We start from the raw sequence: 57,671 nt of genomic DNA, 5'->3' as shown, positions 1-57,671 counted from the left end.
CGAACGACACCGAGTACGCCAAGCAGTGGGACCTGTTCGAGACCACCGCGGGAATGAACGTGCCCGGCGCCTGGGCCACGTCCACCGGTACCGGGGTCACCGTCGCCGTCATCGACACCGGCTACGTCACCCACAGCGACCTCGCCGCGAACATCGTCGGCGGCTACGACTTCATCTCCGACACCGCGGTCTCCGTCGACGGCAACGGCCGCGACAGCAACCCGGCCGACCCGGGCGACTACTACGCGGCCAACGAGTGCGGCGCGGGCATCCCGGCCTCCAGCTCCTCCTGGCACGGCACGCACGTCGCCGGCACCATCGCCGCCGTCACGAACAACAGCAAGGGTGTCGCGGGCATCGCGTACGGTGCGAAGATCTCCCCGGTGCGCGTCCTCGGCAAGTGCGGCGGCTACGACTCCGACATCATCGACGCCATCACCTGGGCGTCCGGCGGCACCGTCTCCGGCGTGCCCGCCAACACCAACGTCGCCAAGGTCATCAACATGAGCCTCGGCGGCGACGGCGCCTGCACCTCGGCGACCCAGACCGCCATCAACAACGCCGTCGGCCGCGGTACGACCGTCGTCGTGGCCGCCGGCAACGACAACGAGAACGTCTCCGGCCACTCCCCGGGCAACTGCAACAACATCATCTCGGTCGCCGCGACCAACCGCACCGGCGCCAAGGCCTCCTACTCCAACTACGGCTCCCTGGTGGACATCTCGGCCCCCGGCGGCCAGACCAGCACCGGCACCGCCAACGGCATCCTCTCGACGCTCAACTCCGGTGCGTCGACGCCCTCTTCGGAGTCGTACGCCTACTACCAGGGCACCAGCATGGCCACCCCGCACATCGCGGGCCTGGTCGCGCTGGTGAAGTCGGCGAACTCCTCGCTGACCCCGGCGCAGATCGAGACCGCCATCAAGAACAACGCCCGCCCGCTGCCGGGTGCCTGCTCCGGCGGTTGCGGCGCGGGTCTCGCGGACGCGGCGAAGACGGTCGCGGCCGTGAGCGGCGGTACGACGACGGGGACCACCTTCTCCAGCACCACCGCCGTCTCCATCCCGGACAACTCCTCCGCGATCGAGTCCTCCATCGCCGTCAGCGGCCGTACCGGCAACGCCCCCTCGGCCCTCCAGGTCGGCGTCGACATCACCCACACCTACCGCGGCGACCTGGCGATCAGCCTCGTCGCCCCGGACGGCACCGTGTACAGCCTGAAGGCGGCGAGCTCCTCGGACTCCGCGGACAACGTGAACACCACCTACACGGTGGACGCCTCCTCCGAGACGGCCAACGGCACCTGGAAGCTCCGCGTCCAGGACACGGCCGCGCAGGACACGGGCACGCTCAACAGCTGGAAGCTGACCTTCTGAGCGAACTCTGCCGAACAGGTGGGCCGGCCGGTGCGATTGGGGCACCGGCCGGCCCACCTCTGTGCGTCCTACGAACGGATCACGCCTCCGCGCCCACCAGTTCACCGCTCTCCACGGACGCCAGCACCCGTGCCCCGCGGTCGGGACGGCTGTCGAGGCCGATCAGCAGCCCCGGCAGCGCGATGCTCGGCAGCATATGGGCCCACATGACGGAGATCCGGTGGCCCAGATCCTCCCGCCCGTTGAGCGCCCGTGACATCAACTGGAGCCCGGCGAAGGCCCCGACCAGCAGATCCGCGGTGTCCCGCGGCTCCACCGTCGGCAGCAACTCGCCCTGCTCACGGGCCACTTGAAGCATCGCCCCCAGATGCTCGCTCCACTGCCGGAACGGCCCCGTGTGATCGACACCGGGCGACGCGCACTGGTCCACCGTCAGCCGCACGCTGCCCTTCAGAAGGGGGTTGCTCCGCAGTCGCTGCCCGAAGACGAACGTGATGTCGACGATCTCCTGCAACTTGCACGGATGCGACGGCACGGCCCCCAGCGACAACTGCTCGTCGAGCACCGCCTGGGCGAGGGACTCCTTGGAGGGAAAGTGGAAATACAGGGCGCCTTTCGTGACGTCGGCCCGCTCCAGCACCATCGCGATGGTGCTCGCCGCGTACCCGTGCTCGTCGAAGACGGCGCCCGCGGCCTCCACGATCGTCCTGCGTGTCCTGATGGCGCGCTCCTGTCTCGCCACAAGAACCCCTCCCATGAGCCGAGTCGGATCTCGTCCGGTCTCGATCAGGTCACATTGAAAACAGACCGGAATCCCTCGTACTCTATCGCTCACCGGCACGGGCACCTCGCCGTCCGTATTCGTTTCGGAGCAACGAGGGGGAAACATGCCAGAGTTGGGGCAGTCCACGAAGTCCCCGGCCGGACCCGCATCGCTGACGGCGACCGTACCCCGTGAGTTCGTGCACCGGGTGGCCGTCGCGGAGATCCTCCTCACCGGCTGGACCCGGACGGGGACCGACCGGTTCACCATCACCGCCCAGTGGCCGCGCGCCCATCAGTTACACGTGTCTCCGGATCGCTCCGCGTACGAGCCGCTGCTGGTTGCAGAAACGGTCCGTCAGTGCGGAGCGCTCCTCGCCCACGCCGCCTACGAGGTCCCCCTCGGTCATCAGTTCGTCCTCCAGGAGCTGCGTGTCGACACCCATCCCGAGCACCTCGCCGTCGGCGCCGCCCCCGCCGAACCCGTCGTCGACATCACCGTCGGCGAGGTCCGCCGCAGGGCCGGCCGCCCGGTGGGGCTCCGCTACGACGCCGTCGTGCGCCTGGGCGGCGAACGTGTGGCGACCGGCGGCATCGCCGTGAGCTGGACGAACGAGTCCGTCTACCGCCGGCTGCGAGGGGGCCGTACCGCCGACGTCGGTGCCCTGCGGCTGCCCCGGCCGCTGCCACCGCCGTTACCCGCCGACACGGTGGGACGGTCCGTGGACGCCGACGTTCTCCTGGTGTCCGACGGCCACCCCGGCCGGTGGCGGCTGCGCGTCGATACCGCACATCCTGTTTTCTTCGATCATCCGCTGGACCACATCCCCGGCATGCTCCTCCTGGAGGCCGCGGGGCAGGCCGTACGTGCGCGGGGAGGGGGCGAGCGCCGGGTGCCGGTCTCCTTCCACGCAGCGTTTCACCAGTACGCGGAGCTCGACCGACCGGTCCTCGTGGAGGTGAGCGGTGAGGGCGACTCCGACGTACAAGTGATCGCGCTGCAAGGGGAATCGGTGGTCTTCGAGTGCCGGGTGGGTGCGGTCGCAGGGTGAGATATCGTGTACAGGGAGTTAGAAACAAACGGCATGACCCGTTCTTTTCCGTACCAGGAGTGTGCAGTCGATGCCGAGGCAGTTACGCGCTGAACAGACCCGAGCGACGATCATCTCCGCCGCCGCCGATCTGTTCGACCGCCGTGGCTATGAATCGACCAGTCTCAGCGACATCGTCGAGCATGCCCAGGTCACCAAAGGAGCGCTGTACTTCCACTTCGCGGCGAAGAACGATCTCGCCCACGCGATCATGGAGATCCAGTCGCGGGCGTCGCGACAGGTGACAGGGGACGTGGACTCCCGCGGGTACACCTCGCTGGAGGCACTGGTCCGGATCACCTTCGGGATAGCGCGACTGTCGGTCGAGGGGCCCGTACTCCGTGCCGGACTCCGGCTCGCCACAGGAGGAGTCGAAGTGCGGCCGCCGCTGCGGCATCCGTTCACGGAGTGGCTGGACCTTGCCACGGGGAAGCTGGCGGGGGCGGTCAAGGAGGCCGACCTCCATTCGGAGACCGATGTGGACGCCGTCGCTCACTCACTGGTGTGCTTCTTCGTGGGGACGCGGGTGGTGGGGCCGCATCTGGAGCCGGTGGGGCGGCAGCCGCGGCGGCTCGCGGAGATGTGGCACGTGATGATTCGGGGGTTGGTGCCGGTGCCGCGGCGTGCGCGGTATCTGGCGCTGGTGAGTCAGTTGGAGCAGGAGTCTCGGGGTGGGGGGTGAGCGCCGTCCTGGCTTGGGTGGGTGGGCGGCCTCAGGTCGTTTGTGGCTGGTCGCGCAGTTCCCCGCGCCCCTAGGTGGCTACAGTCACCGGCATGTCTCCATCAGCGTCCGTCATCCTCAGTAACGAACCCGGGTCATTTCCTTACAGCGTGCTTGCCGAGCGGCATCCCGCGATTGTCCGGCAGGTTCGGGAGAGCTTTCCGTACGGGCCTGAGCAGCACCGTGCGCTCGACGCACTGCTCGACAGCTGTACGAAGGGTGTGATCGAGCCGCTTCCCGGCGGGGCGTGGGACGAGTGGGGGATCGGCGACCACGTCGGGCGGTCCTGGTTCGATGTGCCCTGGCTGTGGTCCGAGAGCTACTTCTATCGGCGGCTTCTTGATGCTGTCGGGTACTTCGGGCCTGGTCCATGGCAAGGCATCGACCCCTTCCGGCCCTCCAAGCTCGCCGAGCTCGAATCCCAGGAGACCGACGAGGAGTTGGAGGCGCTGGACGCGCTTGCCTCGCGGTCGGCCGAGGAGCGAGGGGCCGCGCTGTTGCACGGGTCGTTGTGGGGGAACCGGGCCGATCTCGGGTTCCGGCTGTCGGACGGGGAGGCCGAGGGGCGGGACGCCGTATCCGATCTGGTCGCCGACGACAGTGAGCGGCTCTGGTCGCTGCTCGACGGGGCCGGCACCCTCTGTCTCATCGCCGACAACGCCGGGCGGGAGCTGATTCCTGATCTGCTGCTCATCTCCCACCTGCTCGAACAAGGCCGCATCGAGCGGGCCGTGTTGCAGGTGAAGCCCTACCCCTATTACGTCTCCGACGCGACCACCGCCGACGTCGTCGACGCGTTGCGGCGGCTCGTGCGGGCGCCGGGGGAGGCCGCGGGCTACGGGCGTCGGCTGTGGGAGGCGATGTCCGACGGGCGGCTCGACGTGCGTGCGCACGAGTTCTCCTGCGCTCCGCTGCCCTACGCGGAGATGCCCGGTGACCTTCGTGCGGAGATCGGCGGGGCCGCCCTGACCGTGTTGAAGGGGGACCTCAACTACCGGCGTCTGGTGGGGGACCGGTGGTGGGCGCCGACCACGTCCTTCGCCGAGGTGACCGCGTACTTCCCGGGCCCGGTGGCCGCGCTGCGCACCCTGAAGTCGGATGTGATCACCGGACTCGACGACCGTACGGAGGCCGCGTTGGTCGCCGCGGAGGGGCAGCGCTGGCGGACCGGCGGGACCCGTGCGCTCATCCAGGTCCGGCCCTGAGGAGCGTTATGCTGCCGACTTGTACCGGTGGGCTGCCATACGTCCCGCCGACGGGCAGCGAAAGAGGACGTCATTGACCCCGCGGTACCTGAGCAATCCTGGGGAGCCCGTCTACGACGTGGACGCACGGCGTTATGTCGACGTCACGGACCCCCGTGACGAAGCCGACCTGCACGACGTGTTCACGGACATCTACCGCACCAACCGCTGGGGTTCCGACGAGACCCGCTCGGGACCGGGCTCCGAGCTGCAGCGCATGAAGCGGGTGATCGCCCAACTCGGCGGGCTCATCAAGGACTTGGGTGTCCGCTCGGTGCTGGACGCGCCGTGCGGCGACTTCAACTGGATGCGGTACGTCGAACTGGACGGCGCCTCCTACCTCGGTGGTGACGTCGTGACGGAGCTCGTCGAGGCCAACCGGGCCAACTACCCGGGGTCCGGGCGGGAGTTCCAGCTGCTCGACTTCACCGCGCAACCCGTGCCGTGCGTCGACCTCATCGTGTGCCGGGACGCCCTCGTGCACTTCTCCTACCAGCATGTGGTGGAGGCGCTGACCCGCTTCCGGGAGAGCGGCTCGCGCTATCTGCTCACCACGACCTTCTCCCGGACGTCGGCCAACACGGACATCGTCACCGGCTGGTGGCGGCCCATCAACCTCCGGCTCGCCCCCTTCGGGCTGCCCGAACCCCTGAAGATCATCGGCGACGACGAGTCCGACGACTTCTACGACGACAAGGCGCTCGCGCTGTGGGACCTCGGGCAGATCCCGGCCCGCTTCCCCGGCTACGAACCGGCGGCGGCCGAGTCGGGATCGCTGGGCGCCTGACCTTGCGAACGAAGACGGGCGAGGGCGTCCTGGGCGGCCAGCGTCCGCGGATGCCGTAGCCCCAGCACCTCCTCGCAGGCCTCCCGCACTTCGGTGAACTCCGCTTCGGCGGACGCGAGTTCGCCCTTCAGACACAGCAGGTCGGCCAGGTTGTGCCGTACCGCCAGGGTTCCCGGATGCCGTGGGCCCAGGGTGTCCACGCAGTCCGCGAGCACCGTGCGGTACTCCGCCTCCGCCTGTTCGACGTGCCCGCGCAGATGCAGGACGTGGGCTGCGCCGTGGCGTACGGAGAGGGTGAGCAGGTGCTGTTCGCCGAGGACGGTCCGGCGGGCTTCGTAGACCTCTCTGAACTCCTGTTCCGCGGCCGCGAACCGGCCCTGGTCCTTGAGCAGGTCGGCCAGGTTGTGGCGGACCGCGAGGGTGCCCGGGTGGTGTGGGCCGAGGTTGTCGACGCAGTCCGCGAGCACCGTGCGGTACTCGGTCTCGGCGCGGTCGGTGCGGCCCCGCAGGTGCAGGACGTGGGCTGCGCCGTGGCGTACGGAGAGGGTGAGCAGGTGCTGTTCGCCGAGCACGGTCCGCCGGGCCTCGTAGACGGCCCTGAACTCCTGCTCGGCGGCGGCCAGTTGGCCACGCTCCATCAGCAGGTCGGCCAGGTTGTGGCGGACCACCAGGGTGTGCGGGTGCATGTCGCCGAGCAGTCTGCGGCGGACCTCGAAGACCTCCCGGAACTCGGTCTCCGCGTCACCGGGCCACCCGCGGTCGCGCAGCACGGTGGCCAGGCCGTGCCGGGCGGCCACGGTCTCCGGGTGGTCCTCGCCGTAGGTGTCGGCGCGCAGCCCGAGCACCGTACGGAACTCGTGCTCGGCCTCGGCGAGGAGTCCGCGGTCGCGCAGGACGTCCGCGAGGTCGTGGCGTACGGCGAGGGTGCCCGGGTGGCGCTCGCCCAGCATGTCCGCGCACACCTGGAGCGTCTCCCGCAGTTCCTGCTCGGCCTGGCGGAACATGCCCAGTTCGTGCAGCACCTGGGCCTCGTCGTGACGGGCGGCCAGGGTGTCGGGGTGGCGGTCGCCGAGGGCCTCGCGGTAGGCGTCGAGCAGCCGCCGGTGCTCCTCCTCGGCCTCGGCGAGCAGGCCCCGCTGCCGGGACATGCGGGCGACCCCCTTGCGAGCGGCGAGCGTCTGCGGGTCGCCCTCGCCGAGCAGGGCGCGGCGCGTCGCGTACACCGAGCGGTACTCCGCCTCCGCCTCGGCCGGCCGGCCCCGGTCGCACAGCAGTTCCGCGAGCGCGTACCGGGCGTCGGCGCTCTCGCCCGCCGCGTCACCGAACAGCGCCCGGGTGTCCTCCAGGACCGAGCGGCACAGGGTCTCGGCGGCGGCGAGCCGGCCGCGCAGCTGGAGCAGATGGGCGGCGGCGGACCGCACTTCGAGCGCGTCGGGATCGCGCGGGCCACAGGCGAGCACGACCGGCTCGCAGGCCTCCAGCACCTCCTCGGCCCGGTCCAGCCAGCCCCGCCGGATCAGGTGCCGGGCCCCGGCGGCCGCCGCCTTGAGTGCCTTGGAGACCAGGTCGTCGGAGGCCTGGTACGGGTCGCCGAGCAGGGCCAGCGGGGCGTCGCAGTGCGGCAGGAGCAGCCGCCAGCGCGGCCAGTCCCGCGGATCGTCCTCGCTCAGCTCGGCGGTGGCGGAGACGACCAGGTCGGAGACGACCGCTGCGTACTCCGCCATGTGCTCGGCGAGGTCCCGCTGCAGCCGGCCGGCGTCCCGGACGAGCGGGTGCATCAGCAGGGTGCGGGTGTGGTCGTCGCCGCCGCGCGGGGTGTGCAGTTCGATCAGCCCGAAGTCGGCGAGCGAGGTGAGCGCGGTGAACAGCTCCTGGGGTGTGACACCGGGCAGCAGGGAGGAGGCCGCGAGCCGGTCGGGACGTAACAGGCCGACCAGCGGCACGGGAGCCTCGCCCAGGCAGCACAGCAGCCGCATCAGAGGCCGGGCCTGACCGATGCCGCGGCGCTCCAGGAGGTCCAGGGACAGCTCCCACGTGCCGGTCACCGGGACGGAGTAGTCGCTGCCCGGCCGCCCGGGCGGGTTCGCGTCGAGGAGCTCGGTGAAGCGCTCGTCGAGGGCCGCGCGATAGTCGGCGTACGTCCGCACGGTCGTCGTACCCGGCCAGGCGGGGAACGCCGATGCCGCCGCGAGATGCGAGCCCGCGATGCGCAGCGCCAGCGGCAGCCCGCCGAGCCGCCGGGCCAGCAGCCGGGCGTCCTCACGGGACCCGGCCCGCTCCCCGGCGAGGTCCCACAGCACCTCGGCGGCGTCCCGCTCCTCCAGCGCGTCGACCGCGTGCAGGGTCGCCCACGGTCCCCAGGTCGCTGGGCTGCTGTCCCGGCTGGTGATGAGCACCAGCCCCGGCAGCTCCGCGGCGGGGCGGATCCAGCCGGTGCCCTCCGCCAACCGGCCGTGCGGGGCGAGGTGTTCGGGCTCGTCGGCGTTGTCCACGACCAGCAGCCACGGGCTCGCGGTGTCGCACAGCCGCCGCCACAGCAGGTCGGTCGCGCTCGAACGCCCCGACCAGGCACGGTCGATGAGATCCGCGGGGGTGCCGAGCGCGGCCACCACCTCGCGCATCCCGGCGCTCAGCGTGGCCGGGTTCTTCGCGGTCACCCACCACACGTCGACGTTCAGCGCGGCGGCGTACGCGGCGATCTCCAGCGCGACGGTCGTCTTGCCGCCCCCGCCCATGCCGTGCAGCACCCGCACGCCCGAAGTCGGCTTGCCCACCAGCTGCTTGAGTGTGTCGAGGAGCGGCTCACGGCCGCGCACCCGGCGGTCGAGCCGGCCCAGCGGCGGGGCCACGGTGAGCGCGCCCGGGGTGCGAGGGGGCTCAATCGGCACCGGGGGCTGCTGGATCTGGATGAGGATCGGCCGTGCGAGGCCGGAGAACTCCTGCACGAACTCGGTCAGCAGACCGGACAGCGCCGGGTCCTGGGCGAGCAGACCGCGCAGGGTGGTGTCCCACTCCTCCCGCTGCTGCCGCAGGATGATCTCCTGCCGGGCGGGCGGCGCGGCGTCCAGCGCCGCCCGCGCGCGGTCCAGCCGCTCCACGTCCTCCCGCCGCAGGATCCGCGCGATCCGATGCCGGGCGGCATGCCAGGCATCCGTGGTCATCAGCCCGACCATCGTGCCCGCGGCGGCGGCAGCGGTCTGGGTGAACAACTCTGCCCCGAACAACGAGGACCCCCTGTCGGCACACACCTCGACGGCTACGTCCGAACCCCTCTCCCGTCTTCAGGTTCTCATGTCGGAGGGACAGGAAGGGACTTGATCCCGCTGATGAAGTTCGACACGGCCGCCGGAGTCACCCCAGTCATGAGGCCTCGTTCACGGCCGTACGCGTTTGCGGTCCTTGCCCACCGGGACGAGGTCGGACCAGAACAGGACCCGGTGCAGATCCCAACTGCCCTCCGGCGCCACGGAGAACTCGACGGGCTGGTTCTCATGGGATCCGAAAGCCCCGAGAGGCACTCCGGTGCGCAGCCCGGGAGCCCCGCCGGTGCGGTGGTCGTCGGAGAAGTCCTGGACGAACCGACTGAGTTGCCCGAATCATGACAGACCTCCATTGTGCCGCGATGCCCCGGTCGACCCGGATGGAATGGGTAGATCGTGAGTTCGTTGCGCGCGTCCGTCAGCCGTGCTTGGCTCGCCCGATGAACCTTCTGTTGACGGCGAGTGGCCTGCGCAACGAGACACTGCGGGATGCGCTGCGGGACATGGTGGGAAAGCCGTTCGGATCGGCAAACGTCGTGTACGTTCCCACGGCATCAGTCGCCGAGCCCGGAGACCACGGGTGGTTCGTCGAGGACCTGAACCGGCTGCACGGCCTCGGCTGGCGGGAGTTCGACGTCCTGGAGCTGAACGGCCTGCCCCGGCGGATGGTGCTCGACCGGCTGCTCCACGCCGACGTCATCCATGTCGAGGGCGGTAACCAATACCACCTCGCGCGCAGCATCACCGGCAACGACTTGGCCGACGGCTTCCTGGAGGCGCTGGAGAACCGGGTCTATGTGGGGGTCAGCGCCGGATCGATGATCTTCAGCCGCCATCTCACCGGACATTCCGCCGACGTCATCGGGGACACCGCGGACCTCCACGTGCTCGGTGCGACGACGGTGGAGCCGCCGTTCGGCCTCTTCGACTGGTATCTCAAGCCCCACCTTTACTCGCCGCATTTCCCCGAGCGGGACGACGCCTGGGCTGACCGCATCGCGGCGCGGGCGGACTTCCCGATCTACTTCCTCGACGACGAAACGGCCGTACGCGTCAGGGAAGGCGAGGTGGATGTCATTTCTGAAGGCCGGTGGCGGTTCCATCCGTGACTCAACGTGTGGTGGAGAGCCTCGCGGGACATGTGGCCCATCGTGGCGGTGGGCATGACTTCAAGGGAGTCGCACCGTATGCGTCTGGGAGCAGCACCGCACCGTCTGTGGCCGGCTCACGAGGACGAACTCGACGGCGTCCTCGAAACGGCCCGTACCGTCGAGGAGTTGGGCTTCGACCACCTCATCGCGAGCAGCCATCTGCTGGCGGGAGCGACGGGCGTGACCCCGGATCCGGTGGTCCTGCTGTCCGCCATGGCCGGGGCGACCACCCGGATCGGGCTGGTGGCCAGTGTGCTGATCCTGCCGCTGTACAACCCGGTCGTCGTGGCCCACCAGGGTGCCACGCTGGACCGTCTGTCCGGCGGCCGGTTCACGCTCGGCGTCGGGACCGGCTGGGACACCGCGGAGTTCGCCGCCGCCGGGGTGCCGTTCGCCGGACGGGGCCGCCGAGCCGACGAACAGCTTGACGTCGTACGGAAGTTGTGGCGGGATGAGGCCGAGGTACGGCTCGGGGTGCGGCCGCGTACCCCTGGGGGACCGCCGGTGTGGGTCGGTGGCCACAGCGACGCGGCCCTGCGCCGGACGCTGCGGTACGGCGACGCATGGCACGGCTCCGGTCTCGACGCGCCCGGACTCGCCGAGGTGCGGGGCCGGTTGGCGGAGCTCGGTGAGGAGGCGGGGCGGGATCCGGCCACTCTGCCGGCGCTGACGGTGGGCCTGATGCTCGTACCGCCGGGCTTCGAGGCCGCCGTACAGCCGCCTGGGCGGCGGCCGTTGGGCGGGGGCGACCCGACGGCGGAGCGGGTGCGTGAGGAGCTGCGGCAGCTGGCCGACGCCGGGCTCACCTCCTGCTCGCTGTGGCTGCCGGTCGCCACCGGGGCGCTGGCCGACGCGCTCGGCTGGGTGGCGGAGGAGGTCCTTCCGTATTTCTCCGAGGAGTGACGCTTTTCTGGCAAGGGGGGTGACGATTCGACTGACCGTGGTGTAGTGATCATGTCAATCGATGGGTCATCATGCCCGGATGGTGCTGGGACTGGCGTTACGACCTTGGCGTTCGGGAAGCGAAAAGGTGGCCGCCGCTGCCGTCCTTGTGCTGGTGCTCACGGCCTGCGGCGGTGACGGGGACTCCACGTCCTCGGACGGCGGGCGCACGACGGTCAGGGTGGCCGCGCTGCCCCTGAGTGACTGCGCCATGCTCTACATCGCCCAGAATCGCGGCCTGTTCGAGAAGGAGGGCCTCGACGTCCGCATCCAGCAGGTCCAACAGAGTCTCCAGGCCCTGCCCGCGCTGTCCAAGGGGCAGATCGACATGGTCGCGAGCGCGAACTACGTCACCTACTTCCAGGCCCAGGAGCAGGGCACCCTCGACATCCGTATCGTCGCCGAGGCGATCAGGGCCGCGCCGCGCATGATGGAGGTCCTGGTGCCGAAGGACTCGGACATCAAGACCCTCGGCGACCTGGCGGGCAAGAAGCTCGCCGTCAACGTTCTCAACAACGTGCAGTCGCTGACCTTCAACGAGATCCTGGCGAAACAGGGCGTCGGCCGACCCGTCTACCGGCAGATCCCCTTCCCGCAGTTGGGCGCCGCGCTGGACAAGGGCCAGGTCGACGCCGTGCACGCGGTCGAGCCCTACGACAGCTCCATCCAGGACGAGTTGGGGGCCCGGGTGCTGGTGGACGGGGCGTCCGCCCCGGTCGAGTCGATCCCGCTCAGCGGGTACATCACGACGTCGGCCTTCGCCGGGAAGAACGCCGACGCGCTCGCCCGCTTCCAACGGGCCATCAAGGCAGCCGTGAAGCTCGCCGACGCCGACCCCTCCCTGGTGCGGGACGTGCTGCCGACGTACACCAAGGTCAGCAAGGAGCAGGCGGCGAAGATCGACCTGCCGGTGTACCCGGCCACCATGGACGGCACGCAGATCGCCCGGCTCACCGCGCTCATGGAGAAGCAGAAGATGCTGAAGAAGCCGATCGATCCGACGACGTTGCTGGTGAAGTGAGAAGGCCTTCACCGTGAGGTGGTTGAGGGATCGTCAGGAACTCTGGCTCGGGCTCCTCGGGGTGCTGCTCGCCTTCGGGGTGTGCGAGGCGGTGAGCCGGGCGGGCCTGGTCCGCCGCAGCTATCTCCCACCCGCCTCCGAAGTCCTCGCCCGCGCCGTCGAGTTGGCGGGCGACTCGGTCTTCCTCGACGGCATCGGAGTCACCCTCCGCGCCTGGGCCCTCGGACTCGCCCTCGCCTGCGCGATCGCCGTACCGCTCGGGCTGCTCCTCGGCAGTGTGCCGCTCGTCGACGCGGCGGTCAGGGCGATCGTGGAGTTCCTGCGGCCGCTGCCGTCCGTCGCCCTGATCCCCCTGGTCTCCCTGCTGCTCGGCTCCGGCACCGAGACCGAGGTCGCGCTGATCACGTACGCCTGTGTGTGGCCCATCATCTTCAACACCGTCTACGGCCTGGGCGAGACCGACCCCCTCGCCAAGGACACCCTGCGCGCCTTCGGCTTCGGCCGCCTCGCGGTCCTCCTGCGCGCCGAACTCCCCGCCACGGCGCCCTTCATCGCCGCGGGCATCCGCATCTCCGCCGCCGTCGCCCTCATCCTCGCCGTCGCCACGGAGATCCTCTCCGGCTTCGGCGAGGGCCTCGGCATCTTCATCGCCCAGGCGGGGCTGGCCACGGACGGCACGAGGGATGTCCTGGCCGGCGTGGTCTGGGCGGGGGCGCTGGGACTCGTCATCAACGCGCTGCTGGTGTGGGGGGAACGGAGACTGTTTCCGTGGACGCCGGAGCATCGGGGGGCCGTGGGGCAGGGGTCGGGGCGGTGAGCGGGGCAGCGGGGTCGACGCCTGGCGGGGGCGCGCGCCGGGGTGAGGCCGGCGGCCGGGAGCGGGGTTCGGGGGAACCGGCGGGTGGTGAGGTGTCGGCGGGGCATGAAGCTGAGGGGGAGCTGTCTGGGGCAGGGGCGCGTGGTGAGGCGTCGGGAGAGTGCGGGGCTGCGGGGGACGAGCTGTCCGAGGGCCGGCTGTCTGATTCTGCGGCGCGGGAGCCTTTGCGCGGTGGGCTGTCTGGCTCTGCGGCACCCGGCCCTTCCCCCGGTCTGCCCCCTGATTCTGCGGCACCTGGCCCTTTCTCCGGTGGGCTGTCTGATTCTGCGGGACCTGGTCCTTCCTCCGGTCTGCCCCCTGATTCTGCGGCACCTGGCCCTTTCTCCGGTGGGCTGTCTGGCTCTGCGGCGCGGGAGCCTTTGCGCGGTGGGCTGTCTGATTCTGCGGGACCTGGTCCTTCCTCCGGTCTGCCCCCTGATTCTGCGGCACCTGGACCTTTCTCCGGTGGGCTGTCTGGCTCTGCGGCGCGGGAGCCTTTGCGCGGTGGGCTGTCTGATTCTGCGGGACCTGGTCCTTCCTCCGGTCTGCCCCCTGATTCTGCGGCACCTGGACCTTTCTCCGGTGGGCTGTCTGGCTCTGCGGCGCGGGAGCCTTTGCGCGGTGGGCTGTCTGATTCTGCGGGACCTGGCCCTTCCCCCGGCCGGCCTCCTGACTCTGCGGCACCCGAGACTCCCCCCGGCCGGCCCCCTCACTCCGCGGCACCCGACCCTCTCCCGGCCCAACCCCCCAGCTCCACGGCACCCCCGCTCCGCTCCCGTCTCGCCGCCCACCCCGCCCTCCTGCGCTGGCTGGTCCTTGTGCTGGCCGTCGGGGGCTGGGAAGCGGTCGCCCGTGCCCACGGCAGTGTCTACTTCCCGCCTCCTGGCCGCGTCGCCCGCCATGTCCACGACCTGTGGTTCGACGGGCCCGCCCGGCATCTCTTCCTCAGCCCGGCCGCCGTGGACGACATCCTGCCCAGCCTCGCCAGGATGGCCGCCGGGCTCGCGCTCGCAGCCGTCGCCGGGATCGTGCTCGGCGTGGCGGTGGGCCGGTCGCGGTGGGTGTACGCGCTGGCCAACCCCGTCCTCCAGTTCGCCCGGGCCGTCCCACCCCCCGCCCTGGTCCCCGTCTTCGTCGTGGTCTTCGCCTTCGGTACGCCGATGCAGATCGCGTCGATCGCCTTCAGCGCCGTGTGGCCGGTACTGATCAACACCGCGGCCGGGGTCCGCAACACCGACCCCCTGCGCCTCGACGTCGCCGCGGTCCTGCGCCTGAACACCGCCGAACGCCTCTGGTTCCTCGTCCTGCCCTCCGCCCTGCCCCGGATCTTCGCCGGACTGCGCCTGAGTCTTTCGCTCTCTCTGATCCTCATGGTGTTCTCGGAACTGCTGCCGGGCACCGCGAACGGCATCGGCTTCACCCTCACCGAGGCCCAGACCCGCTCCGACCTGCTCACCGTATGGTCGGCGCTGGTCCTGCTCGGCACCCTCGGGTACCTGCTCAATACCGGCCTGCTGGCGGTCGAGAAACGGCTGCTCGGCAGGGGGAGGGCCACATGAACCACATGAGTCACGCGACCCGCGCCCAGGAACAGGGCACCGACCGCATGCTCCAGCTCTCCGCGGTCGGCCAGCGCTACGGCGACCACCAGGTCCTCCACGACATCACCCTCACCGTCCCCGCGGGCCAACTCCTGTGCGTCGTAGGCCCGTCCGGCTGCGGCAAGTCCACCCTGCTGCGCACCATCGCAGGCCTGCTCCCCGCCCGCGACGGCGAGATCATCATCGAGGGCGACCCGGTCACCGGCGTCCCCGACAGCCTGGCCGTCGTCTTCCAGGACTACGGCCGCTCCCTGTTCCCCTGGCTCACGGTCCGCGACAACGTCGCCCTGCCCCTGCGCCGCCGCGGCCTGGCCCGGACCGAACGCCGTGCCGAGGCCGACCGCATCCTCGACCGCGTCGGCCTGTCCGGCGCCGCCCGCCGCCACCCCTGGCAGCTCTCCGGCGGTATGCAGCAACGCGTCGCCATCGCTCGAGCCCTCGTCTGTCGCCCCACCCTCCTCCTCATGGACGAACCCTTCGGCTCCCTCGACGCCCAGACCCGCGAGGACCTGGAGGACCTGCTCCTGGAGGTCCACCGCACCGACGGCACGACCATCGTGTTCGTCACCCACGACATCGACGAGAGCGTCTACGTCGGCGACCGCGTCGTCGTCCTCTCCCCGGGCCCCGGTTCCAGGATCGTCCAGGACCTGCCGGTCCGGCTCCCCGGGCGGCGGGACCAGATCGCCACCCGGGGCCTGCCGGAGTTCGTCGCACTGCGCGCGGAGGTCGGACGGGCGGTGCGCGGCAAGGGAGTTCAGGAGAGCGGCGGTCCGGAGGCTCAGGAGACCTGAACGTCCTGCCACACCATCCGGTGGTCCGAGGTCGGCACCGTCGTGCCGTTGCCGACCAGCCGGTACAGCGGGTCGCCGGACGTCGGCCAGAACACGCCGTTGGCCCTCGGTATCAGCCCCCTGGACGGCAGCACATGGTCCACCCGCAGATTGCCGGGCGCCGTGTCGTTGAAGTCCGAGGTGTCGTACGCCGGATTCCCGACGTGCGAGGCGTTGGCACCGCCCTGCAGACGCGCCGCCTCCACTCCGCCCGCGCTCGACGGAGGCGTCTTCGGCAGCCGGATCGCCGGGTGGTCCAGCAACTGCCGTACGGCGTGGTCGTAGCTGTCACCGTCGTACGGATCGGCGTTGAGGTCACCCGCGATCACGAACCGCGCCCCGGGCTCCAGACCGCCCCGGCCGCCCTTGTCGTCGTACAGGTAGGCGCCGCGCCGCCGCCCGCCGATGTAGTCGGCCCACAGGCGGATCTCGTCGTGGTTGCGCCGGCCGTTGCGGTCCTCGGTGCCGTCGAAGGTGGGCGGGGTCGGATGCGAGACGAGGAAGTGGACCGTCTCGCGCCCGATGCGCAACGGCACGTCCCAGTGGCTCTTGGATGACAGCCGCAGGATCGCCCGGGCCTCGTCGCTGTAGTAGCCCTCGGGGATGACGTTGCCCGGCATGTCCTTCCACAGGAAGTGCTGGAAGGTGCGCACCGCGCGCCTGTCGATCGGGAACCTGGACAGCACGACCATGCCGTACTGCCCCGGGAACCAGCCGTAGCCGTAGGCGTCCTGGCCGTACGCGTCCGAACCCGGCGTCGTGACCGCGCCGTTCTTCCCGTCGAGGTCGACCCCGGAGGCCACTCCCGTGTTGACCGGGCCGGTGAAGTGGTACGGGAAGCGGATCGCCCGCGCGCCGCGCTGCCCGACGGCGAGGTAGTTGTCGAGGAACAGCCGGACGGCCCGGCCGCCCGCCACATAGTCGAACTCGTTGATCAGCAGCACGTCCGGAGCCACCCGCTGGATGGTCTCGGCGACATTGCGCGCCTGGGAGTTGTCCGGCGTGGACAGATCGGTGACCAGCGCGCCCTCGGTGCCGCGGTTCAGAGAGGCGTTGAACGTCGCGAAGCGCACGGTCCGGTGGCGGGAGGCGACCGCGGAGGCGGGTGCCGCGGTGGCACCGGCCAGCACGGCACCGGCGAGCGCGGTGAGCGCGGTTCGGCGGGAGAGGTCTGGCGAGCGGTGGTTCATCGGGACTCCGGTGAGGGACGGGACACGTGAACGGGTGAAGTCTGCGCGCGTAGAGATGAACGCCACAAGTCCCTCCGAGAACTCCCGAGTTCAGTCCGGATTCACGCGATGGTGTGATCATGTGTGCTGTGGCGGATGCCTCCGCAGCGCGCTGGGTAGGGCCCGGCTCATGACGCAGCAGCCCTTCGAACTCCCGCACTTCTACATGCCGTACCCCGCGCGGCTGAACCCGCATGTCGACGAGGCCCGCGCCCACTCGACCGTGTGGGCGCGCGAGATGGGCATGCTGGAGGGGTCCGGGATCTGGGAGCAGTCCGACCTCGACGCACACGACTACGGCCTGCTCTGCGCCTACACACACCCCGACTGCGACGGCCCGGCCCTCTCGCTGATCACCGACTGGTATGTGTGGGTGTTCTTCTTCGACGACCACTTCCTGGAGACCTTCAAGCGCACCCAGGACCGCGCCGGCGGCAAGGCCTACCTCGACCGGTTGCCCCTGTTCATGCCGATGGACCTGTCGACCCCGATGCCGGAGCCCGAGAACCCGGTCGAGGCGGGCCTGGCCGACCTGTGGAAGCGCACCGTGCCGTCGATGTCCGCCGACTGGCGCCGTCGTTTCGCCGTCGCCACCGAGCATCTGCTCAACGAGTCCCTGTGGGAGCTCTCGAACATCAACGAGGGGCGGATCGCCAACCCCGTCGAGTACATCGAGATGCGCCGCAAGGTCGGCGGTGCCCCCTGGTCGGCCGGTCTCGTGGAGTACGCGACGGCCGAGGTGCCGGCGTCCGTCGCCGGAACACGACCCCTGCGGGTGCTGATGGAGACCTTCTCCGACGGCGTCCACCTGCGCAACGACCTGTTCTCGTACCAGCGCGAGGTCGAGGACGAGGGCGAGCTCAGCAATGGCGTGCTCGTCCTGGAGACCTTCTTCGGCTGCACCACCCAGGAGGCCGCCGACACCGTCAACGACGTCCTCACCTCCCGTCTCCACCAGTTCGAGCACACCGCCCTGACCGAGGTTCCTGCCGTCGCCCTGGAGAAGGGTCTTTCCCCGGCCGAGGTGTCGGCCGTCGCCAAGTACACCCAAGGACTCCAGGACTGGCAGTCCGGCGGCCACGAATGGCACATGCGCTCCAGCCGTTACATGAACGCCCGCGCCGAGACCACCTCCCCCTGGCAGACCCTGACCGGCCCCGGCACCTCCGCCGCGGACGTCGGCGCCCTGCTCGCCGCGGCCGGCGCCGAGCGACTGCGCGCCCACACGCACGTGCCGTTCCAGAAGGTCGGCCCGTCCCTGCTGCCCGACTTCTACATGCCCTTCCAGGTCGAGCTCAGCCCGCACCTGCCCGCCGCCAGGCCCCGCCTCACCCAGTGGATGCACCGCATGGGCATGCTCCAGGAAGGCGTCTGGGACGAGGACCGGCTCGCCGCCGCCGACCTCCCCCTCTGCTCGGCGGGCCTCGACCCGGACGCGAGCCCCGAGGCCCTGGACCTCAGCTCGCACTGGCTCGCCTGGGGGACCTACGGCGACGACTACTACCCGCTCGTCTTCGGCGCCCGCCGTGATCTCGCCGCCGCCCGCCTGACCACCCAGCGCCTGTCGGACTGCATGCCCCTCGACGGCGAACAGACCCTGATCCCCGTCAACGGCATGGAGCGCGGCCTGATCGACCTGTGGGCACGCACCACGGCGGAGATGACCCCCGACCAGCGGCGCACCCTCAAGGACGCCGTGAACGTCATGACCGAGAGCTGGGTCTGGGAACTCGCCAACCAGCTCCTGAACCGCATCCCCGACCCGGTCGACTACCTGGAGATGCGGCGCGCCACCTTCGGCTCCGACCTGACCCTGAGCATGTGCCGCATGGGCCACGGCCCCGCCGTCCCTCCGGAGGTCTACCGCAGCGGACCCGTCCGCTCACTGGAGAACGCGGCCATCGACTACGGCATGCTCATCAACGACGTCTTCTCGTACCAGAAGGAGATCGAGTACGAGGGCGAGGTCCACAACGCCATCCTCGTCGTGCAGAACTTCTTCGGCATCGACTACCCGACCGCACTGAGGGTCGTCCACGATCTGATGACCCAGCGCATGCAGCAGTTCGAGCATGTCGCCGCGCACGAACTGCCCATCGTGTACGAAGACTTCGAGCTCTCGGCCGAAGCGCGCGAGGTCATGCGGGGCTATGTGACCGACCTTCAGAACTGGATGGCGGGCATCCTGAACTGGCACCGCGCGGTCGACCGCTACAAGCCCGAACACCTCGCCCACCGCACCCACGGCTTCCTCCCGGACCGCCCACCGGCACTTCCCCTGGCGGGCTGACCGTCGGGGGATATCCGGTGCGCTGCCCATGCTGACCCCCGCACCCGCCGAACGCTTCGTTCCTGCTCGTCGACTTCCGTGCCTTCGCCGGCCGCACGCTCCGTCTGGTCGACAAGGGCCCGAACCAGCCCGCCGGTGTGCCCGACCCGGCGTTCATGGAGTCTTGCGTCCAGGAAGGCCAGGGGGACACCTTCGAACTGCCCGAGGTGCTCTCCGGCTCCCACACCGGCCGACGCCACTCCGCGCGGGGCGGGCAGCCGGGCTGACGCCCACTCAGGCAGGCTGACGTGCCCCGCGGTGCCGGGCGTGCTCCACCGCGGCCCGCGCCAGCGCCCGGACGACCGGGTGCGGGCGTGAGCCGTCGCCGGACAGTTCCGGCTGGAACAGTGTGGCCAGGAAGAAGGGGTGGCCCGGGAGTTCGGCGATCCGGACCTGCCCGTCCTCGTCGTGCCCGGAGAAGCGCAGGCCGTGCGCGCGCAGGGTGTCCAGATGGCGGGAGGGGCCGTAGGCGCAGAAGTAGCGCTCCACGGTCCGATCGGAACCGATCGCCGACTGGGCCAGCGATCCCGGTTCGACGTTCACCACGCCCTCGTGGTCGACGAGGGAACAGGCCAGCGGTTCGATGAGGAGGTCGGCGGCGTCCGGGTCGTTCTCGGCGTGCGCCACCCGCGTCAGCCCGCAGACATTGCGGGCGTACTCAAGCAGCGCGTGCTGGAACCCGGCGCATGTGCCGAGGAGGGGGATGCCCGCCTCACGCGCGGTGCGGATCGCCGCGAGGGCTCCCGCCTCGCTGCGGTAGGGGCTGCCCGGCACCACCCACACCGCATCGAACCCACGTACGACGTCGGTGTCCTCGGCGCCCTCGGACGGGACCCAGTACGCGTCGAGCACCAGCCCGTCACGTTCGACCAGGGCCTCCAGCAGGCCGGGGATGCGGGTGTGCGAGACCACGTTGGGGGAGCGGTCTCCCACCAGGGCGATCCGGGCGGTTCGTGCCGTGTTCATCGTCATGTCGGCATCCTGACGGGCGCCCGAGGATCGCGTCCAACGATGATTACTGCACTCTTGATAAGCAACTCTGATGCAATGCTGAGCGCATGGACCCGCACCTCCTGCGCACCTACGTCACCGTCGCCCGCCTCGCCTCCTTCTCCGAGGCCGCCCGCGAGCTCGGCTACACCCAGTCGGCGGTGTCCCAGCACATCGCGGCACTCGAACAGGACCTCGGCGCGCCGCTGCTCACCCGTCGCCCCGTCGCCCCCACCGCGGCCGGCGCACGGCTTCTCGAACACGCGGAGCCGCTGCTGCTGCGCCTGGACGCGGCCCGCGCGGACGTCGCCAGGACCGCAGCCGCGCCCGCACCGGGCCTGACCCTCGCGGCCGCGCCCACGGCGCTCGGACCGCGGATCCTCGCCGCCCTCCCGGCGGTCGGCGTGACCGTGCGGGTGACGGGCCGCGACGCGGTTCCCGTGGCCGTCGCCACCGGCACGGCCGATGTCGGCCTCATCGACGGCCTGGCCGCCCCCAGCGACCCGCTGCGGCTGCCCGACGTGGCCCCGCTGACCACCCGCGGCATCGCGGAGGGGCCCGTGTGCGTCCTGCTGCCGGACACCCATCCGCTGGCCCGGCGCGCCGGACTGCGCCTCGGCGACCTCGCCGACGCCCGCTGGATCGACGCCCCCGACACCGCCCTGCCGCTGACCCAGCTCCGCGCCGCGAACGGCGGTCACGGTTTCCGGCCCGCCCTGCGCTACGAGGGCACCGACGTCGGCGTTCTGACCGCCCTCGCCGCCGCGGGGCACGGCCTGGCCCTGCTGCCCCGGTCCGCGGCCACCGGGGTGCCGGGCACGGTCGCCGTGCCGGTCGACCGTCCGAGGGTCGTGCACCGGACGGAACTGGTGTACGCGGGCACACCGGGCGGAGCCGCGGCGGACTTCGTCGACCTGCTGGTTCCGGCCGCTTCCCGCTCCTGACCACCCGTCAGTCTCACTCGTTCGTGGCTCGTCGCGCGCCGGTGCGCCGGGTAGAAACCAGCCGGTGGTGATCCAGCCGGAGGCGATCCATGGAACAGACTGCGTTGCGCCCCAAGCCGATGCCCGGTCAGGAGCCCGGCGGCGGCCGGAAGCCCGGGCCCGCCCGGCGCCCGCACGCCGCACGCCGGCGCGGACGCCGGTTCACGACCCTGCTGTTCGGCCTGCTCGTCGCGGCCCTCCTGGTGCTGTCGGGGGTGGGCCTCGGCACGGTGGGCGCCACCGTGATCAGCATGAGCAAACTGGCCGAACTCCGACAGCGGGCGGGAGCACACCCGGCGGGCCCGTCCACCTCGGCGGGCCCCAGCCCTTCTCCGCCGTCCGGAACGCCGACGACCGGCCGCTCGCCCGCCCCCGCCCCTGTCGTCGCCACCCTCGGCCTGGAGGCCGTGGACGCCGAGAAGGCGGGCGCGCTGGTGATCGGCGTCCACGTCCCCGGCCCGGGCTATACGGCGGGCCTGGTCCGCGGCGACGTACTGCTCGCCTTCGACCGCACCCGCGTCGACTCGGCGGACGACCTCGCACGAGCCGTCGCCGGCGCCCGTCCCGGCCGCGAGATCGTCCTCACGGTCCGCCACCGCAGTGGCGGCTACCAGCAGCTGACGGCGGTACCGGGCGTCGTCACGTGACCCGTGCCCACCGCAGGGCCGGTGCCCGTGGGAGCCGATCCAGTCGGTCGAGGTGAGAAAACCACTGGTCCGACCCCGGCCCTCGGCGCCACGATGAGCCCATGCCGACCACGCTCCTCGCCTTCCTGGGGGCCTGCACCCTCATCGCCGCGTCCCCCGGGCCGAGCACCGTGCTGATCATCAAGCAGTCGCTGCACAGCCGACGCTCCGGCTTCCTGACCGTGCTCGGCAACGAGACCGGTGTGTTCATCTGGGGCGTCGTCGCCGCGCTGGGCCTGACCGCGCTCCTGACAGCGTCCGAGATCGCCTACGACGTGATGCGGATCGTCGGTGCTGTCGTACTCGTCGCCTTCGGCGTCCAGGCGCTGCGCCAGGCGCGCCGCTCCAAGGGGGCCGCGGACGACGGCGGCTGGGAGAGCACCGGCAGGACCGGCTGGGCCGCCTACCGCGCGGGACTGCTGCTCAACCTCGCCAACCCCAAGGCGGCCGTCTTCGCCATGTCCTTCCTGCCGCAGTTCGTCCCCGAGGGCGCCCCGCACCTGCCCACCATGGTCGGGCTCGCCGCTCTCTGGGCGGTCTATGAGATCGGCTACTACGGCCTCTACGTGTGGTTCGTCGGCAGGCTGCGGGCCGTGCTGTCCCGCGCGGGCGTGCGCCGACGCCTCGAACAGGTCTCCGGAGGCGTGCTGCTGCTCCTCGGCGTCCGGATGGCCCTGGAGAGCTGACGTACGGCTGCCTGGGGAACTGACGCGGGAGCGGCTGCCTTCCGGCTCCGCGCGAAAGACATGTCGATCGGCTCGCGCGCCCCTCTCCGGCCGGGCAGGATGCTGCCCAAAGACCATCACCCGCCCAGGGAGGCCCGGAATGACCGGCACCGCAGCGCCCTTCGTCGCCGACGACTACAGGGCCCGCATGCAGCGCGCGGCACGGTCGGCCGCCGAGGCCGGACTGGCCGGACTCCTGGTGGCGCCGGGGCCGGACCTGGTGTGGCTCACCGGCTACGCGCCCACCGCCACCACCGAACGGCTTACCCTGCTGGTCCTCGCGCCCGGACAGGACCCCGTCCTCGTCGTTCCCACCCTAGAGGCCCCGGACGCGGCCAACGCCGCCGGCGCGAGCGCCCTGAGCCTGCGCGACTGGACCGACGGCAAGGACCCCTACGCCGTCACCGCGGCCCTCCTGGACGCCGCCGGCCGCTTCGGTATCAGCGACAACGCCTGGGCCATGCACCTGCTGGGCCTGCAGAAGGCGCTGCCCGGAACCTCGTACGCATCACTCACCGAGGCCCTGCCGATGCTCCGGGCCGTCAAGGACCAGGCGGAGCTGGAGCTGTTGGCGGCCGCGGGAGCGGCCGCTGACGCAACGTTCGAGGAGATCCGGAAGGTTCCCTTCGGCGGCCGCCGGGAGTCCGAGGTCGCCGCCGACCTCAGCCGGCTGCTGATCGAGCACGGGCACACACAGGTGGACTTCACCATCGTCGCCTCGGGACCGAACGGCGCCAACCCGCACCACGAGGTCGGCGACCGGATCATCGAACGCGGCGACATGGTCGTCCTCGACTTCGGCGGCCTCAAGGACGGCTACGGCTCCGACACCTCCCGTACGGTCCACGTCGGCGAACCCACCGACGAGGAGCGCAGGGTCCACGACCTGGTGCGCGCGGCCCAGGAGGCGGGCTTCGGGGCGGTACGGCCCGGCGTGCCCTGTCAGGAGGTCGACCGGGCCGCCCGCGCGGTCATCGCCGACGCCGGTTACGGCGAGTACTTCATCCACCGCACCGGGCACGGCATCGGCGTCACCACGCACGAACCGCCGTACATGATCGAGGGCGAGGAACAGCCCCTCGTCCCGGGCATGTGCTTCTCCGTGGAGCCCGGCGTCTATCTGCCGGGCCGTTTCGGGGTACGCATCGAGGACATCGTCACGGTCACCGAGGACGGCGGCCGCAGGCTCAACGACACCACCCGCGAGATGGTCATAGTGGACTGACCGAGCCCAAGAGCCCACCACCCATCGAGTGACTACGGCGCGACCATGACCCAGGCACCGACACCCACCGCGGACACGGTCCGCCGGCTGGTCCGTACCCTGCTCAAGGACAGCCCGCCCGGCGCGGCCGGAACCGGCGGGCCCGAAGTCAGGCCCGTCGCCGAGGGCGGCGAGCACTCCACCTGGTGGGTCGGCACCCGGCATGTGCTGCGTCTCGCCGACGACCGAGAGGCCTCCGTCCGCAGGCGCCGCGAGCTGCGCCTGCGCGACCTGGTCCGCCCGCACGTCCCGGTCGCGGTGCCGACCAGCGTGGCGCAGGGCGAGTGGGCGCCCGGGCTGGCCTACACCCTGGACACCAAGGTGCCCGGCGGCTCGGCGGAGGAGCACGACGTGTCCGCCGTCGGCGAGGCCGACCTGGCCGGGCTGCTCACGGGGCTGCGCGAGGTGCCGCTACGGCAGGCCGAGGCGCTCGGTGTCCCGCGGGTCGCCCCGCGCTCCCTGGAGGCGCTGCGCCGGGAGGCCGGACGGGCCGCCGAACTTCTGCACGCGGCCGACGAGTTCGACCCGGCCCGGCTCCAGCAGCTCACCCCGCCCGCCGCGGTCCAGCTCGCCGCGCAACCCGGCAGCGCGGTCCTCGTGCACCACGCCCTGACCGGTGAGCACCTCGTCGTCAGCGCCGACGGCCGGGTGCGTGGTGTCCTCGACTGGACCGGCACGGTCGTCGGCGACCCCGCCGAGGACATCGCGGGCCTCGCGCTCGCCGTCGGCTCACCCGCCGCGGTCCGCGCCGCCACCCTCGCCGGCTACGGCGCCCGCCCCTGTCTGCGCGGCCTGTGGCTGGCCCGCTGCGACACCGTGATCCGTCTCGCGGCACACCTCGAAGGCCGCGAGGGCGCATCCCTGAGCCTGCTGAGGGCCCGCCTCGGGCGCGCCTGGGAGGCGATCCTGCTGGAGCGGGTCACGGAGCTGCGGGACGAGGAGACGGACGAGGCGGGGTTGTAGGCGGGGCGTTGTGGGCGGGGAGTTGTAGGCGGGGAGTTGTAGGCGTCTCCACCTGGTCTTTTCCACCCTGCTTCCACCCGGGGGTCGAGGTGTCGAGGGGCGCCGGAGCCGGACAGTCGATGCATGACGATCTCCGACTGGCTCAGCCGGGGGCGGCGGCCCTGTGGGTGGTCAGCATGGGCTTCCGGCTCGGCTTCGGGGTGTGATGCTCCCACGCCTCCGGCGGGGCGCACGTGGCCCGCTTCTCCGTCGATCACGACATCACCGGCGGACAGGCGTGGGTGGCCGACCTGCTCCTCGTGGCCTTCGGGGAGGTCGTCGTCCGTCTCGCCGTCATCCCGTGAGAAGGGTGAACCGGGCGGAGCGCAGGTGAGCCCGGGGAGCCACGCCACCGATGCCCCCAGGTCACGCCTGCAGCAGCACCACGCACGACTCCCCGGGCACATGCAGCACCCCGTCCGCGCCCGGCGCCTCCACCGGCTCCCAGGCCGCCAGGACCTGCGCCTCGCGGGGACCCAGCGGGATGGCGGCGGGCGACTTCGCGAGGTTCACGGCCACTCGGACGTCCCCGCGGCGGAAGGCGAGCCAGCGCTGGTCCTCGTCGTGGGCGACCTTGGTGTCGGCGAGGTCGGGGTCGGTGATGTCGGGCTGTTTGTGCCGCAGCGCGAGGAGCCGGCGGTACCAGGCCAGCACACGCGCGTGGGGCTCGCGTTCGAGCTCGGACCAGTCGAGGCAGGAGCGGTCCCGGGTCGCCGGGTCCTGCGGATCGGGCACGTCCTCCTCGGCCCACCCGTGCTCCGCGAACTCCCGCCGCCTGCCCCGCCGTACGGCGTCGGCGAGCTCGGGATCGGTGTGGTCGGTGAAGAACTGCCAGGGGGTGCCCGCCGCCCACTCCTCGCCCATGAACAGCATCGGGGTGAAGGGCGCGGTCAGCGTGAGGGTCGCCGCGCAGGCCAGCAGGCCGGGGGAGAGGGACGCGGCCAGCCGGTCGCCCTGGGCGCGGTTGCCGACCTGGTCGTGGGTCTGGGTGTAGCCGAGCAGCCGGTGCGCCGCCGCGCGCGTACGGTCCAGCGGGCGCCCGTGGGCACGGCCGCGGAAGCTGGAGTAGGTGCCGTCGTGGAAGTAGCCGCCGGTCAGCGTCTTGGCGACCGCCGCGAGGGGAGCGCGGGCGAAGTCGGCGTAGTAGCCCTGGGACTCGCCCGTCAGTGCGGTGTGCAGGGCGTGGTGGAAGTCGTCGTTCCACTGCGCGTGCAGGCCGAGACCGCCCTGCGCGCGGGGCGTGACGAGCCGGGGGTCGTTCAGGTCCGACTCCGCGACCAGGAACAGCGGCCGCCCCAGGTCGGCGGAGAGGGAGTCGACGGCCGTCGACAGCTCCTCCAGGAAGTGGCACGCGCGTGTGTCCGCCAGCGCGTGCACGGCGTCCAGGCGCAGTCCGTCGATCCGGTAGTCCCGCAGCCAGGAAAGGGCACTGCCAAGGAGGTAGGCGCGTACTTCGTCGGAGCCGGGCGCGTCCAGGTTGACCGCGGAACCCCAGGGGGTGTGATGGGTGTCGGTGAAGTACGGCCCGAAGGCGGGCAGGTAGTTGCCGGACGGCCCCAGATGGTTGTGCACCACGTCCAGGACCACTCCGAGGCCCAGTTCGTGGGCCCGGTCGACGAAACGCTTGAGAGCCTCGGGACCGCCGTAGGGCTCGTGCACGGCCCACAGGGAGACGCCCTCGTAACCCCAGCCGTGCCGACCGGGGAAGGGGCACAGGGGCATCAACTCGACGTGGGTGACGCCGAGTTCGACGAGGTGGTCGAGGCGGGCGGCGGCCGCGTCCAGGGTGCCCTCACGCGTGTACGTGCCCACATGCAGTTCGTAGAGGACCGCGCCCGGCAGTGGACGGCCCGCCCACCGCGTACGCCAGGCGTAACGCTCGTGCTCGACGACCGCGCTGAGCCCGTCCGGGCCGTCCGGCTGACGGCGCGAGCGTGGATCGGGCAGTACCGGGCCGTCGTCCAGCGCGTAGCCGTACCGGGTGCCGTCCCCGGCCTCCGCTTCTGCCCACCACCATCCCGCGCGCTCCGGATCGCGCTCCAACGCGTGCGTGGCGCCCTCGCAATGGAGCGTCACTCGGCCGGCCTTCGGTGCCCACACCTCGAACTGCACGGACGGTCCCCTTCGTCTGCTCACCGTGATGTAGCCCGTCCATGGTGCGTCAAACGAGATCAATCCGCCTTTGAATCTTGCCCTTTGCGACAGGTGTCGTCAGGTGCGCGCGTGTGGCGGCCGTTGTCTCGTTTTCTGGACACCCGGGGTTCACTGCCCGACAATCACGAACGTGACGTCGTCCTTCGAGTTCAACACGTACCCCGCGCGGCTGTCCGACGTGGAGCGCGACAAGGCGCTGAAGGTGCTCCGTGACGGCGTCGCCATGGGCCGCCTGTCGCACGACACGTTCGTCCGCCGGATGGAACTGGCCCTCATCGCCCGCCGGTCCGACGAACTCGCCGCGCTCACCGCCGACCTGCCCCAGGAGAGCCGGGTCTCGCGCCTGGTGTTCGGCACCGTCGAGGCGGTCTCCGGCTTCACCGTACGGCTGCGCAGGGCGTGGCAGGCCGAGCGCCTGCCCAAGCTGCTGCTGCCGCATCCCGGCAGTGGCCACGCGCTGCGGATCGGCCGGGACCCGGCCAACGGCCTGCGGCTGACCCACGAGACGGTCTCCCGGGTCCACGCCGAACTCAGCCGCCAGGGCGGCATGTGGGTACTGCGGGACCTGGGGTCCACCAACGGCACCACGGTCAACGGCCGGAGGGTCATCGGTGCCGCCGTCGTCCGTGAGGGCGACCAGGTCGGGTTCGGCCAGATGGCCTTCCGGCTCGCGGTCAACTGAGCCCAACCTCACCTCTGGCCTGGGCTTTACGTGCTGTCGCGGCCCAAAGCCCTTTCCGTCGCGTGGTGTTGACGTACCCCTCAAGTCGTGACTGACTGTGCGTACACCATGCACACCAGGTGAACCGACGGCACCACATTGTGGAGGTGTGCCCTGCCGCCCCTCCTCCGCTACCCGACCGTCGACGAGCTCGGCGCCCGGGCCGCAGCGCTCGTCGCCCGCCATCCCGCGGACGCCCGGCTGCGCCGGGTCGGCACCTCCCGCGCGGGCAACCCGATGTGGCTGCTCTCCGTCGGCCACGGCAGCCGCCAGACACTCGTCGTCGCGGGACCGCACGCCAACGAGCCGGTGGGCGGCGGCTCCGTCCTCAGACTCGCCGAGCGGACCCTGACCGACCCCCGGCTCACCGTCGGGGCCGACGCCACCTGGAACCTGCTGCTCTGCCTCGACCCGGACGGTCTGCGTCGCAACGAGGGCTGGCTGCGCGGCCCGTACGCCCTCGACCGCTACTTCCGGAACTTCTTCCGGCCCGGCTTCGGCGAGCAGCCGGAATGGCTGCCCGACGGCGCGGAGGCCGCCGCGCTCCCGGAGACCCGCACCCTCCTCGCCCTCCAGGACGAACTGCGGCCCTTCCTGCAGTGCTCCCTGCACGGCGTCGACGTCGGCGGCGGCTTCGTCGAACTCACCCGCGACCTGCCAGGGATCGCCCGGCGCGTCGCCCACACCGCGGCCCGGCTACGCGTCCCGCGCGAGGTCGGCCCCTACGACACCCTGTACTGGCCGTGTCTCGGGCCCGCCGTCTACCGGATCCCGCCGCCCCGCCGCGGCGACCTGGCCGCCGCCATCACCGAGGCCGCCGTCGAGTCGACCTGGTACCACCCGCACCGCTACGGCACCGTGACCGCCGTCGTCGAGTCGCCCATGTGGGGCGTGGCCGCCGTCGAGGACGGCAGCACGCCCGCCGACGCGGCCGCCGTGCTGCGCACCGTCAGCCACGCGCTGCGCCGCGACGCGCGGCTCCTGGAGGACGTCCTGGCACGGATCCGCCCGTACGTCTCGGACGTCCCGGACGCGGCGCGGCTGATCGCCCCGGTCGAGGACTACTTACTGGTCGGCCCCGGACTCGCCGACGCCTGGGACCCCGACGTCGCCGACGGCAGCCGCCCGTTGCCGCCGCTCAGCACCGGCCACCTGGCCGCCCTGCGCATCGCGGGGCGCCGCCTCGCCCTGCGCACGGCGGGACTCCTGCACCAGCTCGTGATCTGCGCGGGCACCGACCCGGCCGGTGCGCTGCCGGAACTGGACCGGCTCATCGACACCTGGTGCGCCGACTACCGCGACGGCTTCGGGGCACGCTGGATCCCGGTGCCGCGCCAGATCGAGTACCAGTCCCGGGTCGTGCTCGCCGCGTTCGAGCTCGCCGCACGGCACGCGCCCGCGTGCTCCCGTTCGGGTGAGCCGGAGTGGGGACCCGAGGCCGCGGTGCCGATGCATTGGGAATGACGTACACGATCACAGCGACAGCAGTACGGCGGACGGCACGCGCGGGTCTGACGGTGGCCGCCGCCCTCCTCCTCGCCGCGGCTACGCCCGCGACGGCCGGGTCCTCCGACGGCGGCGACCATCTCTACCTCATGGTCACCAAGGGCGACGGCCGCTCCAGCGACACCCGCGGCACCCTCCTGCTGTGCGACCCGCCCCAGGGCCACGGCCGAGCCGCCGAGGCCTGCGCCCAACTCGACGCCGTCGGCGGCGACCTCGACGCCCTGCCGCCCTCCGACATCCGGTGCCCGATGATCTACGCGCCGGTCACCGCCCAGGCCCGCGGAGCGTGGAACGGCAGGCCGGTCGAGTACCGGCACACCTTCTCCAACGGATGCGTGATGGCGGCGCGCACCGGGGCGGTCTTCGCGCTGGAGAGCTGACGCGCGCGGCGTTGTCGTGCGGCGCTGCACGCGCGCGTGGAGCGGCCTCAGTCCGCCCGCTCGCGCGCGTGCAGCGCCACCGTCACGACCGTGCGGGCCTGGTGCTCGACCTGGTGCTCCAGCGGCACCCAGCGGGCCCGGAAGCGATCGGCGAAGGCGTCGCTCCAGGCCCTGACGAGTCGTTCGAGACGCGGTGCCGCGCGGTCGTCGGTCTCCCGCAGGACCCGCAGCAGCATGGCCGCCGCCCGCAGCGGCAGCCGCCGCGAGAACGCGTCCACGCTGCCGATGTACGCCCTGGTGTCATCGGCGGGAGGCGTGCGGATCCAGTCGGCGGCCAGCCCCGGCACCAGCTCCAGGCCCCACGTCGCGGCCCGCAGCAACGGCCCGTCGGCCCCCTCAAGACGCGGCCGCGCCTCCGCCAGCACCCGGTCCACCGCCCGCGACTCCCGCAGCAGCCGGTCCGCCAGCCGCCGCACCGCCGCCGCCGGAGCCGGATGCGGAGCCGGGTCGTCCACCAGGTCGCTCGCCCACATCGGCACCTCGACGACCGCGGTCAGACCGCCGTAACGGTGCGCGTGGTACCAGGTACTGAGCCGTGCGTCGTCCGGCATGCTCGGGTACGCCGCCCCCGCGCCCGGCGCCGGCATCACATGCACCCCGGGCCCGGACGCGGGCCATCCCGCGGCGTCCGAGGCGCCCGTCTCCACCGGGATGTGCAGCTCCGCCGCGGAGCGGGCGAACGGCTCGGCGAGACCGGGGACGTCCTTCGTCAACTGCACCCAGCTGCCGCCGAGATCGGTGCCGTGCAGGGTCACCTGGAGGAAGGGCCGCAGTTCGTCGATCACGCCGGTCAGGGCGCGGGTCTCGGGCGGCAGCCGGTCGGGCGGCAGCATCGACGGCGCCCACTCCGGCTGCTCCTCGCCCGCCGGCCGGAAGAAGCCGAGGTGGTAGTCGAACAGGCTGCGCGGCGCCGGGGTGGCATGGAGGCTGGCCCCGTCGGGGTCCGCGCACAGCAGGAAGTGCCAGGACGTGTCAGACGTCAACTTCCGCTCGACCAGGACCCGTTCGGCCACCGCCAGCGCCGCCGGTCCGCCGGTCGGTTCGTTGGAGTGGGCGCCCGCGACCACCAGGACGGCCCGCCGGGCCCGGCCGATCGACAGCACATGAAGGGGCCTGCCCGCGCGTGAGACCCCCACCTGCCTGAGCCGGCAGATGTCGGGCCGCCGCGCGGCCAACGCTCGCGCGGAGGCGACCAGTTCGGTCAGCGTGGGGTAGCGCAGCTCCGGCAGGAGACTCACCCCCGACACGTCCGACCGCCTTCGCAATCCGCAGTACCCCACGGCCTGGTTGAGCTGTCAAGCACGTCATGGGGGAGGCTCCGGGGGGCGCCCAGAAGCAGGTGAAGGCAGCCGGTAGAGCCGTAGGTGCCAGCGGGGTGGCCCGCGCCCCTCCGGCCGGGCACCGAGCCGCCGCGCATTGCCGGCGCAGCCCTGACGTGACTCAGTGCGCCGCCCCGTCCGTCGTGCGCTCCCGCTCACTCGCGTTCCGACTTCACCCGTCCGTGCGTTCCAGCAGCGCCACCGGTGACTCCCCCAAGAGCTCCTCCACGCGCACGTGCCCGGAGAACTCCCGCTCCGGAGCCAGCACGTCGCTCCACACCCCCGGCGGCAGCGGCAGTACCGTGTCCCGCCAGCCGCCCGCCTCCGCCAGCCGCAGCGACAGCCGGGTCACCGCGGTGACCACCTCTCCGGAACGCACGAACGCCGCGCAAAGGGCCGCCGCCGGCCCCTCCGCGGTCAGCGGCGCGTATGTCGCGGCGTCCCCGAACACATCCGGCCGACGTCGGCGCAGCCGTAGCGCCGCGGCCGTGAGTGCGCCCTTGTCGCCGGAGTCCTCCGGCGGGAACCGCACCGGCCGCCGGTTGTCCGGGTCCACCAGCGCCAGATACTCGCCCTCCGTGCCCTGGTACACGTCCGGTACGCCGGGCATCGTCAGCTGCACCAGGGCCGCGCCCAGCACGTTCGCCCTGATGTGCCGCTTCAGCCGTTCCCGCAGCTCCGCCACCTGCTCGCCCTGCGGCCCGCACGGCCCGGCCGCGACGAACGCCGCCACCGCCTCCTCGTAGGCGGGCTCCTGCTCCGTCCAGCTCGTGTACAGCCCCGCTTCGCGCACATGCTTGAGCAACGCCTCACCCACCCGCTCCCCAGCCGCCGGACCGAGCCCGAAGACGGTCTGCCAGGCCGCCCACGCCACCTGCGCGTCCGGCACGCCCTCGCCGGTGCGCGTCACCTCGGCCAGCGTGTCCGCCCACCACTCGGGGCACTCGGTGAGCACGGCCAGCGCGGCCCGTACGTCGGCACTGCGCTTGGTGTCGTGCGTCGACACCACGGTCCCCGTCACCGGCCAGTCGCGCTGCACGCGCGCGCAGTAGGCATGGAACTCCTCGGGGGAGACGGCCGGGCTCCCGGGGTTCCCGCCCACCTCGGTCGCCGACAGCAGTGGCACATACCGGTAGAACGCCGTGTCCTCCACCGACTTGGCCCGCAGCGCCGACGAGGTCTGCGCGAACCGCGTCCGGAACTCCACCCGCTCGGCACTCTCACCGAACCGCCCCAGCACCAGATCCCGGACGACGTCGACGGCGCCCGCCTCCTCCGGCACCACGAAGGCGAGCCGGGCCTCGGCCGCGGCCTCCTCGGTGACGACGGCGGCGGCGTCCGAGGAGCCGTAGGGCCGGTAGACCTCCATCCGCACCAGCAGCTCCTGGAGCGCGACCCGCAGGGCCCAGGGCGCGCGGTCGCGCAGGTCCGGTTCCGGGGACACGGCACACACGCGTGCCGCCACCCGCGTCAGCCGCTCGGTCTCGGCGGCCAGCTCGTGCGTGATCACCTTGTACGCCGCCCGCCGTACCGTCGCCGCCCAGTCGCCGCCGCGGTCCGTCTGCGGGGCCGCGAACCGCCGGTACTGTCCGAGGAGTTCCCCGAACCCCGCCGGGTCCGTGAACAGCCCGTCGATGTGCCTGAGGGCGTCGTACCCGGTCGTGCCCGCCACCGGCCACGAGGCGGGCAGCTGCTCCCCGTCCGCGAGGATCTTCTCGACGACCGTCCAGCGGCCGCCGGTCGCCTCGTGCAGCCGCTGGAGGTAGGTGTCGGGGTCGGCGAGGCCGTCGGGGTGGTCGATCCGCAGGCCGTCCACCACGCCCTCGTGCAGCAGCTGGAGGATCTTGGCGTGGGTGGCCTCGAAGACCTCCGGGTCCTCGACCCGCACCCCGATCAGCTCCGAGATGCTGAAGAAGCGTCGGTAGTTGAGCTCCGTACGGGCCAGCCGCCACCACACCGGGCGGTACCACTGCGCGTCCAGCAACTCCGGCAACGGCAGCTCCTCGGTGCCCTCGCGGAGCGGGAACTCATGGTCGTAGTAGCGCAGCACCTTCCCGTCTACCGTGAGGTTGCCGAGCTCCGCGCCGGCCGGCTGCCCCAGCACCGGCAGCAGCACCTGGCCGCCCTGCGCCTCCCAGTCGATGTCGAACCAGCGCGCGTACGGCGACTTCGGGCCCTCGCGCAACACCTCCCACAGGGCGCGGTTGTGGCGCGGGACCATCGCCATGTGGTTCGGCACGATGTCCACCACCAGGCCGAGCCCGTGCTCCCGCGCGGTGCGCGCCAGCGCCCGCAGCCCGTCCTCGCCGCCCAGCTCCTCGCGCACGCGCGCGTGGTCCACGACGTCGTAGCCGTGCGTCGACCCCGGGACGGACTCCAGGACCGGGGACAGGTGCAGATGCGAGACCCCGAGCGAGGCCAGGTACGGCACGGCAGCCGCGGCGGCCCCGAACGGGAACTCGGGCTGCAGCTGCAGCCGGTATGTGGCCGTCGGGACCGCCGGGTCGGGTCGCTCAGATGTCATGCCAACCTACGTACCCGCCCTGCCGCCTTTCGTGCCATCGCGTGCTCCATGTGCCCTCTCCTAGACCGGCCGCTGCAGCACCGTCAGGCTGCGGTCCACCAGGGTCAGCCGGTCCCCGGCCTGTACCTTCGCCCCCGTGCCCGGCGGTACCCCGTCCGGGCGGGCGGTGTCGACCACGACCTGCCACTGCCGGCCGTGGTTGACCGGCACCACGAACTCCAGCGTCTTCGGCGAGGCGTTGAACATCAGCAGGAACGAGTCGTCGCTGATCCGCTCCCCACGGGGGCCGGGCTCGGAGATCGCGTTGCCGTTGAGGAACACCGACAGCGCCGAGGCCTGCGCCCGGTCCCAGTCCCGCTGGGCCATCTCCTTGCCCTCCGGAGTGAACCAGGCGATGTCCGACAGCTCGTCGTGGGTGCCCTCCACGGGCCGCCCGTGGAAGAAGCGGCGGCGCCGGAAGACCGGGTGGTCCTTGCGCAGCCACACCATCGCGCGCGTGAAGTCGAGCAGCTCGCTGCCGAGCCCGGTCCCGTCCTCGCCGGCCTCCGGCCACTGCACCCAGGCCAGCTCGCTGTCCTGGCAGTAGGCGTTGTTGTTGCCGCGCTGGGTGCGCGCCACCTCGTCGCCGTGACTGATCATCGGCACGCCCTGGGACAGCATCAGCGTGGCGATGAAGTTGCGCATCTGCCGGGCCCGCAGCTCCCGCACGGCGGGGTCGTTCGTCTCGCCCTCCGCCCCGCAGTTCCAGGACCGGTTGTGGCTCTCGCCGTCGCGGTTGTCCTCGCCGTTGTCCTGGTTGTGCTTGTCGTTGTACGAGACGAGGTCGCGCAGGGTGAAACCGTCGTGGCAGGTGACGAAGTTGATGGAGGCGAGCGGCCGCCGCCCGTCGTCCTGGTAGAGGTCGGAGGACCCGGTGAGCCGGGACGCGAACTCCGCGAGCGCGCGATGCTCACCCCGCCACACGTCCCGTACGGTGTCGCGGTACTTGCCGTTCCACTCGGTCCACAGCGGCGGGAAGTTGCCCACCTGGTAGCCGCCCTCACCGACGTCCCACGGCTCGGCGATCAGCTTCACCTGGGAGACCACCGGGTCCTGCTGCACCAGGTCGAAGAACGACGACAGCCGGTCCACCTCGTGGAACTGCCGGGCCAGGGTGGCCGCGAGGTCGAAGCGGAAACCGTCCACATGCATCTCGGTGACCCAGTACCGCAGCGAGTCCATGATCAGCTGGAGGACGTGCGGGGACCGCATGAGCAGGGAGTTCCCGGTGCCCGTGGTGTCCATGTAGTAGCGGGGATCGTCCGTGAGCCGGTAGTACTGCGGGTTGTCGAGGCCCTTGAAGGACAGCGTCGGCCCCAGATGGTTGCCCTCGGCCGTGTGGTTGTAGACCACGTCCAGGATGACCTCTATGCCGGCCTCGTGCAGCGCCCGGACCGCCGACTTGAACTCCAGGACCTGCTGGCCCCGGTCGCCCCAGGAGGCGTACGCGTTGTGCGGGGCGAAGAAGCCGATGGTGTTGTAGCCCCAGTAGTTGTTGAGGCCCATGTCGACCAGGCGGTGGTCGTTCACGAACTGGTGGACCGGCATCAGCTCCAGCGTCGTGACGCCGAGCTCTACCAGGTGCTCGATGATCGCCGGGTGCGCGAGCGCGGCGTAGGTGCCGCGCAGCTCCTCCGGAAGCCCCGGGTGCCGCATCGTGAGGCCCTTGACGTGCGCCTCGTAGATCACCGTCTCGTGGTACCCGATCCGCGGCCGCCGGTCGTCGCCCCAGTCGAAATACGGGTTGACCACGACCGACGTCATGGTGTGCGGCGCCGAGTCGAGGTCGTTGCGCTTGTCGGGCGAGTCGAAGTGGTAGCCGTACACCTCCTCGCCCCAGCGGATCGAACCGCTGATCGCGCGCGCGTACGGGTCGAGCAGCAGCTTCGACGAGTTGCAGCGCAGGCCGCGCTCAGGCGCGTACGGGCCGTGCGCGCGGAAGCCGTAGCGCTGTCCGGGCATCACGCCGGGCAGATACGCGTGCCGTACGAACGCGTCGCTCTCCCGCAGTTCCACCGCCGTTTCCGAGCCGTCGTCGTGCAGCAGACACAGCTCTACTCGGTCCGCGGCCTCCGTGAAGACCGCGAAGTTGGTACCGGCGCCGTCGTACGTGGCACCGAGTGGATACGCCTCTCCAGGCCAGACCTGCATGCGACGACTCTTTCAGGTGTCCCGCGCCGCGTGTGGCGCCTTGGCCCCGAGTGTCCACGAAAGTGAGGGAACCACCTATGACTTACGTCCCTCTTACCGATCGACCAGTGCACAGGGCGATCACAGGATCGGTCCGTGCCGAACCATTGGGGCAGACACGTACTCCCGGAGTCATGGGGGGAGTAGGGGGAAGATGTGCGCAAGATAGTGCACCGCCACCTCGGGAAAGTGGTGGCAGGTGCGGCCATCGCGGTGGCCGGGACCGCCGTGATGATCGGGATCACCCTGCCGGGCACGGCGGGGGCTGACGACACGGGAACCGGCAAGGCGGCCGCGGGACAGTCCGCGGCGCAGGCCGGACAGGGCCAGGACGGGGCCGTCGCGCCCGGGGTCGTCGAGCAGGCCCCGGCCGCCGAGGGCGACAAGGGCAAGGGCCGCGACCCGCTCACCGACGACGAGATCCAGCGGGTCGAACAGATCGCCGTGAACCGGCAGATGCTCAACGCCACCGAGGACGTGGAGGGCGAGCGCGGCCCCGAGCGGCTCACCGTCGACCTCGCCGACCCCAAGGCCGACGAACTGGACGACCCGGACGCGCCCCGGCGCGCGGTGGTGACGCTCTACGACTACCGGGACGACACCCTCGTCACCAAGACCGTCGACCTCGACACCGGCAAGGTCGACGCGACCGGCACCCAGCACGGCGTCCAGCCGCCGCTGAGCAGCGCCGAGTACGCCGAGGCGGCGAGCCTTCTGATCGCCGACCCGCTGGGCGCGGACCTGAAGGCCGACTACAAGGACGCCACCGACAAGGAACTCACCGACCCGAACCAGCTGCTGCTCACCGGCGCGGTGTACCGGGCGGTGCCGGGCGGCCAGCCCGCCGTGCTCGACCAGTGCGGCGAACACCGCTGCGTGCGGCTGTTCCCGAAGGTGAAGAACGGCCCCTGGATCGACGCCAGGTCCTTCGTGATCGATCTGAGCGCCCGCAAGGTCGCCAAGCTCGGCAGCTGAGCCTGCTCCACTCCGTCCACTTTTCCCACCTGCTCCTTCCGCAAGGGAGTCATTTCTTCATGCGTGTCAACAGAATCAGCCGCGCGCGCAGGCACGCGGCCCTCGGCGTGTCCGTGGCCGCGCTGGCCGCCGGTGTCACGACCGGTGCGGGACCCGCCGCCGCCCAGCCGAAGGCCGCCGCCGCGGCGGCCGCGGAGTGCAGCACCGCCTACAAGATCGAGCAGAAGCTCTCCAGCGGCACGACCTGGCGGATGTGCTGGCGCTACGACAGCAAGGCCGGGCTCGTCCTTGAGGACATCTCCTACCAGCCCAAGGGCGAGGCCTCGCCCATCAAGGTCCTCAACAGCGCCCGGCTCGGCCAGATCCACGTCCCCTACGACGACGGCAGCGTCGAGTACGACGACCTGACGGGCTTCGGCTTCGCGCAGGGGCTGATGAACCTGGACCCGGGCGAGTGCCCCGGCGGCACCATAAAGAGCGTCAAGGTCCCGGACGCCTGGGATCCGGAGCACCCGAACGTCAACGGTCTGTGCACCACGACCCGCTCCCGCGGCCACGCCTACCGCATGCAGGGCGACAGCGCCAACAAGGTCTACCAGGCCCAGGGCAAGGACCTGCTGGTCTACTCGGTCAACCAGGTCGGCTGGTACGAGTACATGACCGAGTGGCGCTTCCAGGACGACGGCACCGTCACGATGAACCTGGGCGCGACCGGCAGCCTCTCCTACTACGACTACGACGCCGGCGACGGCCGTGGCTGGCCCATCGGCAAGGGTCCCCGCGCCCAGGCCACCAGCCACAGCCACAACGCCTTCTGGCGCCTGGACTTCGCCCTCGACGGCTCCTCCAAGAACCGGGTCGAGCAGTACGACTCGACGGTCACCGCGGCCGCCCAGGGCCAGCAGGCGCCCACCACCAAGACCACCCGCACGCCGGTCACCAAGGAACTCGCCGGCGACGCCAAGAGCTACCGCTGGTGGCGCATGGTCAGCGCGGTCGGCAAGAACAAGGACTGGCACCCGCGGTCGTACGAGATCGTCCCCGGCCCGAGCACCAAGTACCCGGGGCGCGGCTTCACCAAGCACGACGTGTACTTCACCGAGTACAACGAGTGCGAGCAGTTCGCCAGCAACAACACCGGCAACTGCGGCGCCGGAGCAGGCAAGTCCGTCGACAAGTGGGTCAACGGACAGGCCCTCACCCACCCGGTGGTCTGGATGAACGTGGGCTTCCACCACATCGCCCGCGACGAGGACCAGCAGCCGATGCCGGTCCACTGGCAGGGATTCTCCATCGCCCCCAGGGACGTCACGGCTATGAATCCGCTCACTCCGGCCGAGCTCGTCGGGCAGAACGGGCAGTGGACGCCCGGTAGTTGAGATTGACCCTGTCCATCCGGCTGCACCGCCGACCGCTCCCGGAGTACCCTTCCTTGATCGTTGGGTGGGGGCGGACCCTCGGGAGTTCTCGGGGGAGCGGAAGGCGGTGCGTGGGTGGGCTCGGGAGGGCTGGAGTTGCCCCCTGGTGACGAGGGTCACGAGGGGAACTCCTCAGACGCCCCGCCCGGCACGGTGTCCCTGGCACGGCCGATGGACGCGGGAGCGACGATCGGGCCGGAGCTGGACTGGGACGCCGACGCCTGGCGCGAGGTACGTACGCGCGCCCAGCGGGCGGGCCGGGCCTACATCTGGCTGAACCTCGTCGAACAGCGGCTGCGGGCCGTCGTGGCCGCTGTTCTGCGCCCCATCTACGAACCCGTCCACGGCGACGACTGGGTGGTGGCAGCCGCCGGGCCCGCCGGACAGGAATGGGTCCAGCGCGCGGTCGCCGTCCGCGAAGTGAGCCGCCGCAAGGGCTACTTGCTCGACCCCGCCGACGACAATGTGCTCAGCTTCCTCACCCTGCCCCAGCTGCGCGAGCTCATGGTGCAGCACTGGCCGTGCTTCGAGCCCTACTTCGACGAGCGCCGGGACGTCGAACTCGCCCTGGACGAACTGGAAGTCACCCGCAACGTCGTCTCCCGCAACCGCGCCCTGTCCGAGGCGGTCCTCGGCCAGGCCGAGCGCGCCTCCGCCAAACTCCTCGAGATACTCGGCGCCGGCGGCGACGTACCGTCCGCCCGGCGGCTGCCCGTCGACGCGGTCGAGGACCTCGTCGGCGACCGGTACGCCGACGTGGTCGCCGTGCACCAGGACCGGGTGCGGCTGCTGCGCCAGTTCCCCGCGGAGGACATCTTCGGCGGGGCCCGCCGTCTGGACGCCGTCGGCATCGGCCTCAACCTCCTCGTGCAGAACTTCTCCGGCCGCCGACTGATCCGCCTTGCCGAGGCCGGCTGCCGGGTGCGGCTGCTGTTCCTGAACCCGGCCTCCAGCGCGGTCAAGCGGCGCGAGCGGGAACTGGGCATGAAACGCGGCGAGTTGAGCCGCGCCGTCGAGATGAACATCCTGCACATGCGCCGGGTGCGGTCCCGGCTGCGCGACCCGGGCGCTTTCGAGATCCAGGTCTACGACGAGACCCCGCGCTTCACGGCCTACCTCGTGGACGGCGACGGCTCGGACGGCATAGCGGTCGTGCAGTCCTATCTGCGCCGGTCGAGGGGGATGGAGGCACCGGTCCTCGTGCTGCGCAACGGCAACCGGGTCGTCAAGCCGGGCGATGTGGACGACAGCGGTCTCTTCCCGACCTACCGCGAGGAGTTCGAGATGAACTGGGTGGATTCGCGCCCGGTGTCCTGAACTGTCGCAAGGGGGCAGGGGCGCAGGGTCGCAAAGCGGAATGCGGTCCTCTGATTGTCAGTGGCGCATGGGAAGGTGGAGACCACTGGGGGAAAGCACCACCAAGAAGGGGGACCGCCCATGGGCTGGCACCGAGAGCTGCTGATCGGCTTCGACCTGGAGACCACCGGCACCGATCCGCGCGAGGCGCGCATCGTCACGGGAGCCGTGATCGAGGTCAGGGACGGGCAGCCGATCGGGCACCGGGAGTGGCTGGCGGACCCGGGCGTGGAGATTCCGGCGGACGCCGTCGCGGTGCACGGCATCAGCAACGAACGGGCGGCCACCGAGGGCCGCCCCGCCGACCAGGTCGCCGACGCCATCGCGGACGTCCTGACGAGCTACTGGAGGACGGGCGTCCCGGTCGTCGCGTACAACGCCGCTTTCGATCTGAGCCTGCTCTCCGCCGAACTGCGCCGCTACGGCCTGCCGTCTTTGCGTGAGCGTCTGGGCGGCCTCGATCCCGCCCCGGTCATCGACCCGTACACCATCGACCGCTCGGTGGACCGCTACCGCCGCGGCAAGCGCAACCTCGAAGCGGTGTGCACGGAGTACGGCGTCGCGGTGGACGCCGCCCATGACGCCTCCGCCGATGCCCTCGCCGCGGCCCGGCTCGCCTGTGCGATAGCCGCCCGCCATCCCAAGGTCGCCGCCTTCGGCCCGGCCGAACTGCACCGCCGCCAGATCGAGTGGTACGCGGAATGGGCGGCCGACTTCCAGGGCTTCCTGCGCCGCAAGGGCGACGCGACGGCGGTGGTCGACGGCACATGGCCGCTGCGCGAGTCGGCGGACGAGACAGTGTGAGAGGCAGTCACTCCGACAGGGCGCTCGCGATGGGTTCCACCCGTGGTGCGGTGCCCTCTCCGGCGGGCTGAACCTCGGTGCGGCGCGGGGTGGTTGAGCGATGGGCGCGTTCCACTGACTGCCCCCAGTAGGTACCGGCGATCATCATGACCGCGCCGAGCCCGGTCAGTACGGTGAAGTGCTCGCCGCCCAGAGCGACCCCCACCGCGGCGGCCCAGATCGGCTCCGTGCCCAGCAGCAGACTGGCCCGGCTTGCGGAGGTGCGCTGCACCGCCCAGGTCTGGGCGAGGAAGGCGAACACACTGCAGAACAGGGCGAGATAGAGCAGCTGCGTCCAGGTGGCGGTGCCGGCGTGGGCCAGCGCCGGAAGATCGCGCGCGGCCAAGGGGAGGAACAGGACCGTGCCGACGAGGGTCTGCACGGTCGTGAGGTGCAGCGGCCGTATCGCCCGGCCCGCGGTGAGGCGGCCGACCAGGGCCACATGGCCGGCCCGTACGACCGCGGCACCGAGCATCAGCAGGTCCCCGAGGCGGGGTGCGTGGAAGCCGTTGCCCGCCATGAGGAGCCCGACGGCCAGGACGCACAGTCCGGCGGCGGCGTAGAAGACGGGCGGCAGACCGACGGGGTGACCGGTGCGGTCGAGAAGGGGGGTGAGGACGATGGTCAGGCTGATGATGAGCCCCGCGTTGGCAGCACTGGTGTGGGCGACACCGTAGGTTTCGACGACCAGGACGGCGGCCTGGGTGAGGCCGAGCGGGACACCGGCGCGCAGTTCGTCGCGCGTCCACCGGCGCGACGTCCGACCGCGGGAGGCGATGACTCCCAGACAGGCGAACGCGGACAGGGCGTAGCGGGCGAAGAGCACCAGCAGGACAGGGAGAGCGGTCGTCGCTGTCTGGGCGGAGAGATAGCTCGAACCCCAGACGATCGCGACCAGCAGGAGTACCGAGTCGGTACGGCGGGCGTCGGACACCTGCCCACCCTGCACCGAGCCGTCTCTGAAGCCCAGAGCCAGTTCCTTAAACGATCTTTTAGTACTCCTACACTGTCGTGATGGACGAACGACAGCTGAGGGTCCTGCGGGAACTCGGCGAACTGGGCAGCGTGACCGCGGTCGCCGAGGCACTGCTGGTGACCCCGTCGGCGATCTCGCAGCAGCTCAGGCTGCTGCAGCGCTCGGTCCAGGTGCCGCTGACCGAGCGCGACGGCCGGCGGCTGGTGCTCACGGACGCCGGTCAGGCGCTGGCCGGTGCGGCCATCGAGGTGGAGACGGCCCTGGCCCGCGCCCGGCACACGGTCGAGGAGTTCGTGGACCGGCCCGACGGCGAGGTCTCGGTGGCGGCCTTCCACAGCGCGGGCGCGGCGTTCTTCCCGTTGCTGCTGCGCGCCCTGGCCGCCCCCGGCACCCCCGTCCCGAGACTCGCCGACGAGGACGTCCCGCAGGAGGACTTCCCCCGCCTGACCCGCGAGTACGACATCGTCCTGGCCCACCGCCTGGACCACGCCCCGGCCTGGCCGCCCACGGTGTCGGCCACCACGCTCCTGCGCGAACCTTTGGACGTGGCCATGCCCGCCGACCACCCCCTGGCGGCCCAACGCCGGGTGACCCCGTCGGACGTGGCCGACGAGCCCTGGATCACTGTCCACGACGGCTTCCCGGTCATGGCCACCATCGAGGCGATCTCCGCGGCAGCGGGCCGCCGCCTCCACCTGTCACACCGCATCAACGAGTTCGCGGTGGCGGCGGAGGCGGTGGCGGCGGGGGGAGGCCTGGCGCTGATGCCCAGGTGGACGATGCGCCGCCATCCGGCGCTGGTGCTCAGACCCTTGAGCGGCGTACAGGCAAGACGCCACATCGACGCCCTGTACCGCCCGGAGAGAACAGCGAGGAGGGCGGTGCGCACGGTTTTGGCGGAACTGAGGTCGGCGGCACGATCAATCCAAGGGGAAGGTGACTGACTCAGGAGCGCGGGGCTGTGTCGATGTGCGGCTCCGCCGCGTGGGCGCGACCAGCCACATACAACCCGCACCCGCCCACCGGTCAGAACGAATACCACCTCACCGCGTCATCGCCGTCCCGCAAAGACGCCACCCGCCGCTCGAACTCCGCCAACGCCTTGGGATTCGACGCCGCATGCTGCGCAACCCACGCACAACTCGCCGTCTCCCGAGCCCCCCGCAACACCGAACACCCCTCCCACTCCCGCACATCCCACCCATAAGCAGAGGTGAAGGAGTTGTAGGCCTCGGCCGGAAGACCGTACCGATCCCGGGACAGAGCCATCACCACCAGATCGTGCTCCCGCAGATCCGAGGAGAAGGTCTCCAGATCGACAAGAACCGGACCATCAGGCCCGACATGAACATTGCGCGGCAACGCGTCCCCATGAATCGGCCCCGGCTCCAGACGAGGCGTCACCGCAGCCGCCGCCGCAGCGAAACCGTCCCGCCGCTCACGAAGGTACGCCGCGTCAGCGGAGCTGATCGCATCTCCCGCGAGCCGCAACCACCGCTCCACACCGCCCAGCAGCTCACGGCGAGGCAACTCGAAGGACGGCGAGGGAAGCGTGTGCACCACCCGCAGCAGTTCGGCCAGATCCCGCGGCTCGGCGGGCCGTACGGCATCCGGGAGCCGGTGCCACACCGTCACCGGGTGTCCCTCGACCAACCGCGCCTTCGGCTCGGCCGCCCGCACCGCCGGCACCCCCGCCTCCGCCAGCCACACCGCGATGTCCAGTTCGCGCCGCGCCCGGTCCAGCAACTCGGCGTCCCGGCCCACCTTGACGACCAGGTCACCGGCGGCGAACACGGCGTTCTCACCCAGGGCGAGCAACTGCGCCGACCCCGGCAACACCCCCGCCGCGGCCAGTACGTCCCGCGCCCGTGCCTCGTCCATCGTCCGGCCTCCCGGTTCTGACATGTCACGCATGCCCGTGCAGTGCCCACGCGAACGGCGTCGAGTTCACGCCATCGCCCGGCCAGTCTCGCATTCCCACAGGTGGGCCCGTGTGCGCGCTGTCTTGACGGCGCATACCCCCTTCACGACCATGACGGGGGCCCGGGGCAGGAGGGCCGGCACGTCACGAACCGCGCGAAGGAGCCGATTACGTGACCTTGGTGACCGCGACGAAGCGGTCGGCGCAGGGCGCACCGCGCGTCAAGGGGGACCGTCCGCCGTCCGACCGCGGGGCCTGGTTCCTGGTGCTGCCCGCGCTGATCCCGATTCTGCTGCTGAGTGTGGGTCCGCTGTTGTACGGGATCCTGCTGGCCTTCACCGACGCCCAGTCGGGCCGGACCCGGGCCACCCAGTGGATCGGCGGCCTGAACTTCCAGGATCTGCTGCACGACACGCTGTTCTGGGAGTCGTTCCGGATCGGTCTGGTGTGGGCGGTCGGGGTGACCGTCCCGCAGTTCCTGCTGGCGCTCGGCCTCGCCCTCCTGCTGAACCAGGACCTGAAGCTGCGCTGGCTCGCCCGCGCCCTCGCGATCATCCCCTGGGCCATGCCCGAGGTCGTCGTCGGTGTCATGTGGCGGCTCGTCTACAACCCGGACGCCGGCGTCCTCAACGAGACCCTGCGCACCCTCGGCCTCGGTGACGGCCGTGACTGGCTCAGCGGCCTGTCCACCGCCCTGCCCGCCGTGATCGTCGTCGGCGTGTGGGCCGGAATGCCCCAGACGACGGTCACCCTGCTCGCCGGCCTCCAGAACACCCCGCGCGAACTCCATGAGGCGGCCGCGATGGACGGCGCGGGCGCCTGGCGGAGATTCCGCACGGTCACCTGGCCGGCGCTCCGGCCGGTCGCCCTCGCGATCACCGCGCTCAACTTCATCTGGAACTTCAACTCGTTCGCCCTGGTGTACGTGCTGACCAGCGGCGGTCCCGGCGGCCGTACCCGGTTGCCCATGCTCTTCGCCTACGAAGAGGCCTTCCGCTACGGCCAGTTCGGCTACGCGGCCGCGATGGGGTGTGTGATGGTGGCCGTCGTCTCCGTCCTTCTCGCCCTCTTCCTCATGGGCCGCCTCAAGGGAGGTGACGACGCGTGAAGACCAGCACCACCGGCCGCGTCGGCCAGTACGCCGCCCTCCTCGCCTATCTCGTCTTCCTCGCCTTCCCCTTCCTCTGGCTGGTCTCCACCGCCTTCAAGTCACCGCGCGAGCTGGGCAGTCTGCACCCCACCTGGATCCCACGGGACCCCACCCTCGACAACTTCCGCCAGGCCTTCGACGAACAGCCCCTGCTGCGCGCCGCCGGGAACTCCCTGCTCGCCGCACTCGCCGCCGCCGTGATCGCCGTACTGATCGCGACCCCGCTCGCGTACGTCATGGCCCGCCACCGCACCCGGCTCGCGAAGGCGGCCACCGGCTGGGTGGTGGTCAGCCAGGCCTTCCCGCTCGTACTGGTGATCATCCCGCTGTTCCTGGTGCTCAAGAACCTGCGGCTGATCAACTCCCTCACGGGCCTGGTGCTGGTGTATGTCGTGTGGGCGCTGCCGTTCGCGCTGTGGATGCTCGTCGGATACGTCCGTGCCGTGCCGACCGAGCTGGAGGAGGCGGCGGCGGTCGACGGGGCCGGACGGCTCAGGACCCTGGTGTCGGTGACGGCGCCGCTGCTCGCGCCCGGCCTCGTGGCGACGGGACTGTTCGCGTTCATCACCGCGTGGAACGAGTTCTTCTTCGCCCTGGTGCTGCTGAAGACACCGGAGAAACAGACCCTGCCGGTCGTCCTCACCCACTTCATCGGCGCGGAGGGCGTAGCCGACCTCGGCCCGCTCGCGGCGGCCGCCTTCCTCGCCACGCTGCCCTCACTGATCATCTTCGCGATCATCCAACGCCGTATCACGGGAGGCATGTTGGCCGGGGCGGTGAAGAGCTGATGCGCGCACGATGGATCGTGGGAGTTCTCCTGCTGCTCCTTGCGGGATGCACCAACAGCAGCACCACGGAGAACGGCCGTATCACCCTCCGCTTCCAGTCCCTCGCCTGGCAGGAGGAGTCCGTCACCGCCAACAAGGAACTCGTGAAGGAGTGGAACGCGACCCATCCCGGCGTCAAGGTCGAGTACGTGCAGGGGAGTTGGGACAGCGTCCACGACCAGCTGCTCACCGCCTTCGAGGGCGGCGAGGCCCCGGACATCATCCACGACGCCTCCGACGATCTCGCGGACTTCGCCTACGGCGGCTACCTCGCCGATCTGACCGGCCTGCTGCCCCAGCGGCTCACGTCGGACATCCCGCAACGCAGTTGGGAGACGGCCACCTTCGACGGCCGTGTCTACGGCGTGCCCTTCCTCCAGGAACCCCGCGTCCTGATCGCCAACGCCGAGTGGCTGGAGAAGTCCGGCGTACGCATTCCCACGCCCGAACGTCCCTGGAGCTGGGCGGAGTTCCGGCAGATCACGGAACAGCTCAGCGGTGACGGCAGGTACGGCGTGGCCTGGCCGCTCAAGGAGCCCGTCTCCGCGACCCTCAACCTCTCCCTGTCGGCGGGCGGACAGCTCTTCCACCGGGGAGCCGACGGAAAGGTCACCGTCCGCTTCGAGAAGGCCGACCGGACCGTGCCGCGCACCATCCACGACCAGGCGAACACCGACCACAGTGCCTCGCCCACCACGCTCGGCAGCGGCGGCTCCGACACCCTGCCCGGCTTCTTCGGCGGCAAGTACGCGATGGTCCCGCTCGGCTTCTCCTACCGTCAGCAGATCGCGCAGCAGGCACCCGAGGGCTTCCGCTGGCAGGTGCTGCCCGCCCCGGCCGGCGCCGACGGGCTCACCCAGGGCGTCAGCCCGCAGACCCTGTCCGTCGCCGAGGACAGCCCGCACAAGAAGGAGGCCGCCGAGTTCGTCGACTTCCTGCTCCAGCCGAAGAACATGGTCCGGCTGGCGCTGGGGGACTGGATGCTGCCCACCGGAACCGAGGCCCTGAAGGACCCCGCCCTGCGCACCGCCAAGGACGGCTGGGCGACGGGAACCGCCCTCGCCCCGCATCTGCGCCCGGCGCCCGCGCAGTCCGTCCGGGGCTATCCGGAGTGGAAGGACAAGGTCGCCACCCCCGCCTTCCAGGAGTACTACAGCGGTGCGATCGACCTCGGTGAGCTGCGGAAACGGCTGGAGGACGACGGAAATCCAGTGCTCGCCCGGTACCAGCGGTGAAAAACCCGTTGTCCATGCCGACCGGACCGCTCTAGCGTTCCGTCCGTGGCAGCGAACAACGCGATCCGTTTCTCCGGTCTCGGCCGGGGCTTCACGCACTCCGTACGGATGCGGCGTGGCCCCGGAGCCCTGACCGGCCCGGGGAGCCACTTCCGTCGCTGATCACGCGCGGCCGGGTTCGTCCCGCATCCACTCTCCTGTCTTCCGGTCAGGGCCTTCGTCTGCCCTTCTCCCGCTTCCGGAAGACAAGGACCGCAGGCCATGGCCCGCCCCTCGCGCGTCTCGCGCACCCTCTCCCAGAACTTCCTCACCGACCGTGCGGCCGCCGCGCGCCTCGCGAGGCTCGCCGTACCGCACCCGAAAGCCCCGCTCGTCCTCGAAGTCGGCGCGGGCAAGGGCGCGTTGACGGAACTGCTCGCCCCGCGCTGCCGAAGGCTGCTCGCCTACGAGATCGACGAACGGCTCGTCCCGTTGCTCGGTACCCGCGTGGACGGGATGCGCCAAGTCCGGGTTGTCGCGGGGGACTTCCTCGCGGCACGTCCACCCCATGTCCCCTTCTCGGTCGCCGGGAACGTGCCCTTCTCCCGTACCGCCGCGATCGTCGACTGGTGTCTGAGGGCCCCCGCCCTCACCGAAGCGACACTCCTCACCCAGCTGGAGTACGCCCGCAAGCGCACCGGCGACTATGGGAGTTGGACCAAGCTGACGGTGCTGAGCTGGCCCCGTCATGAGTGGCGACTGGTGGGGAGGGTCGGCCGGTACGGCTTTCGGCCCGTGCCGCGCGTGGATGCCGGGATCATCCGGATCGAGCGCCGCCGTTCACCGCTCCTCGCGCCCGGCGACCAGTACGGCTGGCGGCATCTGGTCGAGCTCGGGTTCTCGGGCGTCGGGGGCTCGCTGCATGCCTCCCTGTGCCGGGCCCACCCCCGGCGCCGGGTCGACGCGGCCTTCCGTGCCGCCGGTCTCGACCGGACCGTACTCGTGGGAGCCGTGTCACCCGAGCGATGGTTGCGGCTTCACGAGGTGCTCGCGCCATGAGTCGTTCGTCTGCCGCGCAATCAGGTTGCACGAGACGTCTCGTCTCGTTTAGTCTCCTCCCCATGACCACTCCCTCGCACATCGCGATGTTCTCCATCGCCGCCCACGGCCACGTGAACCCCAGCCTGGAAGTGATCCGCGAGCTCGTGGCGCGGGGGCACCGGGTCACGTACGCCGTTCCGCCGGTGTTCGCCGAGAAGGTCGCCGAGGCCGGGGCCGAGCCGAAGCTCTGGAACTCGACCCTGCCCGGGCCCGACGACGACCCGGCGGCCTGGGGCTCAGAACTGCTCGACTACGTGGAGCGCTTCCTCGCCGACGCCATGCAGGCGTTGCCGCAGCTCGCCGAGGCATACGACGGTGACACGCCGGATCTCGTCCTGCACGACATCACCGCCTACCCGGCCCGCGTCCTCGCCCACCGCTGGGGCGTCCCCGCGATCTCCCTCTCGCCGAGCATGGTCGCCTGGAAGGGCTACGAGGAGGAGGTCCTCGAACCGATGTGGGCCGAGCCCAAGAAGACCGCGCGCGGGCAGGCCTACTACGCCCGCTTCGAGAACTGGCTGAGGGAGAACGGGATCACCGAGCACCCCGACCACTTCACCGGTCGCCCCGACCGCTCCCTCGTCCTGATCCCGAAGGCGCTCCAGTGGAACGCCGACAACGTGGACGATGCCGTCCACACCTTCGTCGGTGCCTGTCAGGGCGACCGCGGCTCCCAGGGGGAGTGGCGGCGGCCGGACTCGGCGGACAAGGTCGTCCTCGTCTCCCTCGGCTCCGCCTTCACCAAGCAGCTCGACTTCTACAAGGAATGCCTCAAGGCCTTCGGTGACCTGCCCGGCTGGCACCTCGTGCTCCAGATCGGCAAGCACGTGGACCCCGCCGAGCTCGGCGCCGTACCGGACAACGTCGAAGTGCGGTCCTGGGTACCGCAGTTGGCGATCCTCAGGCAGGCCGACCTGTTCGTCACGCACGCCGGCGCCGGCGGCAGTCAGGAGGGGCTCGCGACGGCCACTCCCATGATCGCCGTACCGCAGGCCGTGGACCAGTTCGGCAACGCGGACGTGCTGCAGGGACTCGGTGTGGCCCGCCGTATCGACACCGAGAACGCGACCGCAGCGGCGCTCCGGGAGGCTGCTCTCGCGCTCGTGGACGATCCCGAAGTCGCCCGGAAACTCAAGGAGGTTCAGGCCGGTATGGCCCAGGAGGGCGGCACCCGCAGGGCGGCCGATCTCATCGAGGCAGAACTGGCCGCACGCCGGGCCCGGGCATGAGTGAGGGCCCGCTGGCTCCCCGGTGACCAACGGGCCCTCTGTACAAGGGGGTTCAGAACCCTGGGGTCAGACCCTCACGCGCTCACCCTCGTCGTCCCGTGCCGCGGGCGCCGCCACGGCGTCCGCGGCCTCGTCGTGGGTGAGGTCGGGCAGCCGGTTCAGCCACTTCGGCAGGTACCAGTTGCGCTCGCCGAGCAGCGCCATCACCGCCGGGAGCAGCACGCCCCGGATGATCGTCGCGTCGATGAGCACCGCGGCCGCGAGGCCCACGCCCATCTGCTTCATGGACTGCATGGACAGCGTCCCGAAGATCGCGAACACCGCGACCATGATGACGGCTGCGCTGGTGACGACACCGGCCGTGGTGACCACACCGTGCTGGATCGCGTCCTTCGTCGTACGGCCCCGCAGACGCGCCTCGCGGATCCGGGAGACCACGAACACGTGGTAGTCCATCGACAGCCCGAACAGGATCACGAAGAGGAACAGCGGCAGCCAGGTGATGATGGCGCCCACGCCCTCCGCGCCCACCAGGGACGCGCCCCAGCCGTGCTGGAAGACCGCGACGAGAATGCCGTAAGCGGCGCCCACCGACAGCAGGTTGAGCACGATAGAGGTGATCGCGACCGTCAGCGAGCGGAACGACAGCAGCATCAGCACGAAGGCGAAGACCACGACGAACGCGAAGACCGGGACGACCGCTCCGGCCAGCTGGTCGTTGAAGTCCTTGGACCCCGCGACCTGCCCGGTGATCGGCGCCTCGACGCCGTCCACCTTGCCGAGCGTCGCCGGACGGACCTCGTCGCGCAGCTTGTCCAGGCTCTGACCGGCCTTGTCGAGGTCGGAACCGCCCACCAGCGGGACGTACACGAAGGCGAGGTTCTGCGCGTCGTGCAGCTTGATCTCGACCGGGCCGCGCGAGGCGCCCGAGGAGATCGCCCGCTCCTTGAAGTCGGCCAGCGCGCCGGTGACCTCGGGGGCGTTGATGTCGGCCGCCTTGACGACCACCTCGGCTGGCTCGGAACCGCCCGGGAAGGCGTCGTTGACCCGGTTGTAGGTCTGCACGATGGGCAGCGAGTCGCCGAACTCCTGGTCCAGCGTGAGGTTCTGGGTCTTCATGCCGACCGCGGGCGCCGCGATGGCGAGCAGCGCGCCGGCGGCGACGACGACCGAGATGACCGGTCGCGCGAGCACACCCTTGAGCACGGCCGTCCAGAAGCGGCTCTCACGGTTCGCGCCGCCCCGATTGCGACGCAGCCGGCTCTCCGGGTGCAGGAAGGGGATCTTGCCCTTCTCGACCCCTCCGCCCAGCAGCGACAGCAGCGCGGGCAGCACGGTGACCGAGCCGACCATGGCGACCGCGACCACCATCAGCGAGGCCAGGCCCATCGCCTCGAACTCGGCGAGACCGGTGAACAGCATGCCCGCCATCGCCACGCACACCGTGACACCCGAGACGATGATCGCGCGGCCGCTGGTGGCGGCAGCGATCCGCAGGGCCGTCTGCGCGTCCCGGCCGGCCTGCCGCTCCTCGCGCTCACGGCGCAGATAGAACAGGCAGTAGTCGACGCCCACGGCCAGACCGACAAGGAGCATCACGGAGTTGGCGGTGTCGCTCATCGGCATGACATGGCTGACGAGGCCCATCAGACCCATCGTCGCCACGATCGCGCTGACCGCCAGCAGCACCGGCAGCAGCGCCGCGACCAGGGCGCCGAACGCGATGAGCAGGATGCCGAGGGCCACCGGCACCGCGGAGATCTCGGCCTTCTGGAAGTCGTCCCCGAATGCGTCGTCGAACGTCTTCATCATGCTCGCGCCGCCGATCTCCTCGATCCGCAGCGACCCGTGCTCCTTCTGTACCCCCTCGACGGCCTTCAGCACCGGCTCGACCCGCTCGCCCGCGGTGTCCGCCTCGCCGCGCATGTCGAACTGCACGAGCGCGCTGCGGCCGTCCTTGGAGATCGTGTTCGTGTCGTACGGCGAGGTCACGTCCGTGACCTCGCCGGTGCCCTCGACGGCCTTCACGACCGCGGCGACGGCGGCCCGGAAGTCGGCGTCGGTCGCCTTGCCACCGCTGTCCTTGGCCTGGATCAGCACCGTCTCACTGGCGGGCTCGTCGATCCCGGCGTCCTCGATGATCTTCGCGGCGGTGTGGGTCTCCCCCTTGAGCTGGTCGCTGTCCTTGACGTCGACCCGGCCGGCCGCCGAGCCGAGCCCCATGGCCAGGACGACGAACAGCACCCAGATACCGACGGCAGCCCATCGGTGCCGTGCGCTCCAGCCGCCGGCCCGCGCGGCCAGGCCCCGCACCCTTGTGTCTCCGTTCCCCATGACGGGCTTGCCCCCTTGTGAGCGGTGGCAGCCCCCTGCCGCCACCTTTCGCTTCGAAGGTATGAGCTGGATAAACCCGTCTCGTCGTGCTGTCCGGTGAAGTGCGGGTACCGCCGGCTCCTCCCAAGGGACCGCGCGCCCTCCGTACTGGGGAGGACCATGACCCTTACATCTAACGGGCCTTCTGCGGGGCGGTGATCGGGGTTCGGCGGACAGGGCCGTCCTAGGGTGTGCGCATGACGACCACGTACGCGGCGCTGCTGCGCGGAATCAATGTCGGCGGCAGCAGGAAGGTCCCCATGGCCGACCTGCGCACGCTGATGGAAGACCTCGGACACGACGGGGTACGCAGCTACCTCCAGAGCGGCCAGGCCGTGTTCACCGCCGACCACGGCGACGAGGAGTCCCTGGCCGCCGAGCTCACGGACGCGATCGAGAAGCGGTTCGGCTTCACGGTCGACGTGATCGTCCGCGACCACACCTACCTGAAGGCGATCGCCGACAAGTGCCCCTTCCCGGCCGCCGAGTTGGAGGGCAAGCAGCTCCACGTCACCTACTTCTCCGCGCCCGTCGACGCGGACCGCTTCGCGGAGATCGACCGGGCCGCCTACCTCCCCGAGGAGTTCCGCCTCGGGGATCGGGCCCTGTACCTGTACGTCCCGAACGGCCTCGGCCGCTCCAAGCTCGCCGAGCTGCTGTCCCGGCCGCGTCTGAACAAGGGAGTGATCGCCACCAGCCGCAACTGGAACACGGTCGTCAAGCTGGTGGAGATGACGGCGGCTTGAGATCCGCCACAGTAACTTGCAGCGTACACGCAAGCACCGTACGTTGATGGGTGAAGCATGGGCTCGACGGCGCGCCTCGAAGTGGATCTCGGAAAGGGTGGGGCCAGAAGTGCGGTGCGCGCGGGGACTTGCGGGTCGGTCGGCGTGAGCGGGGTGAACCTCGTGACGGTCGTCACGCTGCTCGGTGGCACCGCGTGGACGCTCCCCGCGCTGATCCGGCAGCGCTTCCGCGCTCCGATGCGGCTGCACCTGTGCCTGTCGATGTCCCTGCTCGGCATGGGAAACCTGCTGGGCCAGCTGCCCGGCCACGCGTTACTGGACGGCTTCACCTTCAGCGGGTTCACCAAACTCACGTACAACGCGGCCATCCTGACCGGGCTCTGCCTCATGATCGGCTTCCTGCGCGAGCATCCGCTGCAGCGCCGGTCCCTGGGCACCAGGGGCGAGGTGGTGCTCTGCCTGAGCTGTCTGACGGCGATGGCCGTCCTGACCGTGCTGCTGCCGCCGTACCTGCGCAACCACTCCCTGGCGGCGCCCTACCTGGACGACTGGCGCGTGCGCGCGTTCTACGACATCGGCGGCGTCTACCTGGTCTTCGGATACGCCACGTGTGCCCTGATCGCCGCTCGTCACGCCCGGCGCGGCCAGCTGCTGCGCCGCGTCTCCCTGGGCACCGTCTCCGCCGGGCTGCTGGGGCTCTCCCTCAGCTGCGCCTTCCGCATCCTGTGGGTCAACTGCCGTGCGTTCCGCGGCTTCGGGCACCACATCACGTACGCGAACGCCTTTGTCTTCGGTCAGGCGGCCGCCATCGCGGTGTGTGCGGGGCTGAGCCTGCCGTGCCTGGCCAGCACGGTTCAGTTCCTGCGCGAGAGGTCCTGCCACCGGGCCCGGTTCCGCGGGCTTGAGGAGCTGTGGCGGCGGCTCGCGGAGCTCTATCCGGAGCTGGTGCTCGACCGGGCCGCCCCCCGGTACCGGCGGCGGGCGACCCTGGACTACAGCTCGGTCGTCTACCGCCGATACGTGGAGTGCCGGGACGGTCTCACCCGGCTCAGCCCGTATCTGCGCCAGGCCGCACAGGAAACGCCGTCGGCAGCCGGCACCCCGGCCGGGCCGGACCTCGTCCGCCTCGTCGACCGGGCGCTGCGCCTGCACGGCGACACCGACCTCGCGGACGGCGCGGCTTCGGCGCCGTCGATCGTCGTGGCCCCGGGCGGGGGCCACGACGCCGGCTACGAGAGCGACCTCGCGGGACTGATCGAGCTCTCCCACGGTCTGGAGGAGCTGCGCACGGGTGCCTCGCGGTCGCGCTCGCGCATCGTCGCCTCCGGACCGCACCCCGGCGGCACCGTCAGCCGGAGCTCCGCGCGACCGGGACCCCGACCGGCCCCGCAGCCGTCCGCGGTGTCCGGCCGCGGGGACGGGCCCAGCGGCGCATGACCGGGCGTTCCACGCAGACCAACAGCAGCCAGCCCAGGGCCAGCGTGACCAGGAACAGGGCGAGCAGTTCGAGTACGCCGCCGAGCAGACCGTAGGTCCTGTTGTCCAGTACGTATGTCCGGCCGTAGTAGAGGACCACGTACTGGGCCAGGTAGAAACCGAAGGACACCTCGCCCAGCCACCGCATCGCCCGGCCGCTCAGCAGAGTGCGCCGGCCGTCGATGTCGGCCACGGCGACCGCGCAGACCAGCACGGCGACCGGAACGATGGTGGCGACGGTGAACCCGTACAGGAACGGCACGTTCAGCGCCAGCGCGTAGCCCGCCACCACCAGCGCGAGAGCGGCGGTCAGGGGGACGCGGGGTAACCGGCCCGCCAGGACCAGCCGGGCCAGGAGCATGCCGAGGACGAACTCGAAGAGCCGGGCAGGGGGGAAGTTGTAGCCGAGCCAGAACTGGAGGGACGAGATGGGGAACCCCTCGGGCGTACGCGGCTGGTCCGGCACCAGCAGGTCGACGGCCGTCTCGAGAGCGAGCATGCCGACCACGGCTGCGCCGGCCCAGGCCCACAGCCGCTCGGGCCTGATCCGCCGGACGGGCCCGATGAGGAACGGGAAGAGCAGGTAGAAGAGCAGCTCACTGCAGAGCGACCAGCTCGGAGCGTTGACGCTGATGTAGATGTCGTGCTGCGGGAACCACGAGTGCAGCAGGAACAGGTTCGGCAGCCACGAGGTGAGCGGGGTCGCCGCCCCGGCGAAGAGCAGCATCGCCAGCGCCCACATGGCGACGTGGTTGGGGAAGATCTTGAGCAGCCGGCGCCGCCAGAACCCGGTGACCGTGTCGTCCCGTCTGCTGGACCACGTCAGGACGAAGCCGCTCAGCACGAAGAAGAAGGACACCCCCATCCAGCCCGCCTTGCTGAACAGCCACTGGAAGCCCTCGGCCTGACCACGGTCGGCGAAGGGATTGGTCAACGGCTCGAAGAACGAGGAGTGGAAGAAGAACACCAGGGCCGCCGCGATGAACCGCACGCCGGTGAGCGAGGGCAGCGGCGCCGGGCGTCCGGAAGGGGTCTCGTCGGCGGATTCGCCGGTCTGGACGGGAAGTGGTGCGGTCACCACGGCTCACCTCTCAGGGGTGGATACGGCGATGGGAAGGGTCTGCGGTGTACGACGGGCCGCGCGGCGCAGGCCGAGCACGAGCAGTGCCCCTGACGCGGTGAGTGCGGCGGCCCCGAGGGGCACGGCACGGGTGCCGGCCGCGGACTCGGTGAGCAGGCCCCCGAGCCAGGAGCCGAGCGCCGCGCCCAGGCCGAAGGCGGACATGTTCGCGGTCAGGGAGAGCGTGGGCGCGTCGGCGGCCTCGGTCAGCACCTTGGCCTGGAGACCGGGGATCAGCGCGAAGGTCGCCAGCGAGAACAGCACCAGGGCGAGCGCCCCGGCGGGCCCGTACGGGGCGAGCAGCCACACCAGCAGGCATACGGCCGTCAGGGCCCAGGACAGCTGTCCGACGGCCCGGTCGACGCCGCGGTCGGCGAAGCGGCCGCCGAGCAGGTTCCCCACGATGGAGCCCAGCCCGTAGGCGAGCAGCACGGCGGGCACCCACTGCCGGGGCAGGCCGCCCACGCCGGTCAGCAGCGGCACCATGTAGGTGATCAGCGTGAACATGCCGGCGGAGCAGAGCACGGTGGCGCCCACCGTGCCCCAGACGTTCGGGCGGCGGAACACCCGGGCCTCATGGGCCGCGGTGACGGTCGGGGCGGGGGTGTCGGGCACCCAGGCGAGGACCAGGCCGATGGCCACCGTGGCCAGCGCAGCGACGACGCCGAACGGGGCCCGCCAGTCGTAGTGCTGGGCGAGGAAGGAGCCCATGGGCACGCCGAGGACGGTGGCGAGGTTGATCCCGAGCTGGGTCGCGGCGACGGCTCCGCCGCCCTTGCCCGCCCCGACCATGTCTCCCGCGGTCACGACACAGACCGCCATGAAGGTGCCGTGCACCGCCGCGGTCAGTACCCGGCCGGCCATCAGCACGCCGAAACCGGGCGCCAGGGCGCAGACCACGTTGCCCAGGACGAAGACCGCAAGGAGGGCCACGAGCAGGGTCTTGCGGCGCACGCGGGTGGTGAGCGCGGTGACCGCGGGTCCGCCGACCACCATAGTCAACGCGTACGCGGTCACCAGCAGTCCGGCCGTGGCGATGCTCACGGCGAGGTCGGCGGAGAGGTCGTCCAGCATGCCGCTGGGGGACAGCTCCGCGGTGCCGACGCAGAAGATCGCGAGGATCAGCGCGGCGAGTCGGAACGGCATGGGTATGCACCTTCGGTCGTGCGGGGGCGGTGGCGTCGTGTGGGGGCCGTGACGGGAAGTCAGGCGACGGTGGCGGCCGCGGGAGCCTTGGGGCGGGTGCGGGACCAGCGCCGTACCAGCGGCTTCTCGATCCAGGCGTACATCGCCCAGGAGGCCAGGACCGCCAGCGCGCACTCGGCGACGGCGAGGGCGATCACCGCAGGGACGGAGTCGAAGCGGGCGCCGAGCAGCTCGCGCGTCTTGAAGAGCACGATGAAGTGCAACAGGTAGAAGGCGAAGGAGACTTCGCCGAGCCAGACCATCGCGCGGTTGCGGAAGAGGGTCGCCCGGCCCGACGCGTCCGCGAGCGCTCCGGCCGCGATCAGCAGGGCGCACGGCACGAGGCAGACCACCCGCTGGGCGAACAGATAGGGCATGCCCGGGAGTTCGGCGATCACATAGCTCGCCACGAGCAGCAGGCCGGCCGGGACGAGGCCGATGTCACGCCACCGGCCCAGCATGACGGCGCGGGCGACCAGGATGCCGAGCAGGAAGTCGAGGAGCCGGGCGGGCGGGAAGACGTAGGCGAACCAGAGGTGGAGGCCGGAGACGCCGGGCTCGTTCGACATGTAGACGTCGCCCGCGGGGACGAGGGTGGTGGCCAGCCAGGGCGTGACGGCGACACCGGCGATCACGCCCGCGATCCAGAACTTCAGCCGCCGCGGCGCGATCCGCCGGACCCCGGCGAACAGCAGCGGGAAGCACAGGTAGAAGAAGACCTCGGTGGACAGCGACCAACCGGGCGCGTTCACGCTGAAGTTGGTGTCGTAGTCCGGCACCCAGGACTGGAGCATGAAGAAGGTGACGCCCGAGCGCCAGGCCGCCGTACCGGCCGCGATCAGCACCATCGCGAGCGCCCAGGCGACTAGGTAGTTCGGCACGATCTTGACGTACCGGCGGCGCCAGAACGACGTGGACGGGTCCCCCTCACGGGCGGACCAGGTGAGGACGAAGCCGCTGAGTACGAAGAAGAAGGTGACGCCGACGCCGCCGGCCTGTTCGACCAGGCGGGCGTAGAGGGTGGAGTTGGCGTCGCCGGGCATGAGCCAGCCGGCGGGCAGGGAGAGGTGGAACAGGAAGACCAGGAGCGCCGCCGGGAACCGCATGCCCGTGAGGGACGGCAACCGGGGGGCCCGGCCGCCGGGGCGCGGTGCCGTGCCGCTGTGGGTGGCGGAGTCGGCGGTGGGGGCCGAAGGGCGTATGAGCTCGGACGGTGGGGTCTCTTGCATGGCCATGGGCAGGCTTCGTTCCTCTGGGGCTCGATGAATCGCGCACGCGGGCAGGCGGGCGGTCGGACGTCGGTGTCCGGCCGCCCGCCTCAATTCCGTGCCGGAGAGAGGTCAGTTCAGGAAGGTCCGGATGGCGTCCACGAGCTTGTCCGGCGCCTCGGCCGGCACCAGGTGGCCGCTCTCGATCTCCAGGTAGGTGCTGCCGGGGATCGCCTCGTGCAGTTCCCGGGAGTGCTCGACGGGGACCAGCTGGTCGTGCAGGCAGCCGACGACCAGCGTGGGGACGCCGATCTTCGGCAGGAGCTCGCGGATGTCGGCCTCCAGGCCGAGTTCGATCTGACGGAGCGTGCCCTCCTCGACAGCGGCGCCGCCCACGGCCTCGTGGAACGTGGCCTCGTCCAGGTTCGCCAGGAAGCCCGGGGTGAAGAGCAGCAGGCTGATGTAGTGCGAGTACAGCTCCGGGTCGAGGTCGGCCAGCCGGCGCCAGAGGGTGAACCCCAGACGCTTGCGCAGATCGTCGTTGCGGGTCCAGCCCGCCACCAGCACCAGTCGGCGCACCCGCTCGGGGCGTCGGGCCGCGGCCATGACGGCGACGAGGGCGCCGAGCGAGAACCCGACGACGTCGACGGGCTCGTCGGTGGCCGCGTCGGCGGCGCCGAGCACCTGGTCCGCGAGCTGCTCCAGCGTGAGCGGGCTGCCGTCGTCGGTGGTGCCGCCGCTGCCGGCGTAGTCGGGGAGGATCACCGTGCGGTCGTCCGTGAACTCCCGCAGCAGATGACCGTAGTT

At 71.1% G+C, this 57,671-nt stretch carries 47 protein-coding genes and 1 pseudogene (2 of these 48 cut by a window edge); 32 read left to right on the top strand and 16 right to left on the bottom strand.

What is annotated here, in order from left to right; translation table 11 throughout:
- A protein-coding gene (locus tag AB0D34_RS06095) for a S8 family serine peptidase (RefSeq protein ID WP_362657164.1) crosses the window boundary here: on the top strand, positions 1 to 1,376 show its 3' portion. The gene continues 406 nt to the left of window position 1, outside the view; only the last 1,376 of its 1,782 coding nucleotides appear in the window; its start codon lies beyond the left edge, outside the window; it ends in the stop codon at positions 1,374 to 1,376.
- Positions 1,377 to 1,455: 79 nt separating this feature from the next.
- Here AB0D34_RS06095 and AB0D34_RS06090 read toward each other — a convergent pair whose 3' ends face one another.
- On the bottom strand, positions 1,456 to 2,118 hold the full coding sequence (locus AB0D34_RS06090; protein WP_362657161.1) for a ScbR family autoregulator-binding transcription factor: 663 nt from the start codon (positions 2,116 to 2,118) through the stop codon (positions 1,456 to 1,458).
- A 145-nt stretch (positions 2,119 to 2,263) separates the two neighbouring features.
- Between AB0D34_RS06090 and AB0D34_RS06085 the strand changes: the two genes are divergently transcribed.
- The 4 genes from AB0D34_RS06085 (at position 2,264) to AB0D34_RS06070 (ending at position 5,981) form a co-directional block, all read left to right on the top strand.
- Complete coding sequence (locus AB0D34_RS06085; RefSeq protein WP_362657158.1) at positions 2,264 to 3,190, top strand: ScbA/BarX family gamma-butyrolactone biosynthesis protein; 927 nt, start codon at positions 2,264 to 2,266, stop codon at positions 3,188 to 3,190.
- Positions 3,191 to 3,260: 70 nt separating this feature from the next.
- On the top strand, positions 3,261 to 3,911 hold the full coding sequence (locus tag AB0D34_RS06080) for a ScbR family autoregulator-binding transcription factor (RefSeq protein WP_362657155.1): 651 nt from the start codon (positions 3,261 to 3,263) through the stop codon (positions 3,909 to 3,911).
- Between the two features lie 92 nt (positions 3,912 to 4,003).
- Positions 4,004 to 5,155, top strand: a complete 1,152-nt coding sequence (locus tag AB0D34_RS06075; RefSeq protein WP_362657152.1) for a damage-control phosphatase ARMT1 family protein — start codon at positions 4,004 to 4,006, stop codon at positions 5,153 to 5,155.
- Positions 5,156 to 5,228: 73 nt separating this feature from the next.
- Entirely contained in the window at positions 5,229 to 5,981 is a 753-nt protein-coding gene (locus tag AB0D34_RS06070) for a class I SAM-dependent methyltransferase (protein WP_362657149.1), read from the top strand.
- Here AB0D34_RS06070 and AB0D34_RS06065 read toward each other — a convergent pair.
- A complete protein-coding gene (locus AB0D34_RS06065) occupies positions 5,939 to 9,142 on the bottom strand; it encodes a tetratricopeptide repeat protein (protein ID WP_362657146.1) in 3,204 nt (1,067 codons plus the stop codon). The two genes, AB0D34_RS06070 and AB0D34_RS06065, sit on opposite strands and share 43 nt — an antisense overlap.
- A 213-nt stretch (positions 9,143 to 9,355) precedes the next feature.
- Entirely contained in the window at positions 9,356 to 9,499 is a 144-nt protein-coding gene (locus AB0D34_RS06060) for a hypothetical protein (RefSeq protein WP_362657143.1), read from the bottom strand.
- A gap of 182 nt (positions 9,500 to 9,681) precedes the next feature.
- Between AB0D34_RS06060 and AB0D34_RS06055 the strand changes: the two genes are divergently transcribed.
- From AB0D34_RS06055 to AB0D34_RS06030, 6 genes are all read left to right on the top strand, one after another.
- Positions 9,682 to 10,350 (top strand): Type 1 glutamine amidotransferase-like domain-containing protein, encoded by a 669-nt coding sequence (locus AB0D34_RS06055; RefSeq protein WP_362657819.1) that lies wholly within the window; start codon positions 9,682 to 9,684, stop codon positions 10,348 to 10,350.
- Positions 10,351 to 10,428: 78 nt separating this feature from the next.
- On the top strand, positions 10,429 to 11,295 hold the full coding sequence (locus AB0D34_RS06050) for a TIGR03619 family F420-dependent LLM class oxidoreductase (protein ID WP_362657140.1): 867 nt from the start codon (positions 10,429 to 10,431) through the stop codon (positions 11,293 to 11,295).
- A 127-nt stretch (positions 11,296 to 11,422) separates the two neighbouring features.
- Positions 11,423 to 12,355 carry an ABC transporter substrate-binding protein gene (locus AB0D34_RS06045; protein ID WP_362657137.1) on the top strand — a complete coding sequence of 311 codons (933 nt, stop codon included), beginning with the start codon at positions 11,423 to 11,425 and terminating at the stop codon, positions 12,353 to 12,355.
- Between the two features lie 22 nt (positions 12,356 to 12,377).
- Positions 12,378 to 13,172, top strand: coding sequence for an ABC transporter permease subunit (locus tag AB0D34_RS06040; RefSeq protein WP_362657134.1), 795 nt, complete (start codon positions 12,378 to 12,380; stop codon positions 13,170 to 13,172).
- 857 nt (positions 13,173 to 14,029) lie between these two features.
- On the top strand, positions 14,030 to 14,770 hold the full coding sequence (locus AB0D34_RS06035) for an ABC transporter permease subunit (RefSeq protein ID WP_362657132.1): 741 nt from the start codon (positions 14,030 to 14,032) through the stop codon (positions 14,768 to 14,770).
- A gap of 47 nt (positions 14,771 to 14,817) precedes the next feature.
- On the top strand, positions 14,818 to 15,606 hold the full coding sequence (locus tag AB0D34_RS06030) for an ABC transporter ATP-binding protein (RefSeq protein ID WP_362657816.1): 789 nt from the start codon (positions 14,818 to 14,820) through the stop codon (positions 15,604 to 15,606).
- On the opposite strand, the gene AB0D34_RS06025 is transcribed toward AB0D34_RS06030, so the two are convergent.
- Positions 15,594 to 16,835, bottom strand: coding sequence for an endonuclease/exonuclease/phosphatase family protein (locus AB0D34_RS06025; RefSeq protein WP_362657129.1), 1,242 nt, complete (start codon positions 16,833 to 16,835; stop codon positions 15,594 to 15,596). The genes AB0D34_RS06030 and AB0D34_RS06025 overlap by 13 nt on opposite strands.
- Positions 16,836 to 17,004: 169 nt before the next feature.
- Between AB0D34_RS06025 and cyc2 the strand changes: the two genes are divergently transcribed.
- The gene (gene cyc2 / locus AB0D34_RS06020; protein WP_362657126.1) at positions 17,005 to 19,164 is read left to right on the top strand and encodes a germacradienol/geosmin synthase Cyc2; all 2,160 of its coding nucleotides are present in this window, start codon (positions 17,005 to 17,007) and stop codon (positions 19,162 to 19,164) included.
- A gap of 273 nt (positions 19,165 to 19,437) precedes the next feature.
- On the opposite strand, the gene AB0D34_RS06015 is transcribed toward cyc2, so the two are convergent.
- Positions 19,438 to 20,175 carry a hypothetical protein gene (locus tag AB0D34_RS06015; RefSeq protein WP_362657123.1) on the bottom strand — a complete coding sequence of 246 codons (738 nt, stop codon included), beginning with the start codon at positions 20,173 to 20,175 and terminating at the stop codon, positions 19,438 to 19,440.
- Between the two features lie 86 nt (positions 20,176 to 20,261).
- Between AB0D34_RS06015 and AB0D34_RS06010 the strand changes: the two genes are divergently transcribed.
- The 5 genes from AB0D34_RS06010 (at position 20,262) to AB0D34_RS05990 (ending at position 24,814) form a co-directional block, all read left to right on the top strand.
- Complete coding sequence (locus tag AB0D34_RS06010; RefSeq protein ID WP_362657120.1) at positions 20,262 to 21,137, top strand: LysR family transcriptional regulator; 876 nt, start codon at positions 20,262 to 20,264, stop codon at positions 21,135 to 21,137.
- Between the two features lie 89 nt (positions 21,138 to 21,226).
- Entirely contained in the window at positions 21,227 to 21,823 is a 597-nt protein-coding gene (locus tag AB0D34_RS06005; RefSeq protein WP_362657117.1) for a PDZ domain-containing protein, read from the top strand.
- A gap of 101 nt (positions 21,824 to 21,924) precedes the next feature.
- Positions 21,925 to 22,548, top strand: a complete 624-nt coding sequence (locus tag AB0D34_RS06000; protein ID WP_362657114.1) for a LysE family translocator — start codon at positions 21,925 to 21,927, stop codon at positions 22,546 to 22,548.
- A gap of 139 nt (positions 22,549 to 22,687) precedes the next feature.
- On the top strand, positions 22,688 to 23,812 hold the full coding sequence (locus tag AB0D34_RS05995; RefSeq protein ID WP_362657111.1) for an aminopeptidase P family protein: 1,125 nt from the start codon (positions 22,688 to 22,690) through the stop codon (positions 23,810 to 23,812).
- Between the two features lie 45 nt (positions 23,813 to 23,857).
- Positions 23,858 to 24,814, top strand: a complete 957-nt coding sequence (locus tag AB0D34_RS05990) for an aminoglycoside phosphotransferase family protein (protein WP_362657108.1) — start codon at positions 23,858 to 23,860, stop codon at positions 24,812 to 24,814.
- A gap of 405 nt (positions 24,815 to 25,219) precedes the next feature.
- Here the strand turns inward: AB0D34_RS05990 and treZ are convergent, their stop codons facing one another.
- A complete protein-coding gene (gene treZ, locus AB0D34_RS05985) occupies positions 25,220 to 26,965 on the bottom strand; it encodes a malto-oligosyltrehalose trehalohydrolase (protein ID WP_362657105.1) in 1,746 nt (581 codons plus the stop codon).
- Positions 26,966 to 27,137: 172 nt separating this feature from the next.
- On the opposite strand from treZ, the gene AB0D34_RS05980 reads away from it, so the two are divergent.
- From AB0D34_RS05980 to AB0D34_RS05970, 3 genes are all read left to right on the top strand, one after another.
- Positions 27,138 to 27,689, top strand: a complete 552-nt coding sequence (locus tag AB0D34_RS05980) for a DUF1707 and FHA domain-containing protein (RefSeq protein ID WP_362657102.1) — start codon at positions 27,138 to 27,140, stop codon at positions 27,687 to 27,689.
- A 138-nt stretch (positions 27,690 to 27,827) separates the two neighbouring features.
- Positions 27,828 to 29,192 carry a M14 family zinc carboxypeptidase gene (locus AB0D34_RS05975; protein WP_362657099.1) on the top strand — a complete coding sequence of 455 codons (1,365 nt, stop codon included), beginning with the start codon at positions 27,828 to 27,830 and terminating at the stop codon, positions 29,190 to 29,192.
- Entirely contained in the window at positions 29,189 to 29,614 is a 426-nt protein-coding gene (locus tag AB0D34_RS05970; RefSeq protein ID WP_362657096.1) for an SSI family serine proteinase inhibitor, read from the top strand. Before AB0D34_RS05975 ends, AB0D34_RS05970 begins: the two co-directional genes overlap by 4 nt.
- Positions 29,615 to 29,661: 47 nt before the next feature.
- Here AB0D34_RS05970 and AB0D34_RS05965 read toward each other — a convergent pair whose 3' ends face one another.
- The 3 genes from AB0D34_RS05965 to glgX all read right to left on the bottom strand — a co-directional run bounded on the left by AB0D34_RS05965 (position 29,662) and on the right by glgX (position 35,707).
- Positions 29,662 to 30,912: a M14 family zinc carboxypeptidase gene (locus tag AB0D34_RS05965; RefSeq protein ID WP_362657813.1), complete on the bottom strand. Its 1,251-nt coding sequence runs from the start codon at positions 30,910 to 30,912 to the stop codon at positions 29,662 to 29,664.
- Between the two features lie 253 nt (positions 30,913 to 31,165).
- Entirely contained in the window at positions 31,166 to 33,517 is a 2,352-nt protein-coding gene (gene treY, locus AB0D34_RS05960) for a malto-oligosyltrehalose synthase (protein ID WP_362657093.1), read from the bottom strand.
- A 60-nt stretch (positions 33,518 to 33,577) separates the two neighbouring features.
- Positions 33,578 to 35,707 (bottom strand): glycogen debranching protein GlgX, encoded by a 2,130-nt coding sequence (gene glgX / locus AB0D34_RS05955; RefSeq protein ID WP_362657090.1) that lies wholly within the window; start codon positions 35,705 to 35,707, stop codon positions 33,578 to 33,580.
- 195 nt (positions 35,708 to 35,902) lie between these two features.
- On the opposite strand from glgX, the gene AB0D34_RS05950 reads away from it, so the two are divergent.
- The 4 genes from AB0D34_RS05950 to AB0D34_RS05935 all read left to right on the top strand — a co-directional run bounded on the left by AB0D34_RS05950 (position 35,903) and on the right by AB0D34_RS05935 (position 40,299).
- The gene (locus tag AB0D34_RS05950; RefSeq protein ID WP_362657087.1) at positions 35,903 to 36,721 is read left to right on the top strand and encodes a Tat pathway signal sequence domain protein; all 819 of its coding nucleotides are present in this window, start codon (positions 35,903 to 35,905) and stop codon (positions 36,719 to 36,721) included.
- Between the two features lie 59 nt (positions 36,722 to 36,780).
- Positions 36,781 to 38,100, top strand: a complete 1,320-nt coding sequence (locus AB0D34_RS05945; RefSeq protein ID WP_362657084.1) for a copper amine oxidase — start codon at positions 36,781 to 36,783, stop codon at positions 38,098 to 38,100.
- Positions 38,101 to 38,214: 114 nt separating this feature from the next.
- Entirely contained in the window at positions 38,215 to 39,456 is a 1,242-nt protein-coding gene (locus AB0D34_RS05940) for an SAV2148 family HEPN domain-containing protein (protein WP_362657081.1), read from the top strand.
- Positions 39,457 to 39,576: 120 nt separating this feature from the next.
- Positions 39,577 to 40,299 (top strand): 3'-5' exonuclease, encoded by a 723-nt coding sequence (locus tag AB0D34_RS05935; RefSeq protein WP_362657078.1) that lies wholly within the window; start codon positions 39,577 to 39,579, stop codon positions 40,297 to 40,299.
- Positions 40,300 to 40,306: 7 nt separating this feature from the next.
- On the opposite strand, the gene AB0D34_RS05930 is transcribed toward AB0D34_RS05935, so the two are convergent.
- On the bottom strand, positions 40,307 to 41,272 hold the full coding sequence (locus AB0D34_RS05930; protein WP_362657075.1) for a DMT family transporter: 966 nt from the start codon (positions 41,270 to 41,272) through the stop codon (positions 40,307 to 40,309).
- An 80-nt stretch (positions 41,273 to 41,352) separates the two neighbouring features.
- On the opposite strand from AB0D34_RS05930, the gene AB0D34_RS05925 reads away from it, so the two are divergent.
- Entirely contained in the window at positions 41,353 to 42,258 is a 906-nt protein-coding gene (locus tag AB0D34_RS05925; RefSeq protein ID WP_362657072.1) for a LysR family transcriptional regulator, read from the top strand.
- A gap of 82 nt (positions 42,259 to 42,340) precedes the next feature.
- Here AB0D34_RS05925 and AB0D34_RS05920 read toward each other — a convergent pair whose 3' ends face one another.
- On the bottom strand, positions 42,341 to 43,195 hold the full coding sequence (locus AB0D34_RS05920; RefSeq protein ID WP_362657069.1) for an aminoglycoside phosphotransferase family protein: 855 nt from the start codon (positions 43,193 to 43,195) through the stop codon (positions 42,341 to 42,343).
- Positions 43,196 to 43,407: 212 nt separating this feature from the next.
- Between AB0D34_RS05920 and AB0D34_RS05915 the strand changes: the two genes are divergently transcribed.
- The 5 genes and pseudogenes from AB0D34_RS05915 to mgt all read left to right on the top strand — a co-directional run bounded on the left by AB0D34_RS05915 (position 43,408) and on the right by mgt (position 48,756).
- The gene (locus AB0D34_RS05915) at positions 43,408 to 44,343 is read left to right on the top strand and encodes a sugar ABC transporter permease (RefSeq protein WP_362657066.1); all 936 of its coding nucleotides are present in this window, start codon (positions 43,408 to 43,410) and stop codon (positions 44,341 to 44,343) included.
- The gene (locus AB0D34_RS05910; protein ID WP_362657063.1) at positions 44,340 to 45,173 is read left to right on the top strand and encodes a carbohydrate ABC transporter permease; all 834 of its coding nucleotides are present in this window, start codon (positions 44,340 to 44,342) and stop codon (positions 45,171 to 45,173) included. The genes AB0D34_RS05915 and AB0D34_RS05910 overlap by 4 nt, the downstream gene beginning before the upstream one ends.
- On the top strand, positions 45,173 to 46,447 hold the full coding sequence (locus tag AB0D34_RS05905; RefSeq protein WP_362657060.1) for a sugar ABC transporter substrate-binding protein: 1,275 nt from the start codon (positions 45,173 to 45,175) through the stop codon (positions 46,445 to 46,447). Before AB0D34_RS05910 ends, AB0D34_RS05905 begins: the two co-directional genes overlap by 1 nt.
- Positions 46,448 to 46,708: 261 nt before the next feature.
- Positions 46,709 to 47,485 (top strand): ErmE/ErmH/ErmO/ErmR family 23S rRNA (adenine(2058)-N(6))-methyltransferase, encoded by a 777-nt coding sequence (gene erm, locus AB0D34_RS05900; protein WP_362657057.1) that lies wholly within the window; start codon positions 46,709 to 46,711, stop codon positions 47,483 to 47,485.
- A gap of 19 nt (positions 47,486 to 47,504) precedes the next feature.
- Positions 47,505 to 48,756: pseudogene (gene mgt / locus AB0D34_RS05895) on the top strand (macrolide-inactivating glycosyltransferase).
- A 66-nt stretch (positions 48,757 to 48,822) separates the two neighbouring features.
- Here the strand turns inward: mgt and AB0D34_RS05890 are convergent.
- On the bottom strand, positions 48,823 to 51,090 hold the full coding sequence (locus tag AB0D34_RS05890; protein ID WP_362657054.1) for an MMPL family transporter: 2,268 nt from the start codon (positions 51,088 to 51,090) through the stop codon (positions 48,823 to 48,825).
- Positions 51,091 to 51,326: 236 nt separating this feature from the next.
- On the opposite strand from AB0D34_RS05890, the gene AB0D34_RS05885 reads away from it, so the two are divergent.
- Together AB0D34_RS05885 and AB0D34_RS05880 are read left to right on the top strand one after the other, a co-directional pair.
- Entirely contained in the window at positions 51,327 to 51,875 is a 549-nt protein-coding gene (locus AB0D34_RS05885) for a DUF1697 domain-containing protein (RefSeq protein ID WP_362657052.1), read from the top strand.
- Positions 51,876 to 52,019: 144 nt separating this feature from the next.
- Positions 52,020 to 53,312, top strand: coding sequence for an MAB_1171c family putative transporter (locus AB0D34_RS05880; RefSeq protein ID WP_362657049.1), 1,293 nt, complete (start codon positions 52,020 to 52,022; stop codon positions 53,310 to 53,312).
- Here the strand turns inward: AB0D34_RS05880 and AB0D34_RS05875 are convergent.
- The 4 genes from AB0D34_RS05875 to AB0D34_RS05860 form a co-directional block, all read right to left on the bottom strand.
- Complete coding sequence (locus tag AB0D34_RS05875) at positions 53,224 to 54,429, bottom strand: acyltransferase (protein ID WP_362657047.1); 1,206 nt, start codon at positions 54,427 to 54,429, stop codon at positions 53,224 to 53,226. The two genes, AB0D34_RS05880 and AB0D34_RS05875, sit on opposite strands and share 89 nt — an antisense overlap.
- 6 nt (positions 54,430 to 54,435) lie before the next feature.
- A complete protein-coding gene (locus tag AB0D34_RS05870) occupies positions 54,436 to 55,617 on the bottom strand; it encodes an MFS transporter (RefSeq protein ID WP_362657044.1) in 1,182 nt (393 codons plus the stop codon).
- Positions 55,618 to 55,676: 59 nt separating this feature from the next.
- On the bottom strand, positions 55,677 to 56,891 hold the full coding sequence (locus AB0D34_RS05865; protein WP_362657041.1) for an acyltransferase: 1,215 nt from the start codon (positions 56,889 to 56,891) through the stop codon (positions 55,677 to 55,679).
- Between the two features lie 105 nt (positions 56,892 to 56,996).
- Positions 56,997 to 57,671 carry the 3' portion of an alpha/beta hydrolase gene (locus AB0D34_RS05860; RefSeq protein ID WP_362657038.1) on the bottom strand. It continues 102 nt past the right edge of the window, so the window shows 675 of its 777 coding nt (coding positions 103-777); its start codon lies beyond the right edge, outside the window; the stop codon is at positions 56,997 to 56,999.

Source organism: Streptomyces sp. NPDC048420 (assembly GCF_040651535.1).
GTDB lineage: Bacteria > Actinomycetota > Actinomycetes > Streptomycetales > Streptomycetaceae > Streptomyces.
Note: the sequence above shows the minus strand (reverse complement) of the source record. Positions and strands in the feature narration are given on the sequence as shown.

What these genes read in the sequence shown, in the direction of transcription:
- erm (WP_362657057.1), top strand. Translation starts at nt 46,709, where the DNA reads ATGGCCCGCCCCTCGCGCGTCTCGCGCACCCTCTCCCAGAACTTCCTC.
- AB0D34_RS05990 (WP_362657108.1), top strand. Translation starts at nt 23,858, where the DNA reads ATGACCCAGGCACCGACACCCACCGCGGACACGGTCCGCCGGCTGGTC.
- treY (WP_362657093.1), bottom strand. Translation starts at nt 33,517, where the DNA reads ATGACATCTGAGCGACCCGACCCGGCGGTCCCGACGGCCACATACCGG.
- AB0D34_RS06055 (WP_362657819.1), top strand. Translation starts at nt 9,682, where the DNA reads ATGAACCTTCTGTTGACGGCGAGTGGCCTGCGCAACGAGACACTGCGG.
- AB0D34_RS05995 (WP_362657111.1), top strand. Translation starts at nt 22,688, where the DNA reads ATGACCGGCACCGCAGCGCCCTTCGTCGCCGACGACTACAGGGCCCGC.
- glgX (WP_362657090.1), bottom strand. Translation starts at nt 35,707, where the DNA reads ATGCAGGTCTGGCCTGGAGAGGCGTATCCACTCGGTGCCACGTACGAC.
- cyc2 (WP_362657126.1), top strand. Translation starts at nt 17,005, where the DNA reads ATGACGCAGCAGCCCTTCGAACTCCCGCACTTCTACATGCCGTACCCC.
- AB0D34_RS05865 (WP_362657041.1), bottom strand. Translation starts at nt 56,891, where the DNA reads ATGGCCATGCAAGAGACCCCACCGTCCGAGCTCATACGCCCTTCGGCC.
- AB0D34_RS05945 (WP_362657084.1), top strand. Translation starts at nt 36,781, where the DNA reads ATGCGTGTCAACAGAATCAGCCGCGCGCGCAGGCACGCGGCCCTCGGC.
- AB0D34_RS06005 (WP_362657117.1), top strand. Translation starts at nt 21,227, where the DNA reads ATGGAACAGACTGCGTTGCGCCCCAAGCCGATGCCCGGTCAGGAGCCC.
- AB0D34_RS05970 (WP_362657096.1), top strand. Translation starts at nt 29,189, where the DNA reads ATGACGTACACGATCACAGCGACAGCAGTACGGCGGACGGCACGCGCG.
- AB0D34_RS06000 (WP_362657114.1), top strand. Translation starts at nt 21,925, where the DNA reads ATGCCGACCACGCTCCTCGCCTTCCTGGGGGCCTGCACCCTCATCGCC.
- AB0D34_RS05885 (WP_362657052.1), top strand. Translation starts at nt 51,327, where the DNA reads ATGACGACCACGTACGCGGCGCTGCTGCGCGGAATCAATGTCGGCGGC.
- AB0D34_RS06080 (WP_362657155.1), top strand. Translation starts at nt 3,261, where the DNA reads ATGCCGAGGCAGTTACGCGCTGAACAGACCCGAGCGACGATCATCTCC.
- AB0D34_RS06025 (WP_362657129.1), bottom strand. Translation starts at nt 16,835, where the DNA reads ATGAACCACCGCTCGCCAGACCTCTCCCGCCGAACCGCGCTCACCGCG.
- AB0D34_RS06075 (WP_362657152.1), top strand. Translation starts at nt 4,004, where the DNA reads ATGTCTCCATCAGCGTCCGTCATCCTCAGTAACGAACCCGGGTCATTT.
- AB0D34_RS06065 (WP_362657146.1), bottom strand. Translation starts at nt 9,142, where the DNA reads ATGACCACGGATGCCTGGCATGCCGCCCGGCATCGGATCGCGCGGATC.
- AB0D34_RS06085 (WP_362657158.1), top strand. Translation starts at nt 2,264, where the DNA reads ATGCCAGAGTTGGGGCAGTCCACGAAGTCCCCGGCCGGACCCGCATCG.
- AB0D34_RS05920 (WP_362657069.1), bottom strand. Translation starts at nt 43,195, where the DNA reads ATGGACGAGGCACGGGCGCGGGACGTACTGGCCGCGGCGGGGGTGTTG.
- AB0D34_RS05905 (WP_362657060.1), top strand. Translation starts at nt 45,173, where the DNA reads ATGCGCGCACGATGGATCGTGGGAGTTCTCCTGCTGCTCCTTGCGGGA.
- AB0D34_RS06010 (WP_362657120.1), top strand. Translation starts at nt 20,262, where the DNA reads ATGGACCCGCACCTCCTGCGCACCTACGTCACCGTCGCCCGCCTCGCC.
- AB0D34_RS06015 (WP_362657123.1), bottom strand. Translation starts at nt 20,175, where the DNA reads ATGACGATGAACACGGCACGAACCGCCCGGATCGCCCTGGTGGGAGAC.
- AB0D34_RS06030 (WP_362657816.1), top strand. Translation starts at nt 14,818, where the DNA reads ATGCTCCAGCTCTCCGCGGTCGGCCAGCGCTACGGCGACCACCAGGTC.
- AB0D34_RS05870 (WP_362657044.1), bottom strand. Translation starts at nt 55,617, where the DNA reads ATGCCGTTCCGACTCGCCGCGCTGATCCTCGCGATCTTCTGCGTCGGC.
- AB0D34_RS05890 (WP_362657054.1), bottom strand. Translation starts at nt 51,090, where the DNA reads ATGGGGAACGGAGACACAAGGGTGCGGGGCCTGGCCGCGCGGGCCGGC.
- AB0D34_RS05935 (WP_362657078.1), top strand. Translation starts at nt 39,577, where the DNA reads ATGGGCTGGCACCGAGAGCTGCTGATCGGCTTCGACCTGGAGACCACC.
- AB0D34_RS06050 (WP_362657140.1), top strand. Translation starts at nt 10,429, where the DNA reads ATGCGTCTGGGAGCAGCACCGCACCGTCTGTGGCCGGCTCACGAGGAC.
- AB0D34_RS05925 (WP_362657072.1), top strand. Translation starts at nt 41,353, where the DNA reads ATGGACGAACGACAGCTGAGGGTCCTGCGGGAACTCGGCGAACTGGGC.